Source organism: Moorena producens 3L, from assembly GCF_000211815.1.
GTDB classification, from domain to species: Bacteria; Cyanobacteriota; Cyanobacteriia; order Cyanobacteriales; family Coleofasciculaceae; genus Moorena; species Moorena producens.
The window spans coordinates 65,970-111,755 of record NZ_GL890843.1 but is presented as its reverse complement, the minus strand read 5'-3'; the positions used below and the strand labels follow the sequence as shown (position 1 = coordinate 111,755).

Here is a 45,786-nt window from a genome sequence, read left to right as displayed (position 1 = left end):
CCCACCCTACGATTACTGCTGCCCCATACTTCCCTAAGTTACTGTCGGTGGGCAGTGCCGATTCAACCGATTACAAGCTTTTTAATTGCTATGAAGCACTGCCCACCCTACGATTACTGCTGCCCTAACTCTATAGGATTATTTTTATCAAAAATGTAAACAAATAAAAACTATTTGATATTCCCACCCTGGCCACACTTTAAACACTCCCCACCCTCTCCACAATCTCCATATTTCGTAACAAAAAAAATTCCTAAACCCCTTGACAATATATTAATTTATTAATATATTTATAGTGTAAACCATTTACACTAATTACTGGTCATGAATCAAAACATTAACCCCAACTCCGATGACAATCAAAACCCTGACAATCAAGGTCGCAAACCTAAGAAAGTCAAGCACATCTTGATTGGTTCTCCTAAACAAGTTCGGCATACTATTTATGCCATTTATGGCCTTAAATACGCCTATCCCGATGAGTGGAGCACTCCCGAGCCTACGGAAAATCCTGGTGAGGTGATGACCACCTTGATTCGGTATTTATATCTAGATTAGGATAGGGTTTTGCCAGGGTTTGCCGCCCTGGCGGCCAAGAATTGTGGAGGTTATTTTTAAGCTATCAGCTATCAGCGTGTCGCGTATCAGCGTGTCGCGTATCAGTTATCAGCCATTCGCGTAGCGTGGCCAACGGCTGACCACTGACCACTGACCACTGACCACTGACCACTGACCACTGACCACTGACCACTGACCACTGACCACTGACGGCTGACTACTGAATGCTTACGTGGAGGGTTAGTAAACAGCTAGAGAAAATGTCGCAGAGTCTACCAAAAACTTTTATTATTTGTTAGACTTAAATTAGGGTAACACCGACAGGGATTATTATGTAACTTAAATTAAAGCCGAAAACCAAGGGTTTAATAGTTGCGCTCTCGACCTACGGTGGAACTAACGTTTTGACATTTTTATGGCGCTCGCGGGATATTCCTGAGAGCTTTGGGAGATACCCCCTGGATGCTATTGCATCTTGCATTGGCGGGCCAAGGTCTATCTTGGTAGACTTTGGTAGCTAAAAAGTATCGGGTATAATGTAAACAGAGTTAGGATGTGCTTGCTGGAAAGCAGTACCTGAGTAACTTGATAAGAATGGATTCCTTGATTCAGTTTTTGTTTGGATTTGATGACAGCTAAGCTGTACTCAATTAGGTTTACACAATAGAATTCGGTCAAGCATTTGGGTTAAACCAAACTTGACCGAATTTTTTTATCTAAGCTATCAGCTATCAGCTATTAGCGGTCAGTTATCAGCGGTCAGTTATCAGCTATCAGCTAGCGGTCAGTTATCAGCGGTCAGTTATCAGCTATCAGCTAGCGGTCAGTTATCAGCGGTCAGTTATCAGCTATCAGCTAAAGGCCGTTGGCCACGCTACTTGAGGTGCTATCAGCTAGCGGTCAGTTATCAGTTATCAGCTTATGCGCTACGCGCACGCTACACGAACAGCTATCAGCTGAAGTCACATCAAGTAGCCTGCACGTAGGGCATATGCTTACCTTTCAGCTTTTGAATAAAAGATATAAGCATTCTTTTAATCTGAGTTAAGTCTGCTGACGGCTGACCGCTGACCGCTGACGGCTGACCCCTGACCGCTGACCCCTGACCGCTGACCGCTGACCGCTCACAGTAAAATATATAGATATTGATCAACTATCTTCTCAACTATGACAACTCTCGTATTTGTCCATGGCACAGGGGTTAGGCAAGCTGCCTATGAGCAAACCTTTAAGATAGTTGAGGGTTTTGTCACAAAACAACGTCCAGATATTACCGTTGTTCCTTGCTTTTGGGGTGAGCAATTTGGGAGTAAGCTCAATGCTGAAGGGGCATCGATACCCTTGTATGATGCTACCTTAGCTCTGGATCAGGGAGAAGAAGAGGATCAAACTATTATTCTTTGGCAGGAGTTATATCGCAATCCCCTTTATGAGTTGGGATTGTTGTCGTTTAAACCTAGGACTGGTGGTGATAGTAATCCCTTTGGAGAACAACCGGGTGATCAATTACATGACCGGTTGCTGGATTTGATTCCTACTGGAGAATTGCAAGAAAAATTACAAGCAGCGGGCATAGCAGAGGTGTTTGATCAGGCACGACGCCATGTTACTCGCAGTGCTGTTTATCAAGAAGTATTAAACCAAGTCTCTGATTCAGATAGTGACTGTTATGATACTATCGCAAGAGCAATTGTTGCTCAGGCAATTTTTGACTCTCAGCAGCACCACCATGGCTTCATCCTTCCTGATCCGGAATTGCGTGATCAACTCGTGAAATCACTCAGTAATGCTTTGGGTAAGGAGGAAGACTTGGGATTGGGTGACTGGATCCAGAAACCACTTTCCTTATTGGCGGGTCCAGCGACAGCTTGGGTGAGGAGTAAGAGGGGTGCAATTACTGAAGCAAATACTCCTACACCTGGTGATATTATACTCTATCAAAGTCGGGGTCATAAAATACGTGATTTTATCCAAAAAACTATAGAAGATGCTGAACCACCAGTTGTTATATTAGCCCATAGTTTAGGAGGGATTGCTTGTGTTGATTTACTGGTAACTGAACCAATGGCACAGGTGACATTATTAATTACAGTTGGTTCTCAAGCTCCCTTTTTATACGAAATTAATGGCTTATATAGCCTAGAATTTGGTCAGCCTCTGCCCGACTTTTTTCCGGAGTGGTTGAATATTTATGATTCACGCGATTTCCTTAGTTACATTGGCGCTACTCTATTCCCTAATAAAGTGCAGGATGTTTTGGTGGATAGTAAACAACCGTTTCCCCAAGCTCATAGTGCTTATTGGACAAACCCAGCTACCTGGAAAGCAATTATCCCGCGATTACCATGACTATGGGTTCATCTCATATTTGCTGTTTGAACCGGTGGTGCGTTACGGGGCGGGCTATCACAACCCTGGCTACGCAAAAAATCATGGCAAGTCCGCCCCTAACGCACCCTACGGGACATTTATAAAAGTGAGATGCACTCCATGACCATTAATGCTAGGCCAGAAAAAACCTATGGGTTGATTGTCGGTATCGAGAACTATCAAGCAACAAACTGGAATGTTAATGGTCCCGTTCATGATGCCATCAAGTTTGCTGATTGGTTGTTATCACAAGCAGTGCCAACAGATAATATCAAGCTCTGTTTGTCTCCTTTAACTGAAAATAGTGAACTGGTTAAGGAATTTGAGATAACGTCAAAGCCAGCAACGGAGCATAATCTAGTTGATATCATTACCAATGACCTGTCCCAAAAAAACGGAGATTTACTGTTTATGTTTTGGGCTGGTCATGGTTTAATTACTTCGGAGCGGAATCGCAGGCTACTTTGTGCTGATGCTAGTAAAAATAATTGGCAGAATCTAGATTTTAATTCCCTGTTACTGCTTTTAGGTTCAGATGCCTTTAAAATTCCACATCATATTTGTATAGTCGATGCTTGTGCTAATTATGTTTTAGAGTCAAAAGGGCGACCAACCAATTTGGGAGGGAAACAGTTTCCTAGTGGTCAACCTAGGAAAGACAGTCAACAGTTTGTCTTACTAGCTACTAGAGAAGGGGAGACAGCCAAAGTTAACTCCTCAGAAAAAATGGGATACTTTTCCCAAGCAGTAAGAGAAGCGTTGGCGCACCATGACTGGCTGCCAGATATGCCAGCAGTTGCTAAGCACGTTAAACAACAATTTGCTAGTTTAAATAAACAACAACTACCAACCTATTTTTATCGGCGCAGTTGGGATGGTGATCGGGAGGATTATCATCCTAATCCCTTTGAAATTTCCCACAATATACCCAGTACTCAAGCCTGTAAGTTTGTGGATAGACACCAGCCACTGGAAAAGTTACATCAGCTATTGCAAGACAATACTATTGTGGCGATTACTGATCGCACAGGTAAGGGGGGAGTAGGGAAAACAGAACTAGCAATTCAATACTCTTGGTACAAATTAGAAGATTATCCCGGTGGATGTTGTTGGTTGTATTTCAAGGGAGTCGATATTGTAACCCAGCTCTCGGAATTTGCATTTGTGAATGATTTTCCTAGTTTTAAGATTCCTGAAAATCTCAGCATTGCTAGCCAACTGGCTTATTGCTGGAGAAAGTGGCAACCAGGTAAAGTTTTATTGGTTTTCGATAATGTCACTGATATCAAGCAAATCAAAGACTACTTACCGCCCATGGGTTCTCGATTCAGGGTATTAATCACTACACGTAGCTCACAGTTACCCTATGCGTCAATTCCTCTAGGGGGATTACCAGAAACAGAGGCTCTAGAATTATTAGCAAACTTGTTAAGGCAAGAGTTTGATCAACAAGAGCTAGAGTTTGCCAAAACACTCTGTCAAAAAGTTCGCTTTGAACCTTTAGCTTTATACACTTTGGCAGGGCTGTTCTCAAAGCCAGGGAGTACATGATGCTAGAAGAAATTTTATTGCTCCTAGAGCAAAAGCAATCTCAAGAAGGTGACTGTAGTACAACAGATGTTGTGCTGGAACTCAATTGGGATTCTTTACAGTCTTCAGCTCAAACCATGGCTGGTCTCTTGAGTTTATTTGCTTTAGCTCCTATTTCCTGGTCATTAGTATCCCAGGCTGCTTCAGCTGCTAGCTTAAACTTTGATTTGGTAGTTAATCGTGATATCTTAGTTCAAAAGTATTTACTACAGAAGTTGGATGATAATACCTACCAACTTCAGGAACGGATTAGAGAATTTTTGAGTATCAAGGGGGAACAATTAGCTGATATTGAAATCCTCAAACAGGGCTTTTGTTCAGCTATCGTAGCAATAGCAAAGGATATTCCTCATACCCCAACTCAGTCAGACATTCTAGCAATTACTCCTGCTATCCCTCACCTGGTGGAAGTTGTCACTAAGCACAAGGATTACTTAAATGACGAAGATTTAATCTGGCCTTTTGTGGGCTTAGCCCGCTTTTACCAGGGTCAAGGAGCTTACCAGCAAGCATTGCCTTGGTATCAGCAATGCTTATCAACGGTTAGAGAGCGCTTGGGTGAAGAACACCTATATGTAGCAGAAAGCCTCAACAACCTGGCTTTACTGTACCAGAGCCAGGGGCGCTACCAAGAAGCGGAACCGATGTACCAGCAAGCCTTAGACCTGAGGCAAAGCCTGCTGGGTCAACAACACCCAGATGTGGCCACCAGCCTCAACAACCTGGCCGGACTGTACAAAAGCCAGGGGCGCTACCAAGAAGCCGAACCCCTCTTCCAGCAAGCCTTAGACCTGAGGAGACGCCTGCTGGGTGAAGAACACCCAGATGTGGCAAGAAGCCTCAACAACCTGGCCGGACTGTACAAAAGCCAGGGGCGCTACCAAGAAGCCGAACCCCTTTACCAGCAAGCCTTAGACCTGATGAAACGCCTGCTGGGTCAACACCACCCTAATGTGGCAACCAGCCTCAACAACCTGGCCGGACTGTACAAAAGCCAGGGGCGGTACCAAGAAGCGGAACCCCTTTACCTACAAGCCTTAGACCTGACGCAACGCCTCCTGGGTCAAGAGCACCCATATGTAGCAATCGTCCTCAACCACCTGGCCGGACTGTACTCAAGCCAGGGACGCTACCAAGAAGCGGAACCCCTGTACCAGCAAGCCTTAGACCTGAGGAAACGCCTGCTGGGTCAACACCACCCAGATGTAGCCACCAGCCTCAACAACCTGGCTTTAGTATACTGGAGCCAGGGACGCTACCAAGAAGCGGAACCCCTGTACCAGCAAGCCTTAGACCTGAGGAAACGTTTGCTGGGTCAACAACACCCAGATGTGGCAAGCAGCCTCAACAACCTGGCAGTACTGTACGAGAGCCAGGGGCGGTACCAAGAAGCGGAACCCCTGTACCAGCAAGCCTTAGACCTGAGGAAACGCCTGCTGGGTCAACAACACCCAGATGTGGCAGAAAGCCTCAACAACCTGGCAGGACTTTACGAGAGTCAGGGGCGGTACCAAGAAGCGGAACCCCTGTACCAGCAAGCCTTAGAGCTGAGGAAACGCCTGCTGGATCAACAACACCCAGATGTGGCCACCAGCCTCAACAACCTGGCTTATCTGTACGAGCGCCAGGGATGCTACTGGGAAGCGGAACCCCTCTACCTGGAAGCCTTAGAGCTGAGGAAACGCCTCCTTGGTCAAGAACATCCAGATGTGACTACCACACTCAACAACCTGGCAGGACTGTACGAGAGCCAGGGGCGGTACCAAGAAGCGGAACCCCTGTACCAGCAAGCCTTAGAGCTGAGGAAACGCCTCCTTGGTCAACAACACCCAGATGTGGCCACTAGCCTCAACAACTTGGCTTATCTGTACGAGCGCCAGGGTCGATACGAACAGGCCGAACCCCTTTACCTGGAAGCCTTAGAACTGAGGAAACGCCTGNTGGGTCAACAACACCCAGATGTGGCCACCAGCCTCAACAACCTGGCAGTACTGTACGAGCGCCAGGGTCGATACGAACAGGCCGAACCCCTCTACCTCGAAGCCTTAGAGCTGAAGAAACGCCTGCTGGGTCAACAACACCCAGATGTGGCCACCAGCCTCAACAACCTGGCAGTACTGTACGAGCGTCAGGGGCGATACGAACAGGCCGAAACCCTCTACCTCGAAGCATTAGAGTTGAGGCAACGCTTGCTGGGTCAACAACACCCAAATGTAGCACAAAGCCTCAACAACCTGGCTTCTCTGTACTCAAGCCAGGGGCGCTACCAAGAAGCTAAACTCCTTTACCAACAGGCTCTACAGATTGCTGTCAAGCAGTTGGGAAAGGAACATCCTACAACCCGCACTATTTCCGGTAATTTGAAGAATCTATTGGGAAGATCCCAATTTGGCAAATCGGCTCAAACTAACGAAAATACTAGGGTTTTAAAGCATAAATAAAAGTGTTATAGCAATCCTAGCAACCTATCACCATAGTTTAGGATTATTTAAAGACTTTACGCATTTGATATTTACAGCAGCACATGGCTCCTCTATCTCGCCAAGTAGGAGCGCCTGCCAACCAAAAGGCCACTGCAATGGATATGGAGGAATGAAATGTGTTGCCAACTCTGCCTTAAAGCCAAATCGTTGATAATACCTAGGATCACCATACACGAAGACAATATTCACATTCATACTACGCAATCTCTTAATCCCAGCATCAATTAGTTGACTCCCGATACCATTACCTTGGCATTCTGGCTTAACAGCGAGTGGTGCCAGAATATAGCCATGAAAATCTTGTTTTTCGGAAATAAATACAGGACTATATGCAACGTTTCCAATTATTTTATTGTCATCGACTGCTACCAATGATAAGGTACATGGCTCGGTAATATTGGATATGAGGTCATCAGCGAGAGATGCCACAAGATCACCCTCCCCGGTAGGAAAGGCTGACATATGTAAGGAGCGCACGCTCTCACGATCCCTTATTTCTGCATCTCGGATAATCATGTTGTGCGGCTTCATGTATTGAGTTATTATTTAATTCTATATCCCATAAGGTACAACTTGATCCCCCTAAATCCCCCTTATTAAGGGGGACTTTGAAGTTGAAAAGCGTACCTCATAACTGAGAGAAACGCTATATTATTCAATGTTTAGTCTAAATTACAGTTTTGATCAACCCAAGGTTTCTATGAAAAATCTAACTCTGCTATCTGGCACACTCCTGATTGCTACCTCTGGATTGGTTTTGGTGGCACCCCAGGCAGCTTCAGCTTTAAATTGGAACTGGAGTTATTCTGCTCCTGGTATCGAAGCCAGTGGTACTTTCACTACTAATGATACTCCTGATGATTTGGGTTTTTTCCTGATTTCTGAAATTACTGGCACCCGCAACACCGAAACAATTACTGGTTTGCAACCTACTGGTACTTCTACACCGGGAAACGAACCTTTCGAGGTTGACAATTTAATTAGTATTGATGGTAATCAGTTAACAACTGACGGCTTTGGGTTTTCCACCTCAGCTGGAAACTTTGTTAATGTCTTTTTCGCTAGTTTTTTGCAGCCCCCTAGTTTTTTTGAAATTTTTTCAGCACCGCCATTTATCACTGGTTTTGAAAATTTTGGACCAGAAGATAGCGAGTTGCCGATTAGTTTTTCTGCGAAACCGGTGATTGTCCCTGAACCCACTCATAGTATAAGTATCTTTACCCTTGCCATTCTCGGCTTAGCTTCAACCATCAAACGTAAGCTGAAACCTTCCCCATCTAAACAAAAGGTTTAGCCTCAATTACTCATCAGTAATAAAAAACTGATTTGTGAGTAAGGTATTAGGAAAGGGAGTAGGGAGTAGGGAGTAGGGAGTAGGGAGTAGGGAGTAGGTACCGGTGCATCTCAGTTTTGAAATTAGGCAAAAGTGAGATGCACCCAACAGGCAATAATTAATCGAGTATAAAGGGATTTTGGGTAATGTAAAAAGCGGTAATATTTTTATTAAATTACTACAGGAAATGCTATACTAAATCGAAATGCTATACTAAATTAGTATTGGTGTTCATAAGCTATTTATAAATGCTATAGCAGTGAGTAATAACAACGATAGATTAGACCGGATTGAAGCAGTGGTGGAGTCATTAGCCCGTTCTGTACTAGCTCTTGCTAATGACCATCAACAGAGAATTCATACCATTGAAAATGTTGAAGCAGTGGTGGAGTCATTAGCTCGTTCTGTAGAAGCTCTTACTAATGATCATCAACAGAGAATTCAGACCATGGAAGAGGTTGAAGCAGTGGTGCAGTCATTAGCTCGTTCTGTAGAAGCTATTGCCAATGACCATGGAGAGAGAATTCAGACCATGGAAGAGGTTGTCAATAGAGTTACCAGAGTTGAGGAAGGATTGACTCGGATGTTAATAGCTATCGATGATGACCGTCCCACTATTCTCAGGAAACTTAACACCATTGAAAATAAGCTGGATAGTTTACTAGAAGGGAACCAAAACAATTGATATAAATCTCCCTTGCCCCTTTTGCTTAAGCATTCAGCTATCAGCCCTCAGCTGACCGCTGATAGCTGAGGGCTGATAGCTTAGATTTAAGCTGGTTGAGATTTAGTCAATAATTTCAGAATTTCTACAATCTCACCCTGTCGGTTAGACAGTTGTTCCTGTCGCTGGGAAAGTTGTTCTTGTCGCTCATCTAAGTTCTCCATTAGGCCATACATTCGGGATTGACTTTGAGCTAAATTAGACTGAGAGTTTGCTAAATCAGCCATCACAGAATACAGTCGAGCGCGGTCTCGTTTGAACTCATTGACAGTATCGGTTAGGGCTTCGATAGCACAAGCATTAGAATCTGTTCTTTGACGAAGCTGTTCAATTCTGTGACCGAGCTGTTCAATCTGTTGGTCGATGCGCTCAATGGCAGTTAGTAAACGGTTAAAACGGGTATTAAACTGGTCTGAGTTTGTCATTTGCTGCAATAGTGTTTAGTGTTTTCTCAAGAGCTATCAGCAGTCAGCGGTCAGCGGTCAGCGGTCAGCCAAAGGCCACGCTACGGGAACGCTGGGCGAACAGTAGCACCATCTGTAGCCCATAGGCTGATAGCTGATCACTGATAGCTGATAGCTTACGCTAGTGGTTATAAACCCTAATTAGATTGAGTCAATAATTTCAGAATTTCTACAATCTCCCCCTGTCGGTTAGACAGTTGTTCCTGTCCCTGAGAAAGTTGTTCCTGTCGCTCATCTAAATTTTCCATAATGCCATACATTCGGGATTGACTGTCCGCTAAATTAGCCTGAGATTGAAATAAATTAGACTGAGATTGTGCTAAATTAGCCATTACAGAATACAGTTGAGAGCGATGGCCTTTGGCCACGCTACGCGAACGCGTTTGAACTCATTGACAGTATCGGTTAAAGCTTCAATGGCACGAGCATTAGAATCGGTTCTTTGACGAAGCTGTTCAATTTGTTGGCTAATCTGCTCGATCGCAGTTAGTAAAAGATTGAAACGGGTATCAAACTGGTCTGAGTTTGTCATTTGCTGCAATAGTGTTTAGTGTTTTCTCAATAGCTATCAGCAGTCAGCGGTCAGCGGTCAGCTGCTAGTGGTGCTTCAGGGGAGCCTTCATGTTTCGCCTCGTAGCCAGGGTTAAGTTGCTGCCCGTAACCCACCACTGCTGGGTCAAACTGATCACTGAGAGCTGATAGCTGAGAGCTGATAGCTGAGAGCTGATAGCTGAGAGCTGATAGCTGATCACTGATAGCTAAATGCTCACGCTAGTGGTTCTAAACCCTAATTAGATTGAGTCAATAACTTCAGAATTTCTACAATCTCCCCCTGTCGCTGGGAAAGTTGTTCCTGTCGCTCATCTAAGTTGGCCATCATCCCATACATTCGGGATTGATTTTGAGCTAAATCTGCCATCAAAGAGTATGCTTGAGCGCGATCTCGTTTGAACTCATGGACAGTATTGGTTAGAGCTTCAATGGCACGAGCATTAGAATCAATCCTGTGACCGAGCTGTTCCATCTGTTGGCTGATCCGTTCAATCTGTTGGTTGGTCTGCTCGATGGCACGAGCATTAGAATCGGTTCTTTGACCGAGCTGTTCAATCTGTTGGGTGATCCGCTCGAAGGCAGTTAGTAAAAGGTTGAAACGGGTATCAAACTGGTCTGAGTTTGTCATTTGCTTTGCTGCAATAGAATGTTTACGATAGTAGTTATCAATTGGTTGAAGTACGTTTTGGATTTTAGGTAACAGGCAATAGGGCATAAAATAAAAAATCTGTGTAAATCCTAAGTAGTATCACCGCTATTATTTTGATTAAACTAGTGTAGATTCTGTTTATGGTGTTATTTTTATAGTGTGATTTGCGATTACACGCTGTGAATGTTAATTTTTACCATTGCTCTATTAGAACGGGTTTTTACTACTTATGATTTACCAGATGATTTACCTTGGGCAAAAGGCCACGCTACGCGAACAAGTTTATTTCCTTATTAAGGAAATGCTGTGGGATTTAGTTCACGGTGGCAAGGAGCAATTATTACTACCTAATCCCTACTTCCTAAAACCCAGTAATTTGTACTTAAAGTAATTGATTGAGCCATATATAATTATACACTATACTTGTCAATATTGACAAGTATTAAAATTAGTAATTACTAATAGATAACTAACTGCAATAATGAGTTATTATAAAACCAACAATTACTAGTAAAATTGTAACGGGCAAGATGCCCGTTATACTCCCGACTACCGTTAGCTGTCAGCCGTCAGCTGTTAGCCGTCAGCTGAAAATAAACCTCGTTTAGGATTGCTATAACTGATAGCTGATAGCTGTTCGCGTAGCGTGCGCGTAGCGCTTAAGCTGATAGCTGATAGCTGATAGCTGATAGCTGATAGCTGATAGCTGATAGCTGATAACTGATAGCTGATAGCTGATAGCTGATAGCTGATAGCTGATAGCTTACCTATTCCCTATTTCTGTAAACTATAAAGTGGTGATCAAAAATTTGCCAGCAAGATTATTGTCTAAGATCAAGAAAATTGGTGGATTCTAAAACTCCGACAGTAGTTGCCCTAATTCCAGCCCGGGCTGGTTCCAAACGAGTACCTGGTAAAAATATTCGTCGTTTAAAAGGGCATCCGTTAATTGCTTATACTATTGCTGCTGCAACTCAAAGCCAAGTGTTCTCATCCGTGATTGTTTCCACTGACTCAGAAGAGGTGGCGGAAATTGCTCGTTACTATAGCGCTGAGGTACCATTTTTGCGTCCGCCAGAGTATGCTACCGACAAGTCACCAGATATTGAGTGGATTGATTACACCCTGAGGCATTTGAGTAATCTGGGGCGAGACTTTGATTGCTTCAGCATCCTGCGACCAACCAGTCCTTGTCGCCAACCCCAGACGATTCAACGAGCTTGGCAAGCGTTTTTGGCTCAAGCTGATCAAGTAGACTCCTTACGGGCAGTAGAGAAATGCCAGCAGCATCCTGGGAAAATGTGGGTACTCAACGGCAGCCTGATGAAACCGTTGCTTGAGCAGAACACTTTTGAATTAGGCAATTGTCAGGTTAACCATAACCTCCAACCCCCCAACCTACCCTTCTCGAACCCCAAAGGCCAACAACCTTGGCCAAAAGGCCACGCTACGCGAACAACCTTCAACCAGCTAACCACCCAACCAGCCAACCTTGGCCAAAAGGCCACGCTACGCGAACAACCTTCAACCCCCCAACCTTCAACCCCCCAACCTTCAACCCCCCAACCTTCAACCCCCCAACCTTCAACCCCCCATACCCCCTGGCATAGTACTCCCTATCAGGCCTTGCCAGAGGTCTATGTGCAAAATGCTAGCTTAGAAATTGCTTGGTCAAGAGTAGTGCTGGAAGAGTATACAATTGCTGGAAAGGTGATTATGCCATTTATTACCCATGATCATGAGGGATTAGATATTAATGACTTGAAAGATTGGTGGTATGTGAACTATTTAATAGAACAGGGAGACGCTCACTTACCTCTCGTCTGTCAAAAACCAATTTAGTTATATTTATTAAATGACAAATCTATCTCTAGTCCCGTTTCGGGAGTTTGAACGCCTGAAGGATTTAGACATTACTCCCGAAACTCATACTGAGCTTTTTGCTACCTACTGTCGAATCAATACTTTATATATGATAAAACAGGCTGGTTCAGGGCATATTGGTAGTAGTTTTAGTAGTTTAGATATTGTTTGTTGGCTGTTTTTAAATGAATTACGGGTTAGGAAAACTAACTCTAATCAACCACGGGATATTTATTTTTCCTCTAAGGGTCACGATGTACCGGGTTTTTACTCGGTTTTGATTGGCCATGGTTTGCTGGAGTTTGAGCGTATCCATAGCTTGAGGCGGTTAGATGGACTTCCTGGTCATCCAGATATTTCGATTCCGTTGTTGGAAACGAATACTGGTTCCTTGGGAATGGGGGTTTCTAAGGCTAAGGGGATGATTAGCGCAAATCGGCTGATGGGTCGAGAGGGAAATGTTTATATATTAACTGGGGATGGGGAGTTGCAGGAGGGTCAGTTTTGGGAGTCTCTCCAACCAGCAGCAAATCTGGGATTCCATGAGATGACTGTGATTGTGGATCATAATAAAATCCAGTCCGATACTTGGGTGTCCCAAGTGAGTGACTTGGGGGACTTGGAACGGAAGTTTGCGGCCTATGGCTGGTATGTTGAGCGCTGTGATGGTAATGATGTCAAGGCTTTAGGGAATGCGATCGCAAAATTGAAAGCAGTCACTAACCAGCCCAAAATCCTGATTGCTGACACCATTAAGGGCAAAGGAATCTCCTTTATGGAACACACGGCCATCAGACCAGAAGACAACTTATATCACTTCCATAGTGGCGCACCGGATGATGAAGCCTACACGACCGGAGTCGCAGAACTAATTGCTGCTGCCAATACCCAATTGGAACAAGTTGGAGCATCCCCCTTAGCATTGGAGATGCTATCCTATGCCAAACCTGCTGTAGCTGATGGGGCGCAACGACTGGTTAGTGCCTATTCCAAAGCTTTGGTTACCCAAGCAGAACGGAATCAAGACCTGGTGGTACTCGATGCGGATTTAATGCTCGATTGTGGCTTGATTCCCTTTAAAGACAAGTTCCCGAAACGGTTCTTTGAGTGTGGCATTGCCGAACAAGATATGGTATCCCAGGCCGGGGGGATGGCACTGAAAGGGTTACTGCCGATCGTGCATTCCTTTGCTTGTTTCCTATCCACCAGACCCAATGAGCAAATCTATAATAATGCTACCGAACGGACTAAGATTATTTATGTTGGCTCCCTAGCTGGGTTGCTACCCGGTGGTCCTGGTCATTCTCACCAATCGGTAAGGGATATTTCTGCCCTAGGAGCGATACCGAATATGGTGATGATTGAACCAGCTAATGAAGCAGAAGTATCCCTAGCTCTAGACTACTGTTTGCATCGAACTATCAGTAGTTGCTATATCAGGCTAGTCTCGATCCCCTGTCAGATTCCCTATCAATTGCCAGAGGATTATCAGTTGGAGTTGGGTCAGGGGATTGCCTTAACTGAGGGGCAAGACGCTATTTTATTTGGTTACGGTCCCGTGCTGCTGCCACAAGCCTATCAAGCTGCCCAGTTATTGGCTCAGAATCACGGTATCACCCTAAAAGTAGTCAATTTGCCTTGGCTAAATTTTGTGGATTTAGACTGGTTGGAACAAATCCTCCAAGGTTACTCCTGGGTGTTTACCCTGGATAACCATTATGTAATAGGAGGACAGGGGGATCGGATTGTAAGTGGGTTGGCAGAATTAGGATTGTCTGGGCAAATACAGGTCAGGCAATTTGGAGTATTTGATATTCCGAAATGCGGTCAAAATCAGGAAGTGCTTCGTGCTCATGGGCTGGATGCTGAAAGCTTAGCATTTGAGATTAATAAAACTATGATGTAGCATTTTTATTTAAGTTGTGAATATACTCCCTCAAGCCAAGGCAAGAGGCAAGAGGCAAGAGGCAAGATAAGCATTCAGCCGTCAGCTGTCAGCCGTCAGCTTACTTAAAATCAACCTTCTTGAACGGGAGAATTTAATAGTTCGAGATTAATCAGAATGGAAAGTATGGGGAAAAGCACATCTAAGCATATGCGCTACGCGCATATGCTGAAAAATGATAGCTGAAAAATGATAGCTGATAGCTGATAGCTGATAGCTGATAGCTGAAAAATGATAGCTGAAAAATGATAGCTGATAGCTGATAGCTGATACAGGGTAAGCGCAAGAATCAATAAGCTGTAGCTTATTGAGAAAAAACTGGGTTCATTCTCAACTATTAAACTCTATTGAGAATCAAGTTCTACGAGATTATAGGGGTTTCGAGCCACGATCAACCGATATCCAGCCAATGCACATTATGGGCAATTTTTTCTTGCGCTTACCCTGGATAGCTGATAGCTGATAGCTGATAGCTGATAGCTGATAGCTGATAGCTGATAGCTGAAAAATGATAGCTGATAGCTGATAGCTGATAGCTGATAGCTGATAGCTGATAGCTGATAGCTGATAGCTGATAGCTGATAGCTGATAGCTGATAGCTGATAGCTGATAGCTGATAGCTGATAGCTGATAGCTGATAGCTGATAGCTTACATAAATGTTATAATAACGGTAATTAAATAACAACTATTGCCTCAAGTTCTATTACCATAGAATTGTAATGACTACCGTTTTATTTTGGGACATCGACAGCACTTTATTAACCACAAAACGAGCCGGGATATTTGCCCTAGAAGAGGCGGCTAGTGAGGTAATTGGTGAAACGGTTTCACTGACAAATCTAGAAACTGCAGGAATGACAGACCCAATAATTGCTGCTAATATTCTAAAGCAGTACGGTTTGTCCCCAGAACCGAAATTGGTGGATCAACTGCTGGAAGGCTACGTTAACTACTTGCCTCAAAGTTTGCCCCGCCGAGAAGGATATGTCCTGGAGGGGGTAATTGAAATTCTAGATGCTTTGCATGATCGAACTGATGTGGTTTCGATGTTGCTCACAGGAAATATCGAAGCAGGAGCAAAGGCAAAATTAAGCTATTATGGCTTGGCTGATTACTTTAGTGGTGGTGGATTTTCCGATAAAACTGAAACTAGAGTTGATATTGCCGAACAAGCTTTAGCGATCGCATCCGAGAAGTATGGTGTGATCCCATCTCAAAAGACTTACGTCATTGGCGATACTCCCCATGACATTCACTGTGGCAAAGCCATTGGTGCTCGTGTGATTGCGGTTGCCTCTGGTCCCTATGACCAGGAGTCCCTAGAGGAACATCAGCCCTGGTGGGCTATACCATCTCTGCCATCATCAACAGTGTTTATGGAAAAGATTGGCTTGAAAATTTAGAATGTAGAATTGAGAATGTAGAATGTAGAATTGAGAATTGAGAATTGAGAATTGAGAATTGAGAATTGAGAATCCTACATTTTACCTTCTAAGTTTTACCTCCTACATTCTCCCTCCTAAATCTTTAATTCACCATTCACCATTCTCCCTCCTAAATCTTTAATTCTTAATTCTACATTCTTAATTCTACATTCTTAATTCTACATTCTTAATTCTACATTCTTAATTCTACATTCTTAATTCTACATTCTTAATTCTACATTCTTAATTCTACATTCTTAATTCTACATTCTTAATTCTACATTCTTAATTCTACATTCTTAATTCTACATTCTTAATTCTACATTCTTAATTCTACATTCTTAATTCTACATTCTTAATTCTACATTCTACATTCTACATTCTACATTCTTAATTCTACATTCTTAATTCTACATTCTTAATTCTACAACTATCCCATCCCTGCTGATTGCAACGCCATGTCCATCAAAATCTGATGAGCCGATTCTTCTTTAACCCCTGGAGCTGGCTGTCGTTGGATATAGGTGCCATCAGGCTGTAAATCCCAAGCTTGACGGTTATCTGCTAACATAATTGCCAGGATTTCTTCCAAATCTTTGGTAATCTCTGGGTCTTCCACTGGTGTCACTGCTTCTACCCGTCGATCCAAATTACGACGCATCCAGTCCGCACTGCCAATATAGACTTCGTCTTGACCCTGATTTTGGAAGTAAAAAATCCGTGAGTGTTCTAAAAAACGACCCACGACACTCACCACACGGATATTTTCACTGACTCCTTTAAGACCAGGACGCAGACCACAAATTCCCCGCACAATCAAGTCAATTTTTACACCAGCTTGTGAGGCGTTGTAGAGGGCGGCAATAATCTTGGGGTCTAGTAGGGAATTCATTTTGGCAACAATACGACCTGTTGCCCCGTTGCGGCAATGTTCAATCTCCCGCTGAATCATTGCGATCATGCGATCGCGTAAACTAAATGGTGCGACCAACAACTTTCGATAAGACTTTTGCCGTGAGTAACCGGTCAAAGAATTAAACAAATCTGTCAAATCTGCCCCTAAGTCATCACGGCAACTCAATAGTCCTAAATCAGTATATAGTTTGGCAGTCTTAGAATTATAATTCCCCGTCCCAATGTGAACATACCGACGAATTTTATCTGCCTCCCGACGCACCACCAGCACAATTTTAGTGTGAGTTTTTAAACCCACCAAACCATAGATCACATGAACTCCAGCCTGTTCTAACTTCCTTGCCCAAACAATATTATTTTCTTCATCAAAACGAGCCTTTAGTTCTATGAGCACCGACACTTGCTGACCATTTTCTGCTGCTCTAATCAAGGCATCGATAATTGGTGAGTCACCAGATGTGCGATATAAGGTCATTTTGATGGCTAGAACATCTGGATCTTGAGCGGCCTGGGTAATAAAGCGCTCTACCGTTGCGCTAAAGGAATGATAAGGATGGTGTACCAGCAAATCCCTACTGCGAATCACGCTGAAGATATCTTCCACATTCTCTTCCCCGATAGGAAAGCGCAGGCGTCGGGGCACCACTGGTTCCCACACAGGGTTTTTCAATTCTGGCCGTGGCAATGCCATCAACGACATCAAGTCACCCAGTGCCAACAGACCGTCGAATTCATAGACATCGGTTTCTTCCAGTTCCAGCTCTCGCATCAGGGTTTTCCTGACTAACTTGGAGGTGGTCACAGGAATTTCCATGCGCACGGCAGAACGTCCAAACCGTCGTTTCCGTAGTTCCTCTTCAATCGCTATCAGCAGGTCATCTGCCTCGTACTCCTCTACTGTCAAATCAGCATTGCGGGTAATGCGGAAGGGATGACACTCCTGAATCTTCATCCCTGGAAACAGAGACTCCAAATTATGGGCAATGATTTGTTCGAGAGGAACACCAGTCCAACTAGTCGTTTTTCCATTCTGTTGTTGCTGCAATTTTTCCGGGAGGGGAACAAAGCGCTTTAAGACTCTAGGAACTTTCACCCGAGCAAACAATTCTGCTCCCGTTTCCGGGTCTTTGACCACTACCGCCAGATTCAGGCTGAGATTGGACATGTAAGGAAAAGGATGGCTGGGGTCTACAGCCAGGGGAGTCAGAACTGGAAAAATTTGCTCGGAATAGTAGTTTTCCAGGTAATTCCGCTGTTTCTGGTTCAAGTCCACGTAGTCCAGAATGTAAATCCCTGCTTTGGCTAGCAGGGGTCGCAGTTCCTGCTCACAGTGTTGATGCTGTTGAGTTACCATCGGTAACAGCCGCACTCTGATCGCATCGAGTTGTTCACTAGGTGTCCGACCATCGGGTGTCCGTTTACTAACTTGTGCTAGCACCTGTTGTTTTAAACCAGCCACCCGCACCATAAAGAATTCATCCAGGTTAGAGCTAAAGATGGCCATGAACTTCAGACGCTCTAACAGAGGCGTTCGGGGGTCCGTTGCTTCATGTAATACTCGGTTATTGAACTCCAACCAGCTCAGTTCTCGATTGAAGTAATAGTCAGTGTCACTCAGATTAAGCTCAATAGTGAGCTGTTGAGATTCAGACGTATTCTTTTTAACTTCAAATATTGTCTGTTTAAATTCAGAATTATTCTTTTTAACTTCAAATATTGTCTTTTGAGATTCAGATGTATTATTTTTGAATTCAAATGTCGTCTGTTCAGATTCAGACTTATTCTTTTTAGCTTTACCCATGATCCTCAGAGTTAACCCACCTGATCAGGCTGTTTTGTCCCAGCGATAGAATAGTCATCCAGATTCTATCGTTAAACGAACCTCAAGGATTGAACACTTCGTCTTCTCTACCTACCCACCATTGACCTAAATTCATCAAATCCTGGTGAATATCTTCTAGTTCTCTGATATAAGCTTCCGATGATAGGGTCGCGCGGCGCTCCTGAAGTTTCTTCAGACGCAGTTGCACCAGTAACCAGGGTTTGGAGATGCCGTCAGTAGCTTCTATATATTGCGCTAACTCTTTACTATTCATGAATTTAAGTTTAAGTTTGTCTAATTTTATAATTAAGGTAACACAAAATATTAATAAATGTAAATTTATTTTTATTTCGGATTGTTATTTGGTATAATTAAATGCTTTTACAACTCAGTGAAGTCAGTGCGTCCGCAAAACCCTCGCGCTAAATTAATTAGTTGCGGTTTAAATTAGTGCGATGTTCCTTTGGAGCCGCTACGCTAACGCTAAACTCGATGAGATCCCCTCATCTCCCGACTCCCGATTCCCGATTCCCGATTCCCCACTCCCCACTCCCTATCTTCAAATCCACTATCGATTTAGGACACAAATTGCTATAACTTACTATGGGTAGGGGGGGGATGGAATAGATTGGGCTAACTAAGTTAGTTAACTAACTTGGTCTAGTCGGTTGTCAAAAACCCTGATTAGCCATTGGCTATCCTGGGCTATTCCTCTCTTACCGATATTTACCACGTGCTCTGACCACAAGCGAACTCTAAAAAATATGTTGAAAAAAGTTATTGCCCAGCTCAAAGACTGGTTCCCTGCTCCAGAAGTCCATGCCCACTGCGATGGACCTTGCGGGGTGTATGACCCAGCTGCTGCACGTATCACCGCTGAGGCAGTACTCTCCATGACCAAGAAGATCCTTGATCTTGAGCCACCTGCGAGTAATGATCCAACGGCAGTAGTTGCTTACCAAAATACCCTATCCCGGTTCATTGCTATTAAGGAAGAGCAGGCTCAGAAGACCAAAGAGGAAATACTGATCCTGTGGACAGACTATTTCAAGCCAGTACACTTGGAGCAGTTCCCAGACCTACACGATACCTTCTGGAAAGCCGCAAAGTTATGCTCTGCCTGCAAGGTGGAAGTTAGCCTTGAGCACGCCAATGAGCTACTTGAGGCAGTAGAGACTATCCACAAGATTTTCTGGGCAACCAAGAATCGCGATATCGTCTGGTATAAGGCTAGCTAAACCTCAGAATGGTGAATTAAGAATGTAGAATGCAGAATGCAGAATGCAGAATGTGGGATGTAGAAGGCAGAGTGTAGAAGGCAGAGTGTAGAAGGCAGAGTAGTGTAGAAGGCAGAGTGTAGAATTCTTAATTCTTAATTCTTAATTCTACATTCTTAATTCTACATTCTTAATTCTACATTCTTAATTCTACATTCTTAATTCTACATTCTTAATTCTTAATTCTTAATTCTACATTCTTAATTCTTAATTCTTAATTCTACATTCTTAATTCTTAATTCTTAATTCTACATTCTTAATTCTACATTCTTAATTCTACATTCTTAATTCTACATTCTTAATTCTACATTCTTAATTCAAATGCTTTCTATCAAAAACAGTATTCCTGAGCTACTACTTTGGATATTGCGAAAACGGTTACGTTTCAGAGTTACAGGAGTATCCATGACTCCCCTGTTCAAACCAGGAGAGGAAATCTTAATTGATCCAAGAGCTTATCTGAACATTCCGCCCAAGATTGGTGACATTGTTGTGGCTAGACACCCTTACCAAAACCACTTGCGATTAGTGAAACGGGTAACTTTGGTGCTCGAAGATGGACGTTGTTTCCTTAAAGGAGACAACCGATTAGAAAGTACCGATAGCCGCTCGTTTGGTTTAGTGGATTCTCAACAAATTATTGGTAAAGTAACCAGTCGTTTTTTTTAATCGTTTTCTGTAACATCTTAAAGTTATCCCTTGGAATGCCTTTTTGGTTTTACCCACGCTACTCGCCCAAGAATTAATAAGCCAATCGCTGAAGGAGAACCGACGAACAGATGAAGCGCCTGCTCTCCGGTAATAATCAGAGCCATACCAAAACCAACGGCAATCAGATTTGCGAATAATGGGAATAGAAAAACTCGCCAGTCCCTCATAACTACGTACCAGTTATATACAAAAATGATCGAAGGAACTAATTGCACCAACTGCATTAATCCTTTGCCCTCTTGCACACCATAAAGTAGGGGTACAGCAACCATGCTGGCAACCAATATCACATCCAGAAAGCGGGATTTTTTCAGTCCCAGGGCAATCAAGCACATGCCAGCAGTAATGAAGGTATAGAATAACCGATTGAGATCAGAAATTTGGCTCACATAAACCCAGTCATCCCCGATGTGTTCAGCCATTTCGTAGGAGTTAGCGATCGCAAAACAAGCATAGCCACAGTAGATCAGTGGTAGCGATCGCAGCTTGACTACAGAGGTATAGAATTCACTCCGATAAGAAAAAATCCAGATGTTAACCGCAGCAACCAGATAAACCAATAGATGGGCGGCAATTATTGCCAATTTCAACAGCGTGGGCATTGATTAGAATAATGTGATATTGTCTCTAGGAGCATAACTATCATAGTAATAATTCAGCTATCAGCAGTCAGCTATCAGCAGTCAGCAGTCAGCTAATTCGCTAGGCCCACGCTACTGAAGGTGTTTATGGAAGTAAAGTCCCAGCGCTGGTGGGGTGAATAATCCGGTAGTAAAGTTCTAAAACTTCACGCTATTGTGAGATAACCCATTAAGCTAATCGGCGATAAAGTTCTGAATTTTTATCCAAAACGTATGCTGTAGCATCATGAAAAGACAGTTCTGACTGAGTTAAATATTGCTCAACACTCATCAACACTAACTCTTCTATCGAAACATTCAGGTTAGCTGCAATGTCTTGGAGTTGTTGCAAACGCTCATCCGGTATCGTAATCTGGATAGAACTCATAGCTATTAAAGCTTAATCGGGTATCACAATTATACCATTTATGAACGGGTAGGTAACATTGTCTTCCACACAGCTACCGTACACCCGGTCACCCTTTTTGCAGTTTTCGTACTTAATTTCCTGACTTCACAAATTGCAGTTCATAGAGATAAGCATACCTTCCACCTTGAGCAATTAATTCCGTATGGGTTCCAGTTTCCACAATCTCACCTTTTTCCAGAACTACAATTAAATCAACATCAGCAATAGTAGACAATCGATGAGCAATCACTAAGCTAGTGCGTCCTTTAAAAAGCTGTTTAATAGACTCTTGAATCAGTTGTTCTGATTCAGAATCTAGAGCAGAGGTGGCTTCATCTAAAATAACAATTTGGGGATTTTTGAGCAAAACTCGGGCGATCGCAATCCGTTGTCGCTGTCCTCCTGATAGTTTCACACCCTGCTCACCAATAATGGATTGATAACCATCAGGGAAACCGATAATAAAATCATGGGCATTGGCAGCTTTTGCTGCTGCTTCAATTTCCTGATCTGTGGCATCTAGCTTACCGTAAGCTATGTTTTCTTTTACTGTGCCGTAGAGCAGTAAGGTTTCTTGGGGCACGATGCCAATATGCGATCGCAAGGAACTTAAACTAATATCTTGTAGATCATGTCCATCAAGTAATACTCGTCCCTTTTGGGGATCGTAAAACCGAGCGGCTATTTTAGCAATGGTACTTTTTCCTGCACCAGAAGAACCGACTAAAGCCACTGACATGCCCGGTTGAATGTCTAAATTGAAGTTTCTGATCACTGACTGATTGTTGTGATAAGCAAACTCCATCCCTTCAAATTTGAGATTGCCCTGTATCGAAGTCAAGTTAATCGCATTTTCCTTCTCTTTAACCTCTATTTTGGTATCTAAAATCTGAAAAATTCTTTTGGCTGATACTCCTGATCTTTGGATAATATTGACTAATCCATTAAACCGATTAATAGGTTTATTTAAAAGAGTGACATAGGTTAACAGGGCTGCTAATTCCCCAATAGTCAGATGGCTAACCATCACTCCCCAAGCACCGAAAACTAATGTCAGTAAATTTCCGAGTTCATTAAGAGTATTAATAATCGGTACGAATATAGACCAAAACCGAGTTGCCTTAAGATTTTCTTCCCGATAGTTACGACTAAATTCAGTAAATCGGTTAATTTCATACTGCTCGTTACCAAAAGACTTAATAATTTTGATATTCGAGATAGTATCTTGTAAGTGATTACTAATTAAGTCAGCTTGATCGTTAACCGATTGATAGATTTTTTGTAGTCTTTTCTGAGAAAATTGTAAAATATAAATGATTAAAGGCCAGGTAAGGGCAATCATGATTGCCAGCAGCCAGTTACTGACAAGGATATAAATGAAAACGACAATAAACGCAAAACTATCGATTAATATAGCAATTAAATTAGCAGACAGTAATTCCCCGACTATCTCCACATCCCTTGCCAACCGTGACATTAATTCGCCGGTGCGTTGGCCTTCAAAAAAACTAATGGATAGACCTTGAATATGTTGATATAAATCTAGGCGAATGCTCTCAATGGTTTTTTGTCCGAATACTTTGACTGCATAGAGTTGAAAAAAGAGCAAACCACCAGCTGCTAAGGTCATAGATAGGATAATTACTCCTACCCAAGGCAGCATATTAAATTGTTTTTCGGGAATCACTACATCTATAACATAGCGATTAACTTGGGGAATAAAGAAGTTGATAAATGAAGCAAAGATAGTTAATGCGATCGCGAATAAAAATGGTGCTTTATGCTGCCAACCATAGTCAAATAGACGCCGGTATAAATGCGTCTCTAGTTCTTCCGGTACTTTCTCTATTTCATTATCTGTATTCTTATCTGTATCTTTATCTTGAACATTATCAAGCTTTTCTTCTGATTTTTCTAGATTATTATCTAATTCTTCTTGTAACTTTTCTGCTTCATCATTAGTAACTTGAGGGATTTGATCAGCTTTCATTATGACCCATGGGTGAGGAGAATTTCAGCAATAGCTTGAGAAATGGGAAAATGGGGTGAAAACGTCTCCAACCAGAAAAATTCCCCAACCGGGTTAACTTCTAGGAATACATACCGACCATCAGGGGTAAGAATAATATCAATGGCTCCATAGTTTAAACCAAAATAAGCCATCAGTTGGAGCAACTTTTTCTCAATATCTTCGGGTAAATCATAGGCTTGCCAAGACTTAACTAACGCTCGGCCTTCCTTGCGCCAGTCGAAAGTAGAGCCTTCTAAGCTCTGGGAATCCACCGCAGCAGTAAATATACGGTGTCCCACGATCGTGGTTCGTAATTCTAGAGCCTTGGGCACTTTTTCCTGAAAGGTCATCGGACAGAAACGCAGTCCTTCGAGATGCTCTAAATCCTCCGCTGTGACTGGGTTTGTGAAAACAACCTGTTCTTGCCCTTGCTCCCCATAGATAGCAAAGGAAGATAGCATTTTGGTAATGATACCCTGGTCTTGACATTCAGAAGCAAATTGCTTCACTGCCTCTGGATTGTTGGTACTCAGGGTACGGGGCGTAATCAAGCCCACCTCTCGTGCCACTTGGAGCTGTAGTTGCTTATTGTTAGCGACATCAACATTAGACATTTTGTCGAAGTGGAATGCCTTGATGCTGGCAATCATACCCCTAACCGTGACGCGACATTCCTTAATTGCAGCGTTTAGATACTGCTTATCCATGGTGTCGGGAATTTTTTTCCCATAGCGCATCCGTCGATACCAAACCGAAGAGACTTCACTCAAATCTAGCTTCTGTTCCCCATCCGTAATAGTTACTCCCTGAGAATTGCCCTCGTAAATATCTAGCTGCACTTCGGTAGGATATCTATCGGTATCAAAACGAAATGCTTTTCCTCCTTGAGCTTCAATCGCTTTGATAACTAGAGGAATACTCTCGTTGTCTTGGCTAAATGTAATGATTAATACTGTCATGTCTAGGGATGTGTTCGATGTTCGGTGTTAATGCTTTTTAAGGCAAAAGGCAAAAGGCAAAAGGCAAAAGTAAAGAGGGTTTTAATGGAATCATATTCCCCCCTTCCGCGCGGGGGGTTAGGGGGGATCCCTAGTCAAAAAGGACTGTACTTCATAGCTTTTAAGAAATCAGAGCTTCTGCGATCGCATTAGAAATGGGGAGTTCCAAATCTCGTTCTAACATTCCCCATTCCCCTCCGGGATTAACTTCTAAAAACACATAGTCTCCCGATGGTGTCACGATAAAATCCAAGGCTCCATAAAGTAAGCCAAAGTAATCCATCAAAGCTCTTATTCGATCTACAATTTCATCAGGCAGCTCATAGTGTTGCCATGCCCCTACTTCAGCATTAGGTTGACGCCAATCAACTGTGGATTTTTCATAAATAGACGAATCTAACGCTCCTACAAATACCTTGCCCTGAACAAATATCACTCGCAGTTCCAACTGCTTAGGAATTTGCTCTTGAAACACCATCGGACAATAGCGCAGGGATTCAGCATCCAGCAAATCCTCTTCTTTAACAATACTGGTATAAAGGAAAAAAGGAGTATATTCCATACTGTAGGACAAAGCCTTTAACAGCTTTGTTACCATTTTCCCCTTCACTTGTTGGAAAAACTCCCTTACAGCTTCTGGATCATTGGTGATTAAAGTCTTAGGAATCACAAGACCCACCTCAGAAGCTACCCGCAATTGCCGCTGCTTATTGTTGGCAGCTCCGGCTTTTGCTAAATCATCAATCCATCGCACTCCTCTGAGACTATCCCAAAGTCCTGATAATGTTGCGAATGATTCCCGGATACAACTTTCTTTGAACTGGGGATCAAGATTTTCACCTAGGTTAGGTTCCCAAATACGGCGCATCCAAACTGCTTTTACGTCCTCGCTACTGATCACTTCAGCGCCATATTTCAGCCTATAGCTGCTCTGGGATTGATCAAACTGTGCCCTGAGTTGCACGTCTAAGGGAAACTTATCTGTGTCGAAGCGAAATGGTCGCGCCCCTTTTTTTGACAAGGCTTCTGCTACTCTATCTATTGTGAAAAAGTCACCACTGTGGGTAAGTAATAAAATTAAGTCACCGGACGAAGACATAAAACTTTTTCTTTTCCATTGGGAAAGCGCAATCGTTAGATTTTTATGATTTTAATTAGATTAAGTGGTCGTATTTTTTTTATAAACACGACCACTGTCTATAGATTCTTGAGTCCTTTATTAAAGGTTACAATTCTTCAAAAGAACCTCTTAATCTTCCTTATTAACCTTCTTCCCAATCAGAAGGATACTTCTGGGTTTCAACTTCTTCATAATCAGAAGGATACTTCAGGGTTTGCTGACCATGAGTATCTTGAGATTGGTCAGGAGCGGCTTGTTGCTCTTCTAGGAATTGAGCGAAGAATGGTTTGACTTGAGTATTGGATTCTTGATTTTGCATATCGAATCATCCTTTACGGTTAACAGTTTAGTGGCTGTCAATTTATTCAATTAACACATCCACCATAATTAGATTACCAGACTTTTTTTTTGATCAGCACTTATTGTATACAATTCTTTACTTTTTTTTTGGCATACAGAGTTCTGTCGTCACCACTTCATATAGAACACTATTTGTCAATACCTTATTTATTTATTTTTTATAAAACTTGAATCTCTTGCTGTGATTGGCATTAGAGAGCCTCCGCTTCTTCAATGCATACATAACATTATTTGTCAAGATATTTTTAATTACTAGTTACCAAAGAAAGTTTTAAGCTTTTGCTGTGATTGACTAGGGAGTTTTTTCTAACGGAAGAAGATCTAATTTAAATGCAAAACCGCTTAATAATTATAATTAAGTATAGGCAAGGGAGTAGGGGTACATCTCATTAAAGCTGTTTGACCAGGTGGCTGGAATGGCCATTTTGGTGGAACGGGCATCTTGGTGGCACGGGCATCTTGGTGAAACGGGCATCTTGCCCGTTTCCTGCCGCAACCTTCAACCTGACAACCTTCAACCTGACAACCTACCCTACTCGAACGCCAAAGGCGAACAACATTTTTGAATTAAGAATGTAGAATGTAGAATGTAGAATTTAGAATGTAGAATTTAGAAAAGGACTTACGCATTTGGTCCCCACGGGGGCAAATGCGTAAGTCCTAAAATCAATAGGAGTAGGGTGGGCATCCTGCCCGCCGGAAAAGATTAGGAAGAAGCAAGATGCCTATTCTACAAGACTCTTCAATTCATTCCATTATTAAGTAATGCCAAAATAGGAACAGGCAAGATGCCTAAAAAGATTAGAAGCAAGATGCCTATTCTACAAGACTCTTCAATTCATTCCATTATTAATTAACGCCAGCTCACTAGCACCAACTAAATGAAAAACTCTGTTTTATCGAGTTCCACTCTCGAACTAGGTGGGTTTCACTTGGCCTTAACTTACGCCCCTTTAACTCAGGGTGACTAGCATAGAATACCGCATCGATTAATGCTGTAATTGTCTCCCGGTAATCCTTCAAGTCATAATCATAGGTTACATCATCAGCATAACAGCTAGGTATTTCCCTCCAGACAATCCTGTCTTTCAAAACTTTTTTAATAGCTAACCACTCTTTTTTGTACTGTGTTTGATGAGACTTGATATTCTTGTCTGACATTTCTGGATTAGCCTGCCAAAAATAAAAGTTAGTAAACCGGTCTAGTACAGACTCGGGAACACACGCAAGTGCTTGACTATGGAAAACAACGGAGGCGGAAATAATCGATAAGCCTAGAGATTTAAATTTGAGCATTGTCCGAAATCGTTACACTTATTTCTTTAGTCTTCTTTCTCTATAGGGGGTCTTCAGTATCTTTTGTGCATTAGTTCCAGTGCGATGCTCCTTTGGAGCCGCTACGCGAACGCATTTGTAATCACTCAAAAAAACTGTTGCACTGACACACTACTTGTGATCCGGCCTAGGTGTGAAACAGATTTAATCCTGACTTAAAATAGTTTTAACCAACTCAATAGCAGCCTCTGGACTTGTTGCCACAAACACATTCTCCTGGGACAGACTACAGAAAAACTCTTGACTCTCTGGATGGTCACTCAACAAAACAACCTTTTTCCAACTTTTGAGAGCCAGAGCAATTTCCGAGGCTGTTCCTATTCCCATTCCACAGGCAATCACCACATCACTGGAGAGTACATTAATCGTATTGCGAGCATTGCCCATATCCGTAACGATGGCAATATCGACAGCATCAGACATGGCCCTAGTGTCGTTGCTGGGTAAAATCCCGATAGTTAACCCACCAACCATTTTGGCTCCCCGACTGGCAGCATCCATCACTCCCACATTTCTGCCACCGGTTAGCAGTACCCAGCCATTATCAGCAATGAGTTGACCGAGACGATAAGCACGATTAATGTCAGTAGCAGTGGCCTTGTCACCGGGCCCCATTACCCCAACCACTATTTTTCTCATCGGTTATTTAAGTCTCAGAGACTGTTAATAAAGTAACTCTTTTGACAGCTATAGTATGAAGCTTCTGTAAAAGTTGTGTAAAAATTCGGTAAAGGTGTGCCTAATTGTGAATTGAATCACACCAATAATTGCGACTTATCTGCTAATAATTTCGTTTGCAAATAATGTCGTTAACAAAACCGCGTGAGCAATAACTGATTAACCCATTTTTTAAAAATTATTAGATATAATTCCTAGCGATATCTAATAATTAGATATTGACTACTGTTCCCTACTCCCTACTCCCTACTCCCAGAACAGCTGTTCTCTGTTGCCTTTGGAAATGTTCCATCGACTCAAACGATACTTTCTGACTAGTTCGGCATCCCCCAAACATGGCCTGCTGCCCTCAATGGCAGAAGATACCTTGCTCACTCCCCATCGACTCCATTATCACCATTGGCATGGGAATAATGGTCATCTCCCCCCTGTTGCGTTAGTTAACTGGTTATCGACATCAGAAGCATCTAGAGAACAACACAAGAATCATCACACTAATCAGCCTACGCAACTAGAAACTATTCCCTTAGCAGGAGAACAGAAAACAGCAGAATCATGTATAAATCATGGGGATTACCTGTGGGCAAAAGGTCAACTAAATCAAGCAGTGACCCAGTATCACCAGGCAATTGCACTAGACCCTAAATCGAGTTTGGGTTACCAACGTCTAGGAGCAACGTTGAAGCAACAAGGTCAATTAGATCAAGCCACTGCTTACTATCGCAAAGCAATTAAATTGGCTGGACTAGAAACCATCGAGTTAGATCCGTCACAATCAAGAAAATCATCTATAGGTCAATGTGTTCCTAGCTCTAGTGAGCGCCACTGTAAACAATATCAGTCAGGAGGTCTTTTGGAAGCAGTTACGGTTTATCTACAACAGGCGCAGACTTACTTGAAGCAAAGACAATGGCAACAGGCGATCGCAGCCTGTGAGCGAGCCATTAAAATTGCCCCAGATACAGCCCAGGTTTACAAGATTTGGGGAAATGCGCTACAGTTCATGGGTCAGACTACTGAAGCTATGGGTTACTATGGCCAAGCTTTGGAAATTGAGCCGGATTTTGCCGAAGTTTATGCTAATCTCGGTAGCTTGTATGCCGGTCAGCAGGATTGGCAACATGCGATCGCATATTATCAAAAGGCGATTGAGCTAAAACCCGATTTGGCTGGAGCTTATCGCAACTTAGCTAAAGTATGGACTGAGGTGGGAAACCAAAAGGAAGTCCTTAAATGCTGTTATCATCAGCTGATGCTAGAGTTGGATAAAGCTAAACCAGAGGACTACCTTAATCTAGGACATCAGTTATTTAAGGAAGGTCTGGTAACAGAAGCGATCGCTTGTTACCGCCAGGTAATTGAGCGGAATCCCCAGTCGGTGGTAGCTTACCAAAACCTGGCAGAAGCCTTGAATCGCCAGGGGAAATGGCAAGAGGCAAATGTTTACTATCGTAAATTACTCCAATTCTATCGGACCGGTTCTCAGTTACCAGCTTCTGAGTTAACAGCTTCTGAGTTACCAGCTTCTGAGTTACCAGCTTCTGAGTTACCAGCTTCTGAGTTACCAGCTTCTGAGTTACCAGCTTCTCAGATAAATGGTCAGATAAATGGTCACACCCACAATCAAGCTAACTCCTCTGATGCCCTGAAACAGGCTATTGTTCCTGAATTGGTAGACAACCAGAAGCAGCAGCAGGTGTCAATCAATCCCCCATTACGTTACAGAGGAGGGGCGATAAAAGCATCAACTGTTGCCATCGTGCCTAGCCCATCTCAAATCATGGTTAATCCCACCAATCCAACCGTAAAGCCTATCCCTACTGCTCCAGAGCAATTAAAGCCAGAGCCATTAGACCGAGAGCCATTAGACCGAGAGCCATTAGACCGAGAGCCATTAGACAGAATCCGCGATCGCACACCACGACTTTCTCAAGGCAATCATTTCCTGCAACTTCCTAACTCTAGAGCGTCTCAGTCTAATCTAGACCAAGACCAAGAGCTTGAGTCGTTTATCAAAGCAGCTCAACAAAATCCAGATTCAGCTAAAGTCCAGGCAAATTTAGGCAGTGCTTATGCTCAGCGGCAGCAGTGGCTTGATGCGATCGCATGTTATCAAAAAGCGATCGCAATTAATCCCAGCTTTGCTGGAGCGTACCGTAACTTAGCAAAAGTTCTAACTCAAACCAATCAACCAGAAGCAGCAGCAGATTATTGGTATCAAGCCCTGACATTGGAACCGAATACGGTATCGGCTGAAGAACACTTGAATTTGGGTAATACCTTAACCAGCCTTGGGAAATTAACCCAAGGGATAGCTTGCTATCGTCAGGCAATTCAATTGAAACCTAATTTGTCTGAAGCTTACCATCGACTAGGGGCTTTGCTAAAAAACCAAGGAGAAGAGCAAGAGCTGCTAAGCCTTTATCAGCAGGCAGTTCAAAACAATCCCCAAGATGCTAAAGCTTACTTCTATTTAGGAAACCTGTTCACAGAGGAAGAAGCATGGGAGGAAGCTTACCCTTCTTATCTCAAAGCCACTCAACTGCAACCGAATCTTGCACAAGCCCATCATAATTTAGGAGATACCTTAGTTAAGCAGCAACGGTGGGAAGAAGCAGTAACAGCTTACCGTCGAGCCATTGAGATACAGCCAGAATTTTCCTGGTCTTATAACAACATGGGCGATGCCTTGCTTAAATTGGAACGGTGGCAAGACGCAGCCGATGTGTTCCGAAAAGCCATTGAACTCAAGCCAGATTTCCCCTGGTCTTATCAAAATTTAGGTGATGCTCTACAAGCATTGGAGCAATGGGATGAAGCAATTATTGCCTATCGCCATGGGATTGAGGTGAAATCCGATTGGCCTTGGTCTTACTATAACTTGGGACAAGCCTTAGCAAAAACTGGACAGTGGCTTGATGCGATCGCATGTTATCAAAAAGCTATCGAACTTGACCCGAATTTTGCTAAAGCCTACAGTCATCTCGGTGAAGCCTTAGCCAGAATTGGCGAGTGGGATGAAGCCATTATCTCTTACGAACAAGCCATTGATATTGACCCCAGTCTTCATGTTTCCGTATACCAGAATTTAGGGGAAGCCTTAGAACGAAAAGGATATAGTAATTCAGAATATAGTAATTCAGAGCTTAATAATTTAGAACTTAGGACAAAAGACGATAGCTCTAGGTTGCTCTTTGAACCAATCAATTCAGAGCTTAGGACAAAAGACGATAGCTCTGAGTGGCCTCACGTTTTCCTTCAACCCTTTCATCCCCCCCAAACTCTCCCCGATGGCAGCCCCTGGCCAAAGATATCGATTGTTACCCCTTCGATGAATCAAGGTGAGTTTATCGAAGAAACTATTCTATCAGTGATTCATCAGCACTATCCCAATGTTGAACATATCCTAATTGATGGGGGCTCTACTGATGAAACCATCACCATTGTTAATCAATACCTAGAGCACCTTACCTATGTGGTTAGTGAACCGGATAGTGGCCAAAGTGAAGCCTTGAACAAAGGATTTGCGATCGCATCTGGGGAAATCTTGACGTGGCTTAATAGTGATGACCGATTAGCCCCAGGAGCATTATATAGGGTAGCCCTAGCATTTTATACCAGTGGTGCTGATGTGGTAGCCGGTGTCTGTCAACTGTTTAAGGATGGCATAGCCCTAGAACAACACTTGACATCCTGTGCTAATGGACTGATGTCCCTTGAAGAAATCTTAGATGTAGAAAGGAATTGGCTAACAGGGAAATTCTTCTATCAGCCAGAAGTTATGTTTACCCGCACCATTTGGGAAAAGTGTGGGGCATCAGTAGATGAAGCCCTCTTCTACAGTATGGATTACGAGTTGTGGGCGCGATTTGCGGCTATTGGAGCCACCTTGCAGGTAATTGGTTATCCCGTAGCTCAATACCGTATCCATGAAAACCAAAAGACTAGCACTAAAGATAAGTATGAGCCGGAATTACTATCGGTATCAGAGGCACTGCGGACTAAATTCAACTGTCCTAAGTCTAAGGCGACAGAAGAGCCTGGGCAACGCCACAGCCTCCGCATTGTGTGCTTCAACGATACCGGATTTCTCGGAGGGGCTGGGATTGCTCACCAACGCATTGCCCAATCCTTAGCCTTAGCAGGACATCAAGTAATTCCCGTTGCTGGCACATTAGACTGGTCATTAACTCCCGTAGACTGCACAGGGTCAGAGGTTTATCAATTAATTGCTAGTCTCAATCCGGATTTAGTCGTAGTGGGCAATATCCATAATATGACCAATCCCTTGGATATTTTGGAAATACTTACCAGTAATTTCCCCACCATCTTTGTCATGCACGACCAGTGGTTACTGACCGGACGCTGTGCTTATGTAGGGGATTGTGAAAATTATACCACCCTATGTGATCACGAATGTCCCACTAGCCATGAATACCCGAGCTTAGCATCAGAGAAAATAGCCGATGCTTTTCGTAAAAAACACCGGCTTTTAGGGAGCTATAAAACTTTGTTAGTGCTAGGGGATAGTCACTGGACGACTAATTGGGCTCGTTATGCCTTTGACTATCACCACCCTCGAAGGAATTTCCAAGAATGCGAAAGCAAATTTCAGAGCATTTACTATGGCATCGATTTAGATATCTTTCGGCCCTTAGACCAGGCAGAATGTCGGAGCCAGCTAAATTTACCTCACGATAAATTTATTATACTCACTGGTAGTCAATCTGTAAAGGATCAGCGCAAAGGATTTAAGTATCTACTCAAAGCCCTAGACATTGCCAATCTCGATGATATCCTACTGGTTAGTTTTGGTCATGGCTCTGCGATCGCAGAAAACCTTGATATTTGGAGTACAGGATATATCGAGAACCCCTCTATTCTAGCATGTTACTACAGCGCTGCGGATGTATTTATTGGGCCATCCCTTCAAGAAGCATTTGGTCAAACCTTTATAGAAGCCGCAGCCTGTGGCACACCAGCCATTGGCTATGGAGTAGGTGGTGTCAAAGAAGCCATCTTGAATCGAGTCTCAGGACGAGTAGTGACCCAAAAAACCCCAGAAGCCTTAGCTAAGGTAATCAAAGAATTATACTATGACCCCCACAAATTAGACCTGTTGGGGAAAACCGCAGCTATTTATATAGCCAACCACTTCTCCTTACAGTCGAGCTATCACAGTTTTATGGTGGCCTTAGACCAAAGCGGTTGGGTCGATCAGCTCCAAATTCCGAGGGCAAGTAAATTTTTAGTAGACTCTCCCAAACTTACTCAACCCCTAGCCATTAAAAGCGGCATTCCCAAAAACAACAGTAGTATTATCTCTGGGGTTGGTATTCAAGGTTATACCCGTCAGGGTTTTGGAGCATTAGAACCACCCTTGCCAGAAATTGGTCTTTTTCGTCCCAGCCAGTGGTTACTTTGGCCAGAGGGAGAGTTTGCCATCATTGCCGATAATCCCAGGAAAGGTCAGCTAGTCATTGCCTGCCGTAACGTCTCCCAGGGTCAGTTCCTTGAAGTTTGGCAACAGGGTAAGTTAGGATTGCGGGTGGCAGTGCATCACTCTGGGATCGATCAAGTTAATGTATTTACCCTACCGATTTCGTTACTTGAAGGCTTCAATTTATTTTCCCTGAAGACCGAGACCTATCATGTTGATCAGTCCAATCGTCATTTAGGGGTACTGATTGAGAGAATTACCTTTACAGAGCAACTCGATTGGGAACCGTTGCGGGAACACAATGAATTATCTATCCTTATGGATGACCATCTCAATGGGATCGGTTGGTTATCACCTGAAACATTAAATGGCACACCAGTTCGCTGGATGGAGAAAGTAGGTAGTGTGATTATTGACGGTATTAATACTATCAAGCCGCTTCAAGTGCGAGTTTCAGGAATGATGGCGATTGAGAAACGGTTTATTAGGGATATGGTAGTTAAGATAAATGGCAACGCTATTGATGGAGAGGTTCAGGAACAATCCGATAAATCTTGGGTGTTTGAAGGAATTATTCCCTCTGGCCGCCTAACCTTAAACGCTCCATTTGTGCTATCGATTGAATCACCAGGGGTGGGTCAGTTATCATCCATTGATTCGAGATTAGCTAGCCTATTAGTGAAATCAGTTACGATTGGAGCAGCTGAAGGTTAATGGTAAGCATTCAGCCGTCAGCCGTGAGCTTTTAGCTCACGCTGCGCGAACAGCCGTCAGCCATTCCCGTAGCGTGGCCAAGGCTAACGCTACCGGAATGGCTTATATTATTCAAAAGCACAATTAGTGTGCGCTATGGGCATAACCCGTAGCCTAGCCACAAGTTTTTGGCTGATAGCTGATAGCTGATAGCTGAATGCTTACGGTTAATGGGATATTCTTCAGTACCTAGTATAATAAGTTAAATCTTGACATAGGGAGTAGGGAGTAGGGAGTAGGGAGAAGAGTTTAAAGAGGTTTAATGGAAAAAATTATATATACACGAGACAATCAGAAAGTTTCTCTTGAGGTACCTCCCCCTGGTGATATTCCTAGTTTCTTCGTGTTCGCGCTCCACAAATCAGGGAGTGTGATGCAGGACAAAATTATTGAAGATATCGGTTTTACCTTAACTATACCACTGATTAGTGTTGCCAAGACTTCCTTTAATCAAGGGGTAGAAGAAAGTGCCTTTGGTAAGGAGATATGTGACCTTTTTGTCAAAACTGGATATGGCTTTTACGGCTCTCGATATCTCCCTGCCTATCTTAATCATTTCGATTTGAGTGGTTTCAAAAAAATCTTACTAATCCGGGATCCTAGGGATATTGTAGTATCCCATTATTTTTCCATGAAGAACAGTCATGTTATTCCCCCAGGTAAGGTAGGTGATGCCCTTTGGAAAAATCGCCAGCGACTACAAGATATGGATATAGACCAGTATGCGATTCAACAAGCACCTATATTTCGCAACATAATTCAAAAGTACAGCAAGATTGAAGATCAGTTATTCAAACTTTTTAGGTATGAAGATATCGTTTTCAATAAGCGTCAGTGGGTTGCGGATATTATCACGTTTTTAGAATTAGAGCTTGAGGATAGCAAAATAGAAGAAATAGCTAAGAAGCACGATATTTTTCCAACTAAAGAAAATCCCGCCTTACACATCCGTAAAGTCACCCCAGGAGATTATAAGGAAAAGTTAAAGCCCGCTACTATTGATAAGCTTAATGAATGTTTTAAAGCTATTTTTATCAAGTATGGATATGAGAATTAAGAATGTAGAATTAAGAATGTAGAATGTAGAATGCAGAATGTAGAATCTAGAATTTAGAATTTAGAATTTAGAATTTAGAATTTAGAATTTAGAAAGCATAATTCCCGATTCCCGATTCCCGATTCCCGATTCCCGTTCCCCTCCTGGGAGGGGTTAGGGGTGGGTTCCGATTCCCGATTCCCGATTCCCTACTCCCTACTCAAAACGATAAGCTCTAGCTTTTAATTTTTGCATCCATCCCTTGACTGCTGGTTGCTTAAAGATACTATCAATCACCTCTTTCATATCTTCAGCAACTGGACTAGACTGTTCCGGAATAGTATTACTTTGCCCAAAATAGCTACAAGTTGCTTCTGGCAACCAGAGGGCTCGGCTTCCTCTCAAAAATACTAAATTTAATACTATTTCTACCATCGCAGCCTCTTGATTTAATTCCGTATTGAAGCCCCCTACTAGGTCTAAACGACTGCGACGAAACATAATATTACTTTGACGCAACGGTTGCCACAGTTTCTCTAACTTCCAGATGTGTAAGTCTTCTAAATCTGGTAAGTCTTGCCATGGCGTGACCTCGGTGATCTTGTCTCCCTCAACCAGTTGCCACCCACTCAATAGTAAATCCAGGGTAGAGGATTCCCGATCAAATGCTGCTACTTGTTTCTCTAGGGCATCTGGTAGTAAAACACTGTCACTATCGAGAAAGGTTACAAATTCTCCTTGGGCCATCTCAAGACCGCGATCGCACAACGCCCCCCATTTGCGATTGGCCGTTGGCCACGCTACGCGAACGCATCCCCCATCCCATCCCGCTAGATAACCCTCTTTAATAACAATTCCCCCCTTATTAAGGTTCCTACTTCCTGTTCCCCCCTTATTAAGGTTCCTACTTCCTGTTCCCCCCTTATTAAGGGGGGTTAGGGGGGATCCCTGCCTGCTCCCTGTTCCCTGTTCCCTGTTCCCTGTTCCCTGCTCCCTACTCCCTACTCCCTGATTAACCGCTCTATCCACCACAATAATTTCATAGTCGGAATAGTTTTGAGCCACCACACTCTCCAATGCTCGGTTAACTAACGCGCTAGTACTATTAACAACAGGACTTACGCGGTTAAGTTGATTTCGCCCCCCTAGCCCCCCAATTCTGGGGGGAATGATCTCAAAGTCCCCCAAATTTGGGAGATCCAAATTTGGGGGATTTAGGGGGCAAATGCGTAAGTCCTGGACAATAATAATCACACTAACTCGTGGTGAATCCTGATCATGCCAGGGTTTTAGCTGCCAGGTGCTGTCAGCAATCGTTCCTTGTGCTTGCACATTGCCAATGGTTTTATTCTGTTGCGCTTCTTTGCCCATATGGGCCTCATTTTTGCCCCCCATCAGATGAGCGTAGGTATGATTTTGATGCACTGCCATCACCACTTCGCTGGCATCGACTATGGGGTAGCCCCTCATAGCAGCAGTAGTTACCATCCAGGTATCCCAATATCCCCGTCCTACCGCAAACTTAGGGATACTACGAAATAAATATTTAGGAAAGATAAAGTAATCCTTGGCATCATGAGCACCTAAACAACCGGTCTGATAGACCTGTTGACTCAGGGTGTCTTCCCAGGTGGGAGACTGAAATTCTATGGGATTGGACAAGTCAAGATTCCAGCGTCGTCCAATGATTAAAAATGTGTTTAGCTGTTGGCAGACCTGTTCAATGGCTTGGGTAAAATCCTTCAGTAAAATAATATCAGCATTGATGTAAGTGATGATATCGTAAGTTGCTTGCTCCTGGACTTGGGCAAACACACTATCCAGTAGAGGAGTACCATAGCTATTGCACTCGATATCAGGAACATGATTAACTCCTAACTCTTCAGCAATGGAGGCTGTACCAATTTCATCACCAAATAAAATGATTTCTGGCTTAGGTTTGAGCAAAGTCCAGCTGGTAATGGCGTTGTGCTGGATGATACCAATCATACCTATAAAAGGCTTAGGCACCGTGAAAATGCTGATGCCTAGGGTTGGTTGAATCTCTGGCTTGATATACAACAGTTGGGCCATTGTGCTGATTGCTAATCGTTGATATTGATGGTATTGTTATAGAGTTTGTAGATGAGTTGTAAACACACTTCTTGCCGAAAAAGCCATGGATCCAAGAGCCAAAAGGCAAGAGGGTAAAGAGAACCTCAGTTTTATTGTCCAAGAAAAAAAGACCTTAAAGGTTTACATCTCCAATACAAACGCTATTTTAGATAAGAAAATCGAATTGATTAGCTAGAATCTTATAGCTATAATATTATAGCTATAAGATAGTCTTGGTGGAATCATTAAGATACCACAATCAATTCGATTAAAAACTGCTAGCTCGAATACAAGTTTTTAACAATCGTTAAATAACAGTATTAAGAAACAGTATTAGAATGCGCTCCCAAATAGAACTAGCTATGGTTGAAACTTCTGTAAGTATTGCAAATCAATTGAGACAGCAAGGACAACAGAGTGAAGCAATTGCAGCATACCAGGAAGCAATTGAGTTACAGCCAGATAATCCAGGAATTTATCACCTTTTGGGACAATCTCAGGCTCAGCAGGGGGATTTAGAAGGTGCAATCGCAAGCTACCAAAAATCAATTGCCCTCAATCCCCAACAGTCGTTTTGGGTCTACAAACATCTCGGGGATGCTCTGAGGGCCCAAGGAAAACTGGATCAGGCGATGGTGGCTTACCAGGACGGGATGCAGTTCGAGCCAGACCATCCGGATTTCTATCACAATTTAGGACAAGCTCAAGCACTACAGGGAAATTTAGAAGACGCGATCGCATCCTACCAAAATGCGATCGCACTCAATCCTAGCCATCCGTTTTGGATCTACAAAAATCTCGGGGATGCTCTGAGGCAAACCAATCGAGTTGATGAAGCAGTTTGCGCTTACCAGGAAGCAAGTCAGTGTGACCCAGAAAATGGGAAAGTAGTATATCCTAACTTGGCACAATGTCAGCAGCAACAGGGAAATTTAGACGATGCCATCGCCTCTTACCAAAATGCGATCGCACTAAATCAAGACCAGCCAGCTTGGGTTTACCAAAATCTCGGGGATAGTCTGAGCTTGCAAACTCGATGGTATGAGGCCATTACCGCTTACCGTAGCGCTATAGCCATTAACCCCAGCATAAATCGGGTTAAAGAGAGCTTAGCGGATGCTCTGCGAGAAACCAAACAATTGGAGCAAGCGATCGCAGCCTATCGCGATGGTATTGAAACCAATCCCGACCGCTTTGAGTCTCACCATTGGCTAGGGGATTTATATCGAGAAAACAAGAATTGGGAGCAAGCCGCAGCAGCTTACCAATCCGCCATAGCACTCAATTCCTACAATGCTTGGACTCACCATAATTTAGGCTTAGCCTTAGCCCAACAAGGGAAGCTAGAAGAAGCCGTAGCTGCTTATCAAGAAGCCATAGCCCTATCCCCTAACCAGTTCTTTGAGTTTTACCACAAATTAGGGGAGGCTCTCACCCAACTCCAGCATTGGCAGGAAGCAGTTACCGCTTATGGTCGTGCCATTGACCTCAGCCCAGAAAATCCTGAGTTATACTACCCCTTGCGCAAAGCATTGGAAGAATTGGGACAGTGGCAAGAACCAGATTATGAACCCCCATCACAAGACCCTTGGCTAGCCGCTCACCAATGGGCAGATAGTTTGCGAGAACAGGGAAAAATAGCGGAAGCGATCGCAGCCTATCGCTATGCTCTCGATATCAATCCCAACTGTTGTGAATCTTACCATTGGTTAGGGGATTTACTCTTAACACAACAGAATTGGCATGAAGCAGCAACAGCTTACCAGCGAGCCATAGAACTCAATCCTTATAATCCCTGGTCTCACCATAATTTAGGGCTAGCCTTAACCGAACACGGCAAATTAGACGAAGCAGTAGCTGCCTTAAACCAAGCCATAGCCCTATGCCCCAACCAGTACTTTGAATTTTACCAAAACTTAGGAAATGCCCTCAGCAAACTCCAGCGTTGGGATGAATCCCTTACCGCCTATGGCAGTGCTATTGAATTAAATCCAGGCCATCCTCAGTTACACAGTAGTTTAGGAAGTGTCTTGGTTCAATTGGGAAAGTCCGATCAAGCAGTAGCGTCCTACCGTCGCTCTATACAGTTAAAGCCAGATCACCCCGAGATACACGAAAAATTAGGAAATGTGCTTCGAGAAAGAGTCCAGGTAGATTTAGATCAAGCAATCAGCTGTTATCGTCGAGCCATTAGGACTAATCCAGATAATCTCGATAATTATCACAAAGCATTAGGGATACAATCCAACGATCCTGAACTGTATCTACAGTTAGGCAATACATTAGTCAAACAAAATCAGTTAGACCAAGCCATCATTTTCTACCAAATCGCCCTCCAGATCCAACCCGAAAATTATGAAGTAAAGGCTCAGTTGACCAGGGTTTTGGAAAAACAAGGCAAGCTAGGGAGTAGGGAGTAGGGAGTAGGGAGTAGGGAGTAGGGAGTAGGGAGTAGGGAATAGGGAGTAGGGAATAGGGGTAGGTTTTTTACATTTGGGTAAAACATCGGACTTAACCTCAGGAGAGGAAAAGGAAAACAACTTAGGTGCGCTTGACCTATTAAGAATTAAATTCGCCACGGGTCGCACCTGAAGAAGCGATGCAGTCGGCCAAAGGGGGTTTCCCCCGGAGACGAAACCTTAGACAGGGGAGCCTTTATGGTTGGTAGGCTATGCAGATGCATGATTAAAACTTATTGATTAAGGCTCCCCTGTCTTACGGTAACTATCGCCAAAGGCGACGCTTCGCGAACAAACCACTCGCTATTGGATCAAGACAATGATGATTTTTAAGGACAAATTAAGTATATTTTCTTATCCCCCACACCCGGTCACCCTACACCCGGTCACCCCACACCTCACGTCTTTGTTAAAAACCTACCCTTATGAGGTGGGGAGGGTGGGGAGCTAGATATTTCGTAGGGTGGCTGAGTGGCGGCCATAATTTTGAAGGATTATCAATCAGTTTTTATCCGCGCCGTAACACACCGTCTTCAAATTGATAACTGACTACTGACTAGTGTAATTATAGCGTTTCTGATACTTATAAGGTACAGTCAATTTTGTTACCCCGACTCCCGACTCCCGACTCCCGACTCCCGACTCCCGACTCCCGACTCCCGACTCCCGACTCCCGACTCCCGACTCCCGACTCCCGACTCCCGACTCCCGACTCCCGACTCCCGACTCCCGACTCCCGACTCCCGACTCCCCAAGACAAAACTACCTCACCAAATTGATAACTGCTATTAAAAATGAAAACTGAAAAATCCTATAAAGGCACATTCCTATATTTCGATTATCCCATAAATCAAAAATCGAGATATGGGCATGGTAAGCCTCCTCATCCCAAGCTGTATGAAATAATTAATCGAGGTAGAGACACTTACAAAACTTATCTCAATAGCTTTTTGCAATACCAGGAAAATCTGCTGAAATTCGCCAATAAAGCCATAAAAGAGCAATCCCCAGAGCCATCATTATTCAATCCCTGGCTCCCTGGTCTTGATGCCGTCTCCCTTTATAGTATTATACGCTTGAATAAGCCTAAACTCTATTTTGAAGTTGGGTCAGGAAACTCTACAAAATTCGCTAGGCGAGCGATTAAGGATGGTGGGCTAAACACTAAGATTATATCTATCGATCCTCAGCCGAGAGCAGAAGTTGATTTAATCTGTGATGAAGTGATTCGAAAGCCCGTAGAAACTGTCGATATTGCTATTTTTGATCAACTGGAATCTGGGGATATATTATTTGTAGATAATTCCCATCGAATATTTATGAATTCCGATGCTACAGTAATATTTTTAGATATTTTTTACAAGTTGAAGCCTGGGGTTATTGTAGTATTTCATAATATATTTTTACCCTATGATTATCCTCAAAAATGGGAAAAGCGTCATTATTCTGAACAGTATGTATTAGCCGCCTACCTCTTGGCAGAAGGTAGTAAATTTGATATTATTTTGCCAAACGCTTTCATCGGGTACGATCCATACTTAAAAGCCATAATGTCATCCCTTTGGCAATCCCCGGAAATGACTGGTGTTAATAAAGGAGGCGCTTCCTTTTGGCTTAAAATGAGAGAATTCTCTTGAGGATTATAGGGAATAGGGAATAGGGAATAGGGAATAGGGAACAGGGAACAGGGAATAGGGAACAGGGAACAGGGAATAGGGAAAAGTTTGAAGGCAAGAGGCAAGAGGCATACATGCTAAAGTTTGAAGGCAAGAAGTGTGTTTACAACCCAGATAAAAACGCTATATCATAACTACTCTAGAAAAGCCCAGGATTTTTTCCCTTTTCCCTACTCCCTACTCCCTACTCCCTGCTCCCTTTTCCCTACTCCCTACTCCCTACTCCCTGCTCCCTATTCCCTGTTCCCTTTAAAACTTAACTATGGCAATCAAATTTTGGAATGGTATTGCATTAATTGAAAATGACACCTATAGGACTCAATTAATACCAAAAGTAGGACGCTTAGATCACGATCAATCACTGTTGAGGGGGATTTTACCTCATATACCAAGGGGTGGTGTTGCCATAGATGTTGGTGCCAACATTGGCGATCACACCATTGCTTACCTGAATAAAGTTGGGATAACTGGTCGAGTGTTAGCATTTGAACCCCTGCCAGAAGCTTATGAATGTCTCAAATTAAATGTACCAGGGGCAGAATCCTATAACTATGCCCTTTCAGACCAAGAAGAAACCCTGAATTTGGTGATTAGACCAAACACAGGAGAGAGTTTTTGCTCCTATTCCGATAACTCACAAACCATTCGAGCTGTTCGATTAGATTCCTTTGAGTTTACCCAGCTAGACTTGATCAAGTTTGATGTAGAAGGTTGGGAGTTAAAAGCCCTCAAAGGAGCTGAAGAGACGATATATCAACATCAACCTCGGATGGTGATTGAGATTAATGAGCAAGTATTTAAACGAACCCTCGGGAATCGACATCAGATTTACGATTTTCTGAGGCGACATGATTACGAGTTACAACCAATACAACCAAAGACCAGCCTCAACACTGAGAGAATTGATTTACTGGCAATACCAGAAAAGGCACAATACTTCTGCGGCTTTCAGCATAAATTAGGGGAAGCTTACACAGAAAATAGTCAGCTTGACCAAGCTATTATCGCTTACCGTCGTGGGATTGGGCTTAACCCCAAGATATCTTCGTCTCATCACAACTTGGGGGAAGTCTTGGAGAAACAAGGTCATCTCGAAGCTGCGATCGCATTTTACCGTAAAGCCATTGACCTCAACCCTGATCACCATCAGTATCATATCACCTTAGCCAAAGCCCTAGCCCGAAAAGGGATGGCAGCTGAAGCAGTAGCTGAGTATCGCTTAGGGCTGTCCCTTAACCCTAACTTCCAGTGGTCAGAGGATAATTTTGGCGAGGCTTTATTAGAAGGTCTGTATAAACACCATAGTAAAAACCATAGTAAAGGTTTCCAGGAAAACCCTAGTCAAAAGAATGACTTGATGTCCTCAAGCCACGACTGTGGTGTAATTTATTTAGCGATTGGGGAAAAATTTAAACGAGAATTTCTTAATGCTTATAAATTTTTCAAGAAATCCAATCCTACCATCCCGATATCCCTATTTACCGATTGCGCCATTGGGGAGTTAGATGGCTGTACAGTCTATCCTTTAAAAAGAAACAAAAATCCTCATAAACTCAAAGCAGATATCTTGAAAATGAGTCCTTACGAAAAAACCTTATTTATGGATACAGATACCTTGGTAATTGGGGATATTTCCGATATTTTTGTGTTTCTTGATGACTGTTATTTATGTATAGCAAAAGAACCTAATGTTGACTATAGTAAACAACCCTATAAATTTATTGGCTATAAATCACATAAACACATTAATACAGGAGTATTCGCCTTAAAAAAATGCCAATTCATTACTAAAATGATTGATGGCTGGATTACTCTGATGTCAGAACAAGATGACTCAGATATGAGAGCAGGACATTTTGGTGACCAGTACTATTTCAACCAGTTATTACAATCGGGTTTCTTCGAGCAAGAAGGAGGCAAAGTAAAGGTCATAGACAACAATATTTACAATGTCAGACCTCAGGCTCTGCCTCACTTAATCAAAGATGGCTTGTTTAATCAAGCCAAGATAATTCATCTACGACTCTCTGCTTTTGTCCCATCATTAGTTTCTCTTAAAAAGAAATAGGGATTAGGGAATCGGGAGTAGGGAGTCGGGAGTGGGTAATAAAGCGATAGTAAGCATTAACGCTAGTTGGTATGCAACAATCGCTTTTTTCAGATTCTCTTGCCTATCACCACGGATTCTGTCATTATGGGCAGACCAAGGTTGTTTTGAGGGTTGCTTTGAGTCATTGCCCAAGCCATGGGAAAGTCTTGTGTGGTGCGAACGGACGAAGCTTGTTGGAATGCTTCAATAGCAAGTTCTAGATTTTTAGCCCTGTCCCCACGGATTCTGTCACTGTAGGCATTGCCCAGGTTAGTTTGAGTCTGTACCCACTCCATGGGGAAGTCTTCTTGGGTGTAAACTGACAAAGCTCGTTGGAATGCTTCAATGGCAAGTTCAAGATTCTCTGCCCTGTCCCCACGGATTCTGTCACTGTAGGCATTGCCCAGGTTAGTTTGAGTCTGTGCCCACTCAATGGGGAAGTCTGATTGAGTGTAAACTGACGAGGCTAGTTGGTATCGGGCAATAGCTTTTTCCAGATTTTCAGCCCTGTGGTCGTGGATTCTGTTTCTGTAGGCTTCCCCCAGGTTGATTTGAGTCATTGCCCAATAGATAGGGAAATCTGATTTGGTGTAAACTGACAATGCTCGTTGGTATTGGGTAATGGCAAGTTCTAGATTTTTAGCCCTTTCCCCACGGATTCTGTTTCTGTAGGCTTGCCCCAGGTTGGTTTGAATCGCTGCCCAACTTTCCCGCTTACTCTCACGGGTAAAGACCTTTAGCACCTGTTTGTAACCAGCAATGGCGATTTCGATGTTATTGGCTTTATTGCCTAGAGGAAACTGCTGGATCAGATTGCTAAATTCCCAAATAACTTTAGCGATGTATTCTGCTTCAGCTTCTGAGAGTTTAGCACTTGCCCAGGTTTGCAGGATATCAATAAAGTTATCATCCAGTTTGTCTAGGTTGGCTCCCAACAGTGGGTAGACTACTTTGGGGTTGCTATCGCTGTTGTCAGTTGCCAGCAATACCTCTGTCAAGAATTGCAGATAGTCTTGGCATGAGGGATTAGCTGAGCTAGGGGTTTCTGAGATTCCCAGGATTTCTAACAGCTCACTCCTCAGACCCAGTAAAACCTCAGCACGGTTTTGCTTGCCCTCTGCTCTCAGTTGTTCTGCTACTTGTGCCATTACCTGCAATAACTCTGCATCCACTAACTCACGGTTGCTCTCAAGAATTTTGAATTCTTCACCGCTGGGACTCCCTAATCCCTACGGTGCGCGTTCCCTAAAACCCGGAACGAAAGTAACTTACCAAATTAATAATTACCTTAACTATAGCAATAAAAAAAATCGGTCAAGTTTTGGTTAACCCCAATCCTTGACCGAATTCTATTGTGTAAACGTCAACAATTACAGCTTAACTGAACTCAAATCTGAATAACTACTGATCAACTAATACATTCGTCAGTGGTCAGTGGTCAGTGGTCAGTGGTCAGTGGTCAGTGGTCAGCCATTGGCCTTGGCCGTTGGCCACGCTACGCGAATGGTTGATAGCTGATACGCGACACGCTGATAGCTTAAAAATAACCTCCACAATTCCTGGTCGCCAGGGCGTCAAACCCTGGCAAAACCCTATCCTAGTCTACGTAGAAATATCGAATCAAGGTGGTCATAACCTCACCAGGGTTTTCGGTAGGTTCGGGAGTGCTCCACTCGTCGGGATAGGCGTATTTAAGAGCATAAATGGCATAAATAGTATGCCGAACTTGTTCAGGAGAACCGATCAAGATGTGCTTGACTTTCTTAGGTTTCCGACCAGGGTTTTCAGGGTTCTGATTTTCATCGGAGTTAGGCGGAAGATTTTTCGTCATGACCAGTTATTCATTAATTTTGCTGACATTATTAATATATCAATAAATTAATAAAGTTGTCAAGGGGTTTAGATTTTTTTTTATTACGAAATATTGAGATAATGGAGACCGTGGCTAGGTTGATAATTGTGGATAGTTTTGGAATATAAAATCGTTTTTATTCGTGTATATTTTTGATAAAATTAATCCTAGATAA

The 45,786-nt window shown here is 43.0% G+C and carries 45 protein-coding genes; 24 read left to right on the top strand and 21 right to left on the bottom strand.

Features of this window, described 5'->3' with window-relative positions:
* Window positions 1–324 precede the first annotated feature (324 nt).
* Window positions 325–558, top strand: coding sequence for a hypothetical protein (locus LYNGBM3L_RS09800; protein WP_008181918.1), 234 nt, complete (start codon window positions 325–327; stop codon window positions 556–558).
* Window positions 559–1,256: 698 nt separating this feature from the next.
* Entirely contained in the window at window positions 1,257–1,544 is a 288-nt protein-coding gene (locus tag LYNGBM3L_RS45615) for a hypothetical protein (RefSeq protein ID WP_008181917.1), read from the top strand.
* On the opposite strand, the gene LYNGBM3L_RS40275 is transcribed toward LYNGBM3L_RS45615, so the two are convergent.
* Window positions 1,526–1,711, bottom strand: coding sequence for a hypothetical protein (locus LYNGBM3L_RS40275; protein ID WP_131827191.1), 186 nt, complete (start codon window positions 1,709–1,711; stop codon window positions 1,526–1,528). The genes LYNGBM3L_RS45615 and LYNGBM3L_RS40275 overlap by 19 nt on opposite strands.
* A gap of 14 nt (window positions 1,712–1,725) precedes the next feature.
* Between LYNGBM3L_RS40275 and LYNGBM3L_RS09790 the strand changes: the two genes are divergently transcribed.
* The 3 genes from LYNGBM3L_RS09790 (at window position 1,726) to LYNGBM3L_RS09780 (ending at window position 6,959) form a co-directional block, all read left to right on the top strand.
* The gene (locus tag LYNGBM3L_RS09790) at window positions 1,726–2,907 is read left to right on the top strand and encodes a hypothetical protein (RefSeq protein WP_008181916.1); all 1,182 of its coding nucleotides are present in this window, start codon (window positions 1,726–1,728) and stop codon (window positions 2,905–2,907) included.
* Between the two features lie 141 nt (window positions 2,908–3,048).
* The gene (locus tag LYNGBM3L_RS09785; RefSeq protein ID WP_008181912.1) at window positions 3,049–4,479 is read left to right on the top strand and encodes a caspase family protein; all 1,431 of its coding nucleotides are present in this window, start codon (window positions 3,049–3,051) and stop codon (window positions 4,477–4,479) included.
* A complete protein-coding gene (locus tag LYNGBM3L_RS09780) occupies window positions 4,479–6,959 on the top strand; it encodes a tetratricopeptide repeat protein (RefSeq protein ID WP_008181909.1) in 2,481 nt (826 codons plus the stop codon). Before LYNGBM3L_RS09785 ends, LYNGBM3L_RS09780 begins: the two co-directional genes overlap by 1 nt.
* A 27-nt stretch (window positions 6,960–6,986) precedes the next feature.
* On the opposite strand, the gene LYNGBM3L_RS09775 is transcribed toward LYNGBM3L_RS09780, so the two are convergent.
* On the bottom strand, window positions 6,987–7,517 hold the full coding sequence (locus tag LYNGBM3L_RS09775) for a GNAT family N-acetyltransferase (RefSeq protein WP_044492567.1): 531 nt from the start codon (window positions 7,515–7,517) through the stop codon (window positions 6,987–6,989).
* A 184-nt stretch (window positions 7,518–7,701) separates the two neighbouring features.
* Here LYNGBM3L_RS09775 and LYNGBM3L_RS09770 point away from each other — a divergent pair, with 184 nt between their 5' ends.
* A complete protein-coding gene (locus tag LYNGBM3L_RS09770; RefSeq protein WP_044492566.1) occupies window positions 7,702–8,295 on the top strand; it encodes a hypothetical protein in 594 nt (197 codons plus the stop codon).
* 6 nt (window positions 8,296–8,301) lie between these two features.
* Here the strand turns inward: LYNGBM3L_RS09770 and LYNGBM3L_RS43190 are convergent, their stop codons facing one another.
* Window positions 8,302–8,442 (bottom strand): hypothetical protein, encoded by a 141-nt coding sequence (locus tag LYNGBM3L_RS43190; protein ID WP_154659737.1) that lies wholly within the window; start codon window positions 8,440–8,442, stop codon window positions 8,302–8,304.
* Window positions 8,443–8,593: 151 nt separating this feature from the next.
* Here LYNGBM3L_RS43190 and LYNGBM3L_RS45610 point away from each other — a divergent pair, with 151 nt between their 5' ends.
* Window positions 8,594–9,019, top strand: coding sequence for a hypothetical protein (locus tag LYNGBM3L_RS45610; protein ID WP_008181906.1), 426 nt, complete (start codon window positions 8,594–8,596; stop codon window positions 9,017–9,019).
* An 86-nt stretch (window positions 9,020–9,105) separates the two neighbouring features.
* On the opposite strand, the gene LYNGBM3L_RS09760 is transcribed toward LYNGBM3L_RS45610, so the two are convergent.
* Entirely contained in the window at window positions 9,106–9,483 is a 378-nt protein-coding gene (locus LYNGBM3L_RS09760; protein ID WP_008181905.1) for a hypothetical protein, read from the bottom strand.
* Window positions 9,484–9,501: 18 nt separating this feature from the next.
* Here LYNGBM3L_RS09760 and LYNGBM3L_RS48525 point away from each other — a divergent pair, with 18 nt between their 5' ends.
* Window positions 9,502–9,627, top strand: a complete 126-nt coding sequence (locus LYNGBM3L_RS48525) for a hypothetical protein (protein WP_267872007.1) — start codon at window positions 9,502–9,504, stop codon at window positions 9,625–9,627.
* A gap of 32 nt (window positions 9,628–9,659) precedes the next feature.
* On the opposite strand, the gene LYNGBM3L_RS47185 is transcribed toward LYNGBM3L_RS48525, so the two are convergent.
* From LYNGBM3L_RS47185 to LYNGBM3L_RS09745, 3 genes are all read right to left on the bottom strand, one after another.
* Entirely contained in the window at window positions 9,660–9,854 is a 195-nt protein-coding gene (locus LYNGBM3L_RS47185; RefSeq protein ID WP_008181903.1) for a hypothetical protein, read from the bottom strand.
* The gene (locus tag LYNGBM3L_RS47180) at window positions 9,854–10,054 is read right to left on the bottom strand and encodes a hypothetical protein (RefSeq protein WP_008181902.1); all 201 of its coding nucleotides are present in this window, start codon (window positions 10,052–10,054) and stop codon (window positions 9,854–9,856) included. Before LYNGBM3L_RS47180 ends, LYNGBM3L_RS47185 begins: the two co-directional genes overlap by 1 nt.
* 255 nt (window positions 10,055–10,309) lie before the next feature.
* On the bottom strand, window positions 10,310–10,702 hold the full coding sequence (locus tag LYNGBM3L_RS09745) for a hypothetical protein (RefSeq protein ID WP_131827420.1): 393 nt from the start codon (window positions 10,700–10,702) through the stop codon (window positions 10,310–10,312).
* 867 nt (window positions 10,703–11,569) lie between these two features.
* Between LYNGBM3L_RS09745 and LYNGBM3L_RS46435 the strand changes: the two genes are divergently transcribed.
* The 3 genes from LYNGBM3L_RS46435 (at window position 11,570) to LYNGBM3L_RS09720 (ending at window position 15,935) form a co-directional block, all read left to right on the top strand.
* Window positions 11,570–12,565 (top strand): acylneuraminate cytidylyltransferase family protein, encoded by a 996-nt coding sequence (locus LYNGBM3L_RS46435; protein WP_052308418.1) that lies wholly within the window; start codon window positions 11,570–11,572, stop codon window positions 12,563–12,565.
* Window positions 12,566–12,578: 13 nt separating this feature from the next.
* Window positions 12,579–14,492: a thiamine pyrophosphate-binding protein gene (locus tag LYNGBM3L_RS09730; RefSeq protein ID WP_008181893.1), complete on the top strand. Its 1,914-nt coding sequence runs from the start codon at window positions 12,579–12,581 to the stop codon at window positions 14,490–14,492.
* A gap of 759 nt (window positions 14,493–15,251) precedes the next feature.
* Window positions 15,252–15,935 carry an HAD hydrolase-like protein gene (locus tag LYNGBM3L_RS09720; RefSeq protein ID WP_008181889.1) on the top strand — a complete coding sequence of 228 codons (684 nt, stop codon included), beginning with the start codon at window positions 15,252–15,254 and terminating at the stop codon, window positions 15,933–15,935.
* A gap of 451 nt (window positions 15,936–16,386) precedes the next feature.
* Here LYNGBM3L_RS09720 and LYNGBM3L_RS09715 read toward each other — a convergent pair whose 3' ends face one another.
* On the bottom strand, window positions 16,387–18,672 hold the full coding sequence (locus LYNGBM3L_RS09715) for an RNA degradosome polyphosphate kinase (protein WP_008181888.1): 2,286 nt from the start codon (window positions 18,670–18,672) through the stop codon (window positions 16,387–16,389).
* Between the two features lie 82 nt (window positions 18,673–18,754).
* Window positions 18,755–18,967 carry a hypothetical protein gene (locus LYNGBM3L_RS09710; RefSeq protein WP_008181887.1) on the bottom strand — a complete coding sequence of 71 codons (213 nt, stop codon included), beginning with the start codon at window positions 18,965–18,967 and terminating at the stop codon, window positions 18,755–18,757.
* A 181-nt stretch (window positions 18,968–19,148) separates the two neighbouring features.
* Between LYNGBM3L_RS09710 and LYNGBM3L_RS43185 the strand changes: the two genes are divergently transcribed.
* From LYNGBM3L_RS43185 to sodX, 3 genes are all read left to right on the top strand, one after another.
* Window positions 19,149–19,304, top strand: a complete 156-nt coding sequence (locus LYNGBM3L_RS43185) for a hypothetical protein (RefSeq protein ID WP_154659736.1) — start codon at window positions 19,149–19,151, stop codon at window positions 19,302–19,304.
* Window positions 19,305–19,457: 153 nt separating this feature from the next.
* Window positions 19,458–19,931: a superoxide dismutase, Ni gene (gene sodN, locus LYNGBM3L_RS09705; RefSeq protein ID WP_008181886.1), complete on the top strand. Its 474-nt coding sequence runs from the start codon at window positions 19,458–19,460 to the stop codon at window positions 19,929–19,931.
* Window positions 19,932–20,291: 360 nt separating this feature from the next.
* Window positions 20,292–20,639, top strand: a complete 348-nt coding sequence (gene sodX, locus LYNGBM3L_RS09700) for a nickel-type superoxide dismutase maturation protease (protein ID WP_071986846.1) — start codon at window positions 20,292–20,294, stop codon at window positions 20,637–20,639.
* A gap of 23 nt (window positions 20,640–20,662) precedes the next feature.
* Here sodX and LYNGBM3L_RS09695 read toward each other — a convergent pair whose 3' ends face one another.
* The 6 genes from LYNGBM3L_RS09695 to LYNGBM3L_RS36210 form a co-directional block, all read right to left on the bottom strand.
* Window positions 20,663–21,283, bottom strand: a complete 621-nt coding sequence (locus LYNGBM3L_RS09695; protein ID WP_008181881.1) for a hypothetical protein — start codon at window positions 21,281–21,283, stop codon at window positions 20,663–20,665.
* Between the two features lie 208 nt (window positions 21,284–21,491).
* Entirely contained in the window at window positions 21,492–21,689 is a 198-nt protein-coding gene (locus tag LYNGBM3L_RS09690; protein ID WP_008181880.1) for a hypothetical protein, read from the bottom strand.
* A gap of 112 nt (window positions 21,690–21,801) precedes the next feature.
* Window positions 21,802–23,700 (bottom strand): ABC transporter ATP-binding protein, encoded by a 1,899-nt coding sequence (locus tag LYNGBM3L_RS09685; RefSeq protein WP_008181879.1) that lies wholly within the window; start codon window positions 23,698–23,700, stop codon window positions 21,802–21,804.
* Window positions 23,700–24,680 (bottom strand): MvdD family ATP-grasp ribosomal peptide maturase, encoded by a 981-nt coding sequence (locus LYNGBM3L_RS09680; RefSeq protein WP_008181878.1) that lies wholly within the window; start codon window positions 24,678–24,680, stop codon window positions 23,700–23,702. The genes LYNGBM3L_RS09685 and LYNGBM3L_RS09680 overlap by 1 nt, the downstream gene beginning before the upstream one ends.
* 160 nt (window positions 24,681–24,840) lie before the next feature.
* Entirely contained in the window at window positions 24,841–25,818 is a 978-nt protein-coding gene (locus LYNGBM3L_RS09675) for an MvdC family ATP-grasp ribosomal peptide maturase (protein WP_008181877.1), read from the bottom strand.
* A gap of 163 nt (window positions 25,819–25,981) precedes the next feature.
* Window positions 25,982–26,158, bottom strand: coding sequence for a microviridin/marinostatin family tricyclic proteinase inhibitor (locus LYNGBM3L_RS36210; RefSeq protein ID WP_008181876.1), 177 nt, complete (start codon window positions 26,156–26,158; stop codon window positions 25,982–25,984).
* Window positions 26,159–26,615: 457 nt separating this feature from the next.
* On the opposite strand from LYNGBM3L_RS36210, the gene LYNGBM3L_RS43180 reads away from it, so the two are divergent.
* Entirely contained in the window at window positions 26,616–26,765 is a 150-nt protein-coding gene (locus LYNGBM3L_RS43180; protein WP_154659735.1) for a hypothetical protein, read from the top strand.
* 301 nt (window positions 26,766–27,066) lie between these two features.
* Here LYNGBM3L_RS43180 and LYNGBM3L_RS09670 read toward each other — a convergent pair whose 3' ends face one another.
* Window positions 27,067–27,495, bottom strand: coding sequence for a hypothetical protein (locus LYNGBM3L_RS09670; protein WP_008181875.1), 429 nt, complete (start codon window positions 27,493–27,495; stop codon window positions 27,067–27,069).
* A gap of 183 nt (window positions 27,496–27,678) precedes the next feature.
* Window positions 27,679–28,173 (bottom strand): TIGR00725 family protein, encoded by a 495-nt coding sequence (locus tag LYNGBM3L_RS09665; protein ID WP_008181873.1) that lies wholly within the window; start codon window positions 28,171–28,173, stop codon window positions 27,679–27,681.
* Between the two features lie 310 nt (window positions 28,174–28,483).
* Between LYNGBM3L_RS09665 and LYNGBM3L_RS33820 the strand changes: the two genes are divergently transcribed.
* From LYNGBM3L_RS33820 to LYNGBM3L_RS09655, 3 genes are all read left to right on the top strand, one after another.
* Complete coding sequence (locus LYNGBM3L_RS33820; RefSeq protein WP_131827190.1) at window positions 28,484–34,366, top strand: tetratricopeptide repeat protein; 5,883 nt, start codon at window positions 28,484–28,486, stop codon at window positions 34,364–34,366.
* On the top strand, window positions 34,347–34,493 hold the full coding sequence (locus LYNGBM3L_RS43175) for a hypothetical protein (protein WP_154659734.1): 147 nt from the start codon (window positions 34,347–34,349) through the stop codon (window positions 34,491–34,493). The genes LYNGBM3L_RS33820 and LYNGBM3L_RS43175 overlap by 20 nt, the downstream gene beginning before the upstream one ends.
* A gap of 174 nt (window positions 34,494–34,667) precedes the next feature.
* A complete protein-coding gene (locus tag LYNGBM3L_RS09655; RefSeq protein WP_008181871.1) occupies window positions 34,668–35,462 on the top strand; it encodes a sulfotransferase domain-containing protein in 795 nt (264 codons plus the stop codon).
* A gap of 195 nt (window positions 35,463–35,657) precedes the next feature.
* Here LYNGBM3L_RS09655 and LYNGBM3L_RS45605 read toward each other — a convergent pair whose 3' ends face one another.
* Window positions 35,658–37,514 (bottom strand): glycosyltransferase family 2 protein, encoded by a 1,857-nt coding sequence (locus tag LYNGBM3L_RS45605; RefSeq protein WP_008181870.1) that lies wholly within the window; start codon window positions 37,512–37,514, stop codon window positions 35,658–35,660.
* Between the two features lie 85 nt (window positions 37,515–37,599).
* Here LYNGBM3L_RS45605 and LYNGBM3L_RS48520 point away from each other — a divergent pair, with 85 nt between their 5' ends.
* Entirely contained in the window at window positions 37,600–37,731 is a 132-nt protein-coding gene (locus LYNGBM3L_RS48520; protein WP_008181869.1) for a hypothetical protein, read from the top strand.
* 166 nt (window positions 37,732–37,897) lie between these two features.
* Window positions 37,898–39,955, top strand: a complete 2,058-nt coding sequence (locus LYNGBM3L_RS09645) for a tetratricopeptide repeat protein (protein WP_161603145.1) — start codon at window positions 37,898–37,900, stop codon at window positions 39,953–39,955.
* On the opposite strand, the gene LYNGBM3L_RS45600 is transcribed toward LYNGBM3L_RS09645, so the two are convergent.
* Window positions 39,938–40,114: a hypothetical protein gene (locus LYNGBM3L_RS45600; RefSeq protein ID WP_165691812.1), complete on the bottom strand. Its 177-nt coding sequence runs from the start codon at window positions 40,112–40,114 to the stop codon at window positions 39,938–39,940. The genes LYNGBM3L_RS09645 and LYNGBM3L_RS45600 overlap by 18 nt on opposite strands.
* Before the next feature lie 482 nt (window positions 40,115–40,596).
* Here LYNGBM3L_RS45600 and LYNGBM3L_RS43170 point away from each other — a divergent pair, with 482 nt between their 5' ends.
* The 4 genes from LYNGBM3L_RS43170 to LYNGBM3L_RS09635 all read left to right on the top strand — a co-directional run bounded on the left by LYNGBM3L_RS43170 (window position 40,597) and on the right by LYNGBM3L_RS09635 (window position 43,738).
* Window positions 40,597–40,773: a hypothetical protein gene (locus LYNGBM3L_RS43170; protein ID WP_154659733.1), complete on the top strand. Its 177-nt coding sequence runs from the start codon at window positions 40,597–40,599 to the stop codon at window positions 40,771–40,773.
* Between the two features lie 15 nt (window positions 40,774–40,788).
* Entirely contained in the window at window positions 40,789–41,631 is an 843-nt protein-coding gene (locus tag LYNGBM3L_RS09640; protein WP_008181867.1) for a class I SAM-dependent methyltransferase, read from the top strand.
* Between the two features lie 138 nt (window positions 41,632–41,769).
* The gene (locus LYNGBM3L_RS36200; RefSeq protein ID WP_131827189.1) at window positions 41,770–41,970 is read left to right on the top strand and encodes a hypothetical protein; all 201 of its coding nucleotides are present in this window, start codon (window positions 41,770–41,772) and stop codon (window positions 41,968–41,970) included.
* Window positions 41,933–43,738 carry an FkbM family methyltransferase gene (locus tag LYNGBM3L_RS09635; RefSeq protein WP_008181865.1) on the top strand — a complete coding sequence of 602 codons (1,806 nt, stop codon included), beginning with the start codon at window positions 41,933–41,935 and terminating at the stop codon, window positions 43,736–43,738. The genes LYNGBM3L_RS36200 and LYNGBM3L_RS09635 overlap by 38 nt, the downstream gene beginning before the upstream one ends.
* Window positions 43,739–43,827: 89 nt before the next feature.
* Here the strand turns inward: LYNGBM3L_RS09635 and LYNGBM3L_RS09630 are convergent, their stop codons facing one another.
* Together LYNGBM3L_RS09630 and LYNGBM3L_RS36195 are read right to left on the bottom strand one after the other, a co-directional pair.
* Complete coding sequence (locus LYNGBM3L_RS09630) at window positions 43,828–44,931, bottom strand: tetratricopeptide repeat protein (RefSeq protein ID WP_008181863.1); 1,104 nt, start codon at window positions 44,929–44,931, stop codon at window positions 43,828–43,830.
* Window positions 44,932–45,356: 425 nt separating this feature from the next.
* Window positions 45,357–45,590, bottom strand: a complete 234-nt coding sequence (locus LYNGBM3L_RS36195) for a hypothetical protein (RefSeq protein WP_071986844.1) — start codon at window positions 45,588–45,590, stop codon at window positions 45,357–45,359.
* Window positions 45,591–45,786: the final 196 nt, after the last annotated feature.

What these genes read in the sequence shown, in the direction of transcription:
- LYNGBM3L_RS47185 (WP_008181903.1), bottom strand. Translation starts at nt 9,854, where the DNA reads ATGGCTAATTTAGCACAATCTCAGTCTAATTTATTTCAATCTCAGGCT.
- LYNGBM3L_RS48520 (WP_008181869.1), top strand. Translation starts at nt 37,600, where the DNA reads ATGGATCCAAGAGCCAAAAGGCAAGAGGGTAAAGAGAACCTCAGTTTT.
- LYNGBM3L_RS09645 (WP_161603145.1), top strand. Translation starts at nt 37,898, where the DNA reads ATGGTTGAAACTTCTGTAAGTATTGCAAATCAATTGAGACAGCAAGGA.
- LYNGBM3L_RS09790 (WP_008181916.1), top strand. Translation starts at nt 1,726, where the DNA reads ATGACAACTCTCGTATTTGTCCATGGCACAGGGGTTAGGCAAGCTGCC.
- LYNGBM3L_RS09675 (WP_008181877.1), bottom strand. Translation starts at nt 25,818, where the DNA reads ATGTCTTCGTCCGGTGACTTAATTTTATTACTTACCCACAGTGGTGAC.
- LYNGBM3L_RS09720 (WP_008181889.1), top strand. Translation starts at nt 15,252, where the DNA reads ATGACTACCGTTTTATTTTGGGACATCGACAGCACTTTATTAACCACA.
- LYNGBM3L_RS09745 (WP_131827420.1), bottom strand. Translation starts at nt 10,702, where the DNA reads ATGACAAACTCAGACCAGTTTGATACCCGTTTCAACCTTTTACTAACT.
- sodN (WP_008181886.1), top strand. Translation starts at nt 19,458, where the DNA reads ATGTTGAAAAAAGTTATTGCCCAGCTCAAAGACTGGTTCCCTGCTCCA.
- sodX (WP_071986846.1), top strand. Translation starts at nt 20,292, where the DNA reads ATGCTTTCTATCAAAAACAGTATTCCTGAGCTACTACTTTGGATATTG.
- LYNGBM3L_RS47180 (WP_008181902.1), bottom strand. Translation starts at nt 10,054, where the DNA reads ATGACAAACTCAGACCAGTTTGATACCCGTTTCAATCTTTTACTAACT.
- LYNGBM3L_RS45605 (WP_008181870.1), bottom strand. Translation starts at nt 37,514, where the DNA reads ATGGCCCAACTGTTGTATATCAAGCCAGAGATTCAACCAACCCTAGGC.
- LYNGBM3L_RS09785 (WP_008181912.1), top strand. Translation starts at nt 3,049, where the DNA reads ATGACCATTAATGCTAGGCCAGAAAAAACCTATGGGTTGATTGTCGGT.
- LYNGBM3L_RS09640 (WP_008181867.1), top strand. Translation starts at nt 40,789, where the DNA reads ATGAAAACTGAAAAATCCTATAAAGGCACATTCCTATATTTCGATTAT.
- LYNGBM3L_RS09770 (WP_044492566.1), top strand. Translation starts at nt 7,702, where the DNA reads ATGAAAAATCTAACTCTGCTATCTGGCACACTCCTGATTGCTACCTCT.
- LYNGBM3L_RS09710 (WP_008181887.1), bottom strand. Translation starts at nt 18,967, where the DNA reads ATGAATAGTAAAGAGTTAGCGCAATATATAGAAGCTACTGACGGCATC.
- LYNGBM3L_RS36195 (WP_071986844.1), bottom strand. Translation starts at nt 45,590, where the DNA reads ATGACGAAAAATCTTCCGCCTAACTCCGATGAAAATCAGAACCCTGAA.
- LYNGBM3L_RS36210 (WP_008181876.1), bottom strand. Translation starts at nt 26,158, where the DNA reads ATGCAAAATCAAGAATCCAATACTCAAGTCAAACCATTCTTCGCTCAA.
- LYNGBM3L_RS09800 (WP_008181918.1), top strand. Translation starts at nt 325, where the DNA reads ATGAATCAAAACATTAACCCCAACTCCGATGACAATCAAAACCCTGAC.
- LYNGBM3L_RS09695 (WP_008181881.1), bottom strand. Translation starts at nt 21,283, where the DNA reads ATGCCCACGCTGTTGAAATTGGCAATAATTGCCGCCCATCTATTGGTT.
- LYNGBM3L_RS09680 (WP_008181878.1), bottom strand. Translation starts at nt 24,680, where the DNA reads ATGACAGTATTAATCATTACATTTAGCCAAGACAACGAGAGTATTCCT.
- LYNGBM3L_RS43180 (WP_154659735.1), top strand. Translation starts at nt 26,616, where the DNA reads ATGGCCATTTTGGTGGAACGGGCATCTTGGTGGCACGGGCATCTTGGT.
- LYNGBM3L_RS09715 (WP_008181888.1), bottom strand. Translation starts at nt 18,672, where the DNA reads ATGGGTAAAGCTAAAAAGAATAAGTCTGAATCTGAACAGACGACATTT.
- LYNGBM3L_RS09690 (WP_008181880.1), bottom strand. Translation starts at nt 21,689, where the DNA reads ATGAGTTCTATCCAGATTACGATACCGGATGAGCGTTTGCAACAACTC.
- LYNGBM3L_RS43185 (WP_154659736.1), top strand. Translation starts at nt 19,149, where the DNA reads ATGTTCCTTTGGAGCCGCTACGCTAACGCTAAACTCGATGAGATCCCC.
- LYNGBM3L_RS09665 (WP_008181873.1), bottom strand. Translation starts at nt 28,173, where the DNA reads ATGAGAAAAATAGTGGTTGGGGTAATGGGGCCCGGTGACAAGGCCACT.
- LYNGBM3L_RS09635 (WP_008181865.1), top strand. Translation starts at nt 41,933, where the DNA reads ATGGCAATCAAATTTTGGAATGGTATTGCATTAATTGAAAATGACACC.
- LYNGBM3L_RS09670 (WP_008181875.1), bottom strand. Translation starts at nt 27,495, where the DNA reads ATGCTCAAATTTAAATCTCTAGGCTTATCGATTATTTCCGCCTCCGTT.
- LYNGBM3L_RS09655 (WP_008181871.1), top strand. Translation starts at nt 34,668, where the DNA reads ATGGAAAAAATTATATATACACGAGACAATCAGAAAGTTTCTCTTGAG.
- LYNGBM3L_RS09730 (WP_008181893.1), top strand. Translation starts at nt 12,579, where the DNA reads ATGACAAATCTATCTCTAGTCCCGTTTCGGGAGTTTGAACGCCTGAAG.
- LYNGBM3L_RS09760 (WP_008181905.1), bottom strand. Translation starts at nt 9,483, where the DNA reads ATGACAAACTCAGACCAGTTTAATACCCGTTTTAACCGTTTACTAACT.
- LYNGBM3L_RS09685 (WP_008181879.1), bottom strand. Translation starts at nt 23,700, where the DNA reads ATGAAAGCTGATCAAATCCCTCAAGTTACTAATGATGAAGCAGAAAAG.
- LYNGBM3L_RS09775 (WP_044492567.1), bottom strand. Translation starts at nt 7,517, where the DNA reads ATGATTATCCGAGATGCAGAAATAAGGGATCGTGAGAGCGTGCGCTCC.